The organism is Anaerospora hongkongensis (assembly GCF_004339805.1).
Lineage (GTDB): Bacteria > Bacillota > Negativicutes > Sporomusales > DSM-15969 > Anaerospora > Anaerospora hongkongensis.
Window position 1 is genome coordinate 57672 of record NZ_SLUI01000002.1, and the last position, 57112, is coordinate 114783.

Here is a 57112-nt window from a genome sequence, read left to right on the forward strand (position 1 = left end):
CCTCCTGCAGCGGCTTCAACCACATTCGTAGGAATAATGTCCAGAAAAAACTGTACCCAGTTAACTGAAGTCTGGAGATTTTTTGGAATCTCACCAGTTGCCTTCAGCGTGACACCTGCAGCAGGGTGAAAAATATCATTGAGTGCTATTCCTAAAATGACGGCAAATGAAGTGGCTACAAAAAACCAGAACAAGGATTTGGCTACCATTCTCCCAAATTTGCGGATGTCACCGCCAACCTTTACCACTGCCAATAGAATTGCCGTAAATACTAACGGTACGACAATCATACGAATAGCCCGAATAAAAGCATCTCCCAGCGGTTTCAGTTGAGCACCGAACTTGGGTGTTAACAAACCAATGGCAATACCAATCACCATACCAACAATAATTTGCTGCCACAAGGGTACTTTTTTGAACATAAGCCAGCCTCCTTTAATTTGGCATTACCGCTGATAAAGACAAAAATGGTGCCTTGCAGAAAGCTGCAAGACACCATCGTCTTTGGCGAAGAATGATCTATTTAAATTATGGCAAAGCTGGTGAATAATGTCAATACATTTTATTCCAGATGAGATTAACCACTATCGTTATTGCCATTGCAATAGCAATTGCCATTTTTACCACCATACCGGCTACTTGCCCAGCCAAAACACTTTTTGCCACCCGGTGGGACTGATCGCGATTGCCGGTAATCAGGTATTCTGCGAGATAACTTGCACCAAAAGCTCCGGCAAAGGCTCCAAACAAAGAGCCGATAATCGGCAGCACTGCCGTACCTGCCACCGCTCCGGCAATGCCACCGATAAAAGCAGCCACCGTAGCCAGTGTAGAGGCCTTTTGTTTGCGTGCTCCTAAAGCACCGGCAATGAATTCCACGATCTCGCCGGCAAGCAGTAAGCCGAGCAGCAGCAGCACCAGATTTACCGTAAAGCCGGTAAAATCGTAATAGAAACCGTAACCCAAAGCAGCAAAGAAGATCAGCCAATTGCCGGGCAGACCAATTACGGTAAGGAAAAAGCCCCCCAGCAAAATGATGAGCATCACGATATTTAACATCCAGCCGCCTACATCCATTGTGACACCTGCCTGTTACCGTCTTAACGCGCGATGAGCAATGTCACGGCGATAGTGCATTTCACTAAATTGAATTTCCGGGATAGCACCATACACTTTATCCACGGCAGCCGCAATGCTCCCGCTCACCGCTGTCACGCCCAGGACCCGGCCTCCGGCGGTAACAACGCTGCCTTTATCGGTGGCAGTACCGGCATGGAATACCAGTGCTCCCTGTTGTTCTGCATGTTCAAGACCGCTAATGACATGTCCTTTCTGGTACCAGCCGGGATAACCGCCTGCAGCCAAAACGACACACACAGCCGCTTCCTCAGCCCACTCAATGGCAGTATCTGCAAGCGTGCCATTGACGCATGCCAGCAGAACGGTCAGCAAATCCGTCTTGAGCAGCGGCAAGACCACCTGGGTCTCCGGATCGCCGAAACGGGCATTAAATTCTACTACCTTGGGACCTTCAGCCGTGATCATTAAGCCTGCATAAAGGCAACCCTTATAAAGGCAGCCTTCTTTACGCATAGCCTCAACGGCAGGCTGTAAAACTTCGCGGACAATCTGCTGTTTTAAAGCTTCCGTCACAACCGGAGCGGGAGCATACGTTCCCATTCCGCCCGTATTAGGCCCTTCATCATTGTCAAAAATACGCTTATGATCCTGCGCGGCTACCATCGGTACTACCGTATAACCGTCAGTAAAGGCCAGCAGCGAAGCCTCTTCGCCTTCCATAAACTCCTCGATTACCAGAACAGTACCGGCATCGCCGAAGATGCGCTCCGTCATCATTGTATCTACGGCAGCAACCGCCTCATCGACAGAAAGGGCCACCACTACCCCTTTTCCGGCTGCCAGGCCGTCAGCCTTCACAACAATCGGTGCTCCCTGTTCCCGGATATACGCCTTGGCTTCTTCCGCAGAGGTAAATGTCGCGTAACGGGCGCTGGGGATGCCGTATTTTTGCATTAAATCCTTGGCAAAGGTCTTTGAGCCTTCAATTTGGGCCGCCGCCTGCGAAGGGCCAAAGACGGCCAGTCCCAGCCTGGCAAAAGTATCACAAATTCCATTCACCAGGGGTATCTCAGGGCCAACTACGGTCAAACCGATATTCTGCTCCCTGGCAAACCGGGCCAGCGCCGCATTGTCGGTTATATCCATGTCAACACAATGGGCCAGCGCCGCAATGCCGGGATTACCGGGGATGCAATATATTTCCTCTACTTCAGGACTTTGAGACAGCTTCCACACTAAAGCATGCTCGCGGCCGCCGCCGCCAATAACCAGTATGCGCATGGCAATCCTCCTAATGTTTAAAGTGCCGTATGCCGGTAAATACCATGGCAATACCGTATTGATCGGCTTTGGCAATGGATTCTTCATCCCGCACGGAACCGCCGGGCTGAATAATCGCGGTAATACCGGCCTTAGCCGCCTCTTCTACCGTGTCGCCAAAAGGAAAGAATGCATCGGAAGACAAGACTGCGCCCTGCGCAGCCGCTCCGGCCTGTTCGAGGGCAATCGCCGCTGCACCGACCCGGTTCATCTGACCGGCACCAACCCCCAGGGTCTTATTGTCTTTTGCCACCACTATGGCATTGGATTTCACGTGTTTTACCACTTTCCAGGCAAAAATCAGCTGCTGCCACTCTTGCTCGTCAGGCTGCCGTTTAGTGACGACCCGGTATTCTCCGGTCTGCTCAACAACCCGGTCCAGCTGCTGGATTAAAAGGCCGCCCGATACTTTTTTAAGATCAACCGCTTCCCCTTTGGCAAGCGGCGGAGCTTCCAGGAGACGTAGATTCTTTTTGCCTGTCAGGATCTGAAGCGCTTCCGGAGTAAACGCCGGTGCAATAATCGCTTCTAAGAACAAAGTGCTCATCTTTTCGGCGGCGGCCTTGTCAACCGGACGGTTAACCGCCACTATCCCACCGAAAGCAGACACGGTATCTGCCGTATAGGCTTTATCATAAGCTTCGGCAATGGTGCTGCCAATGCCGGTGCCGCAAGGATTGGTATGCTTAATAATCGCTGCTGCCGGCTCGTCAAAATCATTGACAATCGTCCAGGCGGCTTCCATGTCAACAATATTATTAAAAGATAATTCCTTACCGTGCAGTTGACGGGCATGGGCGATCCCTTGACCGTTACAGCCGCTTTCTTTATAAAATGCCGCCTGCTGGTGCGGGTTTTCCCCATACCGCAGATTTTCCACTTTTTCATATACCAGGTGCAGCTTGGCGGGAAACAGGGTCTCACCGGCCTCAAGTGCCAGGTAGCGGCTGATGCAGGCATCGTATTCGGCAGTATGGCCATAGGCTTCCTGAGCCAGCGCCATGCGCAGCCCGGCCGGGACACTGCCCTCTGTTCGCAATGCATCAATAATCGTTCCATAGCGGGCAGGATTAACGACTACGGTAACATAGTTAAAATTCTTAGCTGCTGCCCGGATCATCGCCGGTCCGCCAATATCGATATTTTCAATTGCATCGGACAGAGTTGCCTCAGGCTTGGCAATCGTCTCACGAAACGGATAGAGGTTTACCACTACCATATCGATAGCCGTAATCCGGTGCTTTTCCATTGCTGCCACATGTTCGGCGTTATCACGGATTGCCAGAATGCCGCCATGGATAAAAGGATTCAGCGTCTTTACCCGTCCATCCATAATTTCCGGAAAACCGGTAACATCACTGACATAAATGACAGGAATACCAGCCTCGCGCAAGGCTTTCATGGTACCGCCTGTTGATATAATTTCCACACCCATAGCGTGCAGTTCCCGGGCAAAATCGATCAGGCCCGTTTTATCGGAAACGCTCAGCAGCGCCCGTTTGATTGTCATGATTCTTCCTCCTTGGCAGCATCAATTCGCACAATTCTTCCTTCACAATGCAGCCGTCCCCGGCAAAATAAGTCGACAGCGCGGGGATATAAGCTATGCTCGACCTGCAAAATGCGTTCCGCCAGCTGGTCTGCCGTATCCTCACTGTAGACCGGCACAGCCTGCTGCAAAATCACCGGCCCCGTATCCATCCCTTCATCAACGAAGTGTACGGTACAGCCCGATACCTTGGCACCATAGCGAATGGCCTGGCCCTGTGCATCAAGCCCCGGAAAGGACGGGAGCAGCGAGGGATGAATATTCATGATCTTCCGGGGAAAACGGCTGATAAAGTGAACGCTTAACAGCCGCATAAATCCGGCGAGCACAACCAGCTGAACACCACACCGTTCCAGTTCGACAGCTAATGCTTCTTCAAACCGGTGCTTATCACTAAACGCAGACCGCTTGATGCAGCAAGCCGGAATCCGGTTCGCTTGGGCCCGTTTGAGCACCTCAGCAGCGGGATTATCACTGATGATGATTACAACCTCACCGTTTATTGCTCCTGCCGCGATTGCATCGAGAATGGCCTGGGCATTGCTGCCCCGCCCGGAAGCGAGGACACCAATTTTCACCTTATTCACCAAAGGCTCCTCCCTTGAGCAGCACTTGTCCGTCCCCTTCCGTGACTTGGCCAATCAGATAAGCCGGTTCATGATTCTCCGCCAGATACGCCAGCACCTGGTCAGCCTCACCAGCACCTACTACCAGAATCATGCCGATGCCCATATTAAACGTGCGGTACATCTCCGGCCAGTCCACACCGCCCCATTGCTGCAGCAATGGAAAAACAGGCAGCTCAGGCCAGCTGGCAGTATCTATTTCTACATTGCAGCCCTCTGGCATTACCCGGGGAATATTGTCATAAAAACCGCCGCCGGTAATATGAACCATACCTTTAATGGTAAATTTGTCGATTAACGGCAGACAAACCTTCGGATACAACCGGGTTGGCTTTAGGAGTTCATCGCCTAGCAGACAGCCGAGCGAGGGAATATAGTCTTCTACAGACATTTGCTTAATATCAAAGCAAATTTTCCGGACAAGTGAAAATCCATTGGAATGCAGACCGGTTGATGGCAGACCGATTAATCGATCACCGGGACGAATGGTTTGGCCGGTAATCAGCTTGCTCTTTTCTGCAACCCCTACGGCGAAACCGGCAATATCATAGTCTCCGGCAGCATAGAAGCCTGCCATTTCAGCGGTTTCACCGCCCAGCAGGGCACACCCGGATTCCTTGCAGGCCCGCGCCACTCCCGAAACAATAGTTGCAACTTGCTCGGGCTCCAGCTTACCTACAGCAATATAATCAAGGAAAAATAACGGCTCTGCCCCCTGGACTAAAATGTCGTTGACACTCATGGCCACCACATCCTGTCCAATGGTATCGTGTTTATTGGCCATCAGCGCAATGCGCAGCTTTGTCCCTACCCCGTCGGTACCGGAAACGAGTACCGGCTCGCGGTATTTAGCAATGTTGAGAGCAAACAGGCCGCCAAAGCCGCCAATGTCGCCCATGACTTCCTTACGGTACGTAGCGCGGACGTCGGCTTTCATCAGTTCCACCGCCCGGTTGCCTGCATCAATATCGACACCGGCATCACGGTAGGTTACACCTTTATTGTTGTTCAAAGACATATTTTTCCCCTCCCTCCCGGTTCTCACAGGGAATATCTGCCGGATAACGGCTGTTAAAGCAAGCATAGCACATATCGTCGTATTTCACTTCTCGCAAGGACTGATACAGCCCCTCCAGTGATATATAGTGAAGCGAATCGGCACCAATAAACTGACGGATCTCTTCAACTGCCTTGGAGGAGGCAATCAGTTCCTTGCGGATCGAGGTATCGATTCCATAATAACAGGGATAGGAGATGGGCGGAGAGCTGACACACATATGAATCTCTTTGGCGCCAGCTTCCTTCAGCATGCGCACGATTTTACCGCTGGTCGTTCCCCGGACAATGGAATCATCGACCAACACGATGGACTTATTGTTGACAATCGATTTGACGGCATTCAGTTTAATTTTCACGCCAAGGTCCCTCTTCTTTTGTTCCGGCTGAATAAACGTGCGGCCAATATACCGGTTTTTAATTAAGCCTTCGGCATAGGGGATTCCGGCTTCATAGCTAAAGCCAATCGCCGCCGCAGTGCCTGAGTCAGGTACGGAGATGACCATATCTGCTTTAAAACCGCTTTCCCGGGCAAGCTGGCGTCCCATCGCCAGACGGGCCTGATACACACTTTGTCCGTCAATGACACTGTCCGGCCGGGCAAAATAAATATATTCAAAAATGCAAAGTGCCTTTTTATCCAATGGTGCGAAGCGATAGGATTTCAAACCTGTTTCATCAATTACGACCATTTCTCCCGGTTCGACATCACGGACAAATTCAGCTCCAATAGAATCCAAGGCACAGGATTCGGAAGAAATGATCCAGCTGCCATTCAGCTTGCCCAGACACAGCGGCCGGAAGCCGTGTGGATCACGGACACCAATCAGCTTGTCCCTGGTCATAATCACCAGACAGTATGCTCCCTGAATTTGCAGAACGCTTTCGGTAATTTTTTCTTCAATTGTTGCACGGGTGGAGCGGGCAATTAAGTTTACGACAACTTCACTGTCAATCGAGGTTTGAAATACGCTGCCGCTTTGTTCCAGCCGTTCCCGTATTTCCAGGGCATTAGTCAGATTACCGTTGTGAGCCAGACTGATCGGACCGCCGGCAAAACGGACTAATAACGGCTGCGTGTTGGCCAGCAAGCTGGAACCGGTGGTTGAGTACCGGACATGGCCAATACCAATACGGCAGGATTTCTCCGGCAGTTCATGAAACACTTCGCCTACCAGGCCCATTCCCCGGTGTACATCCATCGTCTCGCCATCGGTCAACGCCATGCCGGCGCTTTCCTGACCCCGGTGCTGGAGCGCGAATAATCCCCAGTAAATTGTCAACGGCATGTTCTCCATTGCGCCATAGACACCAAAAACTCCGCATTCTTCCCGCAGCTTGTCGCTTTCATTATCATAAACCATTGAACCACTCTCCTGATCTCAAGCTTGTTGCACTTATAATTCTTCGCCTGTTAAACGGCGCAATATTTCTTTATAGGCTTCTTCCACATCGCCAAGATCCCGGCGGAAACGGTCTTTATCCAGTTTCTGTTTTGTTTCACTGTCCCAGAACCGGCAGGTGTCGGGAGAGATTTCATCACCAAGCAGTACCTGGCCTTTATGCACGCCGAATTCTAATTTAAAGTCAATCAGTTCAATTTTCTTGGTAAGCAGATAGGCTGACAATATTTCATTGATTTTCAGGGCCATCTCTTCCATAGCATGTACCTGTTCGTCAGTGGCTAGTCCGAGCGCTCTAATATGATAATGATTAATCATCGGATCTCCCAGATCATCATCCTTGTAATAGAGTTCGACTACCGTTTGCGGCATTTTTCTGCCTTCTTCCCAGCCAATCCGTTTGGCCAGCGAACCTGCACTGATATTACGCACCACAACTTCCACAGGCAGAATCTCCAAGCTCTTGACCAGCATTTCCCGGTCACTTACCAGGCGGATAAAATGATGGGCAATACCATGCTGGCTCAGCAGGTTGAAGAAGAAAGCGGATATTTTGTTATTCATCGTGCCTTTGTTGCCAATGGTGCCTTTTTTCAAACCATTCAGCGCAGTGGCATCATCTTTGTAATATACCAGCAGTTCATCAGCATTGTCCGTGGTGTACATCATTTTGGCTTTTCCTTCATAAATTGGCTGTTTCATCATTTCCATCCCCCTAATTCTTTTCTTATACTTGAGCAGCAAGCTTCTCTTGCAGGACAGCGTTTTTTCTCTCCACTTCCGCTGCCATTTTAGACCGGTAATCAACCAGCTGCTGCGCTAACTCCCGGTTAGCTACAGCGAGAATCTGCACTGCAAACAGTGCCGCATTCTTCGCTCCGTTGATCGCCATGGTAGCCACAGGAATACCGGCAGGCATTTGGACAATGCTGAGCAAGGCATCAAGACCACCTACCGAGGTACTGTTCACCGGGATACCGATGACCGGCAAAGTAGTAAAACTGGCTACTACCCCAGGCAAATGTGCGGCAGCACCGGCAGCGGCAATCATCACCTGCACCCCCCGCTCAGCTGCACCGGCAGTAAAAGCATGTACTTTATCAGGTGTCCGGTGTGCGGAAGCTACCAGCACTTCAACTGCGATGCTAAACTCCTTCAGCGTATCCAGTGCAGGCTGCATTACAGGCAGGTCAGAATCACTGCCCATGATAACGGCAACTTTCATCAGTAAATCCTTCCTTTCTATCCCGGTTAAACCGGAGAGTTTAAAACCCAGATACAGAAGATTTTCATCTTTGTATCTGGGTTATTTTTCGCGTATTGAGTCGGTCGCTATTCAGATAAGAAAACGAAGCGCAGTACCACCAGCACAGCCAGCAAATAAACGATCCAGTGTACTTCCCGGCCCCGTCCGCTAATCAGCTTGAGCAGCGGATAGACAACCAGTCCGGCAGATACGCCATTGGCGATGCTGTAGGTAAAAGGCATCATAACGATTGTCAAAAAGGCAGGCAGACTTTCCGTAAAATCACCAAAATCAATATGGCGCACGGATTCCATCATCAGGGCTCCGACGATAATCAGGGCAGGAGCCGTGGCAGCATCCGGAATCAGAGCGGCAATCGGAATGAAGAACAGAGATAATAAGAACAACAAGCCGCAGACAACTGCAGTCAGACCGGTACGACCACCGGCACCGACACCGGCAGCACTTTCAACAAAAGCAGTGATCGTACTGGTACCCAGCAGAGCACCGAGGCTGACACCAGTGGCATCAACGAGCATAGCTTTGCCTATGCCAGGGAATTTACCTTTTTTATCCATTAATCCGGCTTTTGTGGCAGTTCCTACGAGAGTGCCCATGGTATCAAACAGTTCAACAAAAGTAAACGTAAAGATAATCGTTAACAGACCCATGTGCAGCGCACCCCAGATATCCAGCGCAAAGAAAGCATTTTTGCTGAAATCCGGTATAGCAACCGGGCTGAAGCCGGCAGGAATTTTTACAATACCCATAAAAATGGCCAGAGCGGTAGTTACAATAATACCGATAAGCATCGAACCTTTGACATTGCGGGCCATTAACACACCGATAAACAGCAGCCCGAAAATGGACACAAGTACGTCCGGATGAGCCAATTTGCCCATTTCAATGATCGTTTCAAAGCTAAGCGGCGTACCATTGCCCTTAGCGGCAACAATCTTCTCCAGAGTAGGCGGAATAAGGGACAAACGGATACTCATAATACCGGAAAGTTTTAAACCGATAATAGTAATGAACAGACCAATCCCGACCGTAATCGCATGTTTCAAAGAAGAAGGCATTCCTTCTACCAGCAATTGGCGCACATTAGTAACTGTGAGAAGAATAAAAATAAGACCAGAGATAAAAACGGCACCCAGGGCAATCTGCCAGGAGACTCCCATACCAATAACTACAGTAAAGGCATAAAAGGCATTTAAACCCATACCCGGAGCTAACGCAATCGGATAATTGACGAATACTCCCATTAATATGGTAACAATACCGGCACCCAGCGCAGTCGCCAGCAGCACAGCATCTTTATCCATGCCGGCTGAGCTTAAAATACTGGGGTTAACAAACAGAATATAGGCCATTGTCATGAATGTGGTAATACCTGCCATGACCTCTGTCTTAACGTCAGTCTTACGGGCGTTAAGGGAAAACAACTTTTCTAACATTTTTTCCTCTCCCTTTTTGAAGTGTACCTCTTACAGTATTGCCTGCACCATCCGGTTTCATTAGAAAAAACTTAGCTTGCACCAAGTTCAGAAAGTTACCTTTCTGATCAGATGAAAAAAGCCCAGGCAGGAAAAGTTGTCTCCATTTTTTGAGCAAAACTTTTCCGCCTGGGCTTTTACCCTTCGGTGTAACGCTGCTGTAGAGCGTCTGTACCGCAAGGTCACAGTCCAGCCCAATAGTAAATCAAGCTGCGGAACCCCCTGGTACACGTTCACCCGTAGTCGGACAATTTATGGTCGTCCGGTAGAAACTCATTGAGCCATATCCTCAAAATTATACGAGCTATATAGAATTTACGTAATTTATTGTACCAGCTTCCGACAAAGAGTGTCAATAAAAAAGTGAACTATTTTATGCGATTGTTATAAATCGTTCGGAAATATACAGAATTGCTTATTCCCATTCAATTGTCGACGGTGGTTTGGAGGTTACATCGTAAACAATGCGGTTAACCCCTTTTACCTCATTTACAATACGGCGGGAGATAGAATCTATCACTTCATAAGGCAGACGGACCCAATCAGCTGTCATGCCATCTTCCGAAGACACCACCCGCAGGCCGACGGTATAGGCATAAGTCCGCTCATCGCCCATAACCCCAACACTCTTCATGGCCGGTAACACGGCAAACGACTGCCATACTTTGTTGTACAAGCCGGCAAGCTTGATTTCCTGGTGGACAATAGCGTCTGCTTCCCGCAGGATTTCCAGACGTTCTTCCGTTACTTCACCGATAATACGAATAGCCAGTCCAGGTCCGGGAAACGGCTGACGGCCTACAATATCTTCGGGCAGATTGAGTTCGCGGCCTAAAGCCCGCACTTCATCCTTGAACAGATCCCGCAGCGGTTCAATCAGCTGGAACTTCATATCTTCCGGCAAGCCGCCTACGTTATGATGGCTCTTGATCACGGCAGCAGTGGCCGTACCGCTTTCAATTACGTCCGGATACAGCGTACCCTGTACCAGGAATTCAATATCGCCTAGTTTGGCTGACTCAGCTTCAAAGACGCGGATAAATTCTTCACCAATAATTTTCCGCTTTTCTTCCGGTTCAGTAATGCCTTCCATCCGGGCCAGAAAACGATCGACTACTTCGGCATAAACCAAATTCATATTAAAGCCTTCACGGAAGGTTTTTACCACCTGTTCAGCTTCCCCTTTGCGCAGGAAACCATGGTTAACAAAAACGCAGGTAAGCTGATCACCAATTGCTTTATGTACCAGTACTGCTGCAACCGATGAATCCACACCACCGCTCAGGGCACAGAGAACTTTTTTATTACCCACTTGTTCGCGGATCTGCTTAACGGCAATATCCACATAGGAACCCATATCCCAGTCGCCTTTGCAGCCACAAGTAGTGAACAGGAAGTTGCGAATCATTTTCATTCCTTCCGGTGTATGAACGACTTCCGGATGGAACTGAACGCCATAAATTTTGCGCTGTTCATCGGCAATAGCAGCCACAGGCGTACTGTTGGTGTGAGCAGTTACAGCAAAGCCTTCCGGAGCTGCCGACACATAGTCACCATGACTCATCCATACCTGGGTTTCGCCGCTCAACTGAGCAAACAAGCCCTCACTTTTATCGATGTATAAGCGGGTATTGCCGTATTCGCGGGAAGTAGCATGGGAAACTTGTCCCTTCAGCATGTAAGTAGTAAGCTGCATGCCGTAGCAAATACCGAATATCGGTATATTAAGATTGAATACTTCCTGGTCGCAGCGTGGCGCTCCTTCGCTATACACACTAGACGGACCACCGGAGAAAACAATCCCCTTGGGCTTCCGTTCTACAATACTGGCAACAGGCGTATTAAAAGGCACAATTTCGCAGTAAACGCCGCATTCGCGAATCCGCCGGGCTATTAATTGGCTGTATTGGCCCCCGAAATCCATAACAAGCACTAGTTCTTTATTTTCCATTTTATCCTCCCTGTCCTGTCGATATTCCCAAACTATATCACATCTCGCCTGGAGTGTAAATATCCCTTTGCATCTCTTTTGCTATCGCTTTGCAATCACAGTTTCCCACTGCGGCCAAGTTGCGGACAGCAGCGATAACAACAGCGTTAAGCAGTGAAGTATCAACTGCCCGTGAACCGCCTGCCACCAGATAAACCCCTGCATAGCAGGCACCAAGCTGCCTGGCCAGATATACTTCCGGACACAGACGGTGCCCGGTGATGTCGGCATGGCCCTTAAGCAGTGAAAGCTCTGCCGGACTCTCACCGGGGGAGGCGCTGTTAACCGCATAAATCCCCCGGCTAAAAATCCGGCCTTCCCCCGTCTCCCGGCCTGATTCAACCAATTCATCACGCAGTTCGGGGCAAAGAGCCTGCTCCATTATCAGCCGCGCGTTTCCCTCTAAGAAAACGTGGCTGCGCGGCGGCAGATTGATATAGTCTTCTGGAATAATGATATCCCCCGCTTCGAGCAGCGGATTGATTCCTCTGACGCAGCCCGGAGCAATAATCCGCTTAACGCCGACTTCCCTGAGCACCCAGAAGGCTTGACGGATTTCCTCGCTCTGATCACTTACCAGCGCCCCCCCTTGCAGCCGGCAGGTAATAACCTGACGATCGTCAAGGGCAAACAACCGGAAAACCGGACTTTGCCCGTACGGGGTTTCAAATACCATTTCATCAGCCAGAATTTCCATTCCTGCTTCACCGGTATCCATAGGAAAATCACTGGTTAACGTATCCGTATCGCCGATGATGGCAAAATCGGTTTTAAGCAAATTCATGCAATCAGTCCTCACTTACCGTAGTGTATCGCGGATCAGACGTTCCGCATTTTTCCAGGCAATTTGTTCGATTTGATCATCAGAAAAACCGGCTTTCTCCATTGCTTCCAACAGCTTGCCGATCTGTCCGATGTTTTCTACCTCTACTGCCGGCTTAATGCCGTCGAAGTCACTGCCCAGAGCCATGACCTCAATGCCGCCGGTTTGATAGATATGGTTGAGATGTCTGATCATATCTTCGATCAGGCTGACAGGTGATGTACCTAAAAATGCCTGAGCAAAATTGAGTCCCATAACGCCGCCTTTCGCTGCCAGCAGCCGGATCATTTCATCGGTAAGGTTACGGCTGTGCCCGGTAACTGACCGGGCATTGGAATGAGACGCAATAAATGGCTTGCTCGAAAGTGCAGCCACATCAAAAAATCCCTGATCCGACAAATGCGAAACATCTACCAGCATCCCTAAACGGTTCATCTCCGCCACGATCTCGCGCCCCCGTTCCGTCAGACCCTGCTTTTGATATTCGGGGCTAGTATGAGGAAAACCGATTTCATTGGGGTAGTTCCAGGTAAGTGTCACCAGGCGTACGCCCAGGCGGTAAAAATTTCTCAGGTTAGCTAAGCTGCCTTTAAGGGCTGCCCCTTCTTCAATCGTAAGAAAGGCGGAAATATAACCAGTATTCCAATTCCGGTTCATCTCCTCATAGTTGGTAGCCAACCGGATACGATCCTGATTTTGCGCAAGCTGGCAGTGAAACAGATCAGCCATAGCCAGACACTGCTCCATAGGATTCTGGGCCTGCTTTGCATCAATATAGAGAGCAAAAAACTGAGCCTTAGCCGGAGCCGCTTGTAATTTCTCAATATCCACACATAGACTGCTCGTTTTCAGGCTGCCTTTAGCCGGGTTTTCATATAACTCTAAAATGGTATCACAATGCAAGTCAATAACCGGTATGTTCATTTTCCAGCCTCCCCCATATTCCTTGTTTTTATTATACCTTTGCGTTCTGCACCAGTAAATTCCTTATTAGTATTGCGCTGAGCAGCATGTTTTTTTATAATAAATATATTGACAAATAATGGTTATAGGAGGTACCAGCATGCACATACTAAAGGACAAGCTTGTATTTATCAGCGGAGCCAGCAGCGGCATAGGCCAGGCCTGCGCTGAAGTGTTTGCCAAAGCAGGTGCAAAACTCATTTTGTGCGCCCGAAATAAGGAAAAACTCACCGATATTGCCACTGACCTGAAAGCCAGGTATGGTACCGTCAGCTTTCCCATTCAGCTTGATGTGCAGGATAAAACAGCTGTTCATCAGGCCTGCGACACATTGCCGCAAGAATGGCAAAAAATTGATATTTTGATTAATAACGCCGGTTTAGCCCGGGGAATGGAAAAAGTACAGCAAGGCGACCTGGCAGATTGGGATGCCATGATTGATACCAATATTAAAGGCTTGCTGTACTTAACACGCAAAATTGTGCCGCTCATGCTTGCCAATGAAAATAACGGCCAGGTTATTAATATTGGTTCCATCGCCGGTATTCATGCTTATCCGGGTGGTGCAGTATATTGTGCCACTAAAGCAGCAGTAAAATTTATCAGTGACGGCCTCCGCATGGACGTTGTCGATACGCCTATCCGTGTAACCAACATTCAGCCGGGCATGGTGGAAACCAATTTTAGTATTGTCCGTTTCCACGGCGATGAAGAAAAAGCGGCCGCTGTATACGAAGGTATCACGCCGCTGACGGCAGCCGATATTGCCGATATAGTATTGTACTCAGCAAGTGTGCCGCCGCATGTACAGATTTGTGAAGTGACTGTTACGCCCACGCATCAGGCTACTGGCCGGGTAATCCACCAAGTAAAAAAATAAAAAAGGGGACTGTCCCCTTTTTGTTAGAACTAGATGACTCAATTAAAAAACCGTGCCTGCTGGCACGGTTTTTTTGTACTTCTTAAGGATTTACAGTCGATTTATACGTTTGCTTGCCGTCTTTCAATTCCAGGATTACAGCTGATTTCACAGCATCGTGGTTTTCATTCAGGCTGATCTTGCCTGTTACAGCCGGGTATTCTTTGGTTGCAGCCAGGGCATCGCGGATTTTGCCTGGTTCAGCGCTGTTGGCACGTTTGATTGCGTCGATAAGGACATACATTGCATCATAGCCCAGAACTGCCATCGCATCCGGTACTTGGCCATATTCTTTTTTATAAGCGTCAACAAAAGCTTTTGAAGCTGAGCTGGTGTCTTCTACGGAGTAGTGGTTCGTCATGAAGGTGTTATTCAGAGCAGCAGCGGTACCGATTTCAACCAGTTTGGGTGAATCCCAGCCGTCGCCGCCAACAAACGGAGCAGTTATGCCAAGTTCGCGAGCCTGTTTAACAATTTTACCAACTTCTTCATAATAGCCAGGTACATAGATTACATCAGGGTTAGTGCCCTTGATTTTAACAAGAATTGTTTTGAAGTCCTGGTCTTTTTGCAGGTAAGCTTCTTCCGCTACGATGGTACCATTGCCTTTGGTATAGGCTTCTTTAAAGAATTTAGACAACCCTTTGCTGTAGTCACTGGAATTGTCAACCATAATAGCAGCTTTTTGCAATTTCAGGGTGTTAAGAATAAAGTTGGCTCCTACAGTACCTTGGAAGGGATCAATGAAACAGACACGGAAAACATAGTTTTTCGCTTTACCGGTCTTTTCATCCAATGTTACTTTCGGATTGGTAGTAGCAGCGGCAACAAAAGGAATTTTGTTGTCTTCAGCAACTGTTGAGGCTGCAATAGCATTGGAGCTGACAGTGAAGCCGGTAACGGCAACTACTTTGTCCTGAGATATAACTTTCGTCATTGCATTTGAGGATTCGGAGGGTTCGCTTTTATTATCAGCTACAACCATTTGAATCTGCTTGCCCAATACGCCGCCTTTGGCATTGATTTCTTTCGCAGCTAATTTTGCACCATTAGCAGCTGCTGTACCAAAGGAGGCCGTACCGCCGGTCAATTCATAAATAACTCCAATTTTAATATCGCTGGAACTGGAAGCGGGACTGCCGCCGCCACACCCGGCCAATAAGCCCGACATCATAACAGTTATTAATCCTACGCTGAAAACTTTCAAACTCTTTTTGAACATTTTCTTTTCTCCCCCTTTAGTATCCCTTATCTGCAACCACCCAATTTTTCGCTGTACGCAACCGCCCCCTCTCACTGTTAATAAAATTACATGTTAATAAAACAAAAGATGCTTTACTAAGGCGTAGTGTAATACGCCTTAATAAAGCATCGTTGCTCAAAAACTTTTGTCTTCTATGATTATACATTGTAATTCTTTTTCATCATTTTGACAAGTGTTTTTTTACATCTTCTTTAACATCCATTTTAATGCGATAGGGACCACCAGCAGGATGAACAACAACCGGAACATTTGATAGGAAATAACAACCGATAAGTCGGCATGAACCATCATGGCCGTCAACCCCATCTCGGCTACCCCACCAGGTGCTGTTCCTAAAAAGGCTGTTACCAGACTGTAGCCATACAACGCCTTTAAGATAAAGCCAATGGCAAACGAACATAGCAGAATGCCGACTACGCCGCTTACTGTATAGGGCAGCAGCGTTTTCCAATTGCTCATACTTTCTGCCTTGATATTAGCGCCCATATAAATACCGGTTGATACCTGTGCCACTGTAATCACCCACGTTGGCATAGGCAGCGGCTCCAGGCCAGAGCATACCAATGCCGCCGTAACCAGAGTGGGGCCAAGCATCCAGGGTGTCGGCAGTCCTATCCGCTGAGCAGCTAAAGACCCGATTAATACGGCTGTCACAAAGAATATCGCTGTACCAGGTTCCATTGTACTCTGGGCAGCTGTTCGCTGGATAGCTGTATCCACCACCTCCGCCAAGCCATGACGAGCCAGGAAGGGGACAGTAAACACAACTGCCAATAAGCGCAATGTCTGCATAAAGGTAACTACGGTAGCATCAGCATTCAATTCCTTGCTTAAAACTGCCATTTGGCTTAACCCACCAGGCACAGAGCCTAACAGGCCGCTTGCCAGATCGACGCCTGTCCGCTTATGCGTAATATACCCCATAAATAAACTAAAGGCAATGGTTGCAGCAGTCGCAGCAAGCATCACGGGTAATTGATCGACAATTTGCCTGGCAGTAGTCATAGTAAAGGGGCTGCCCATTGTAATCCCTAATACGACTAAAGCACCTTTACGCAGCACCGCTGGCCAATAGACTACCTTGTTAAATCCCAGTTGAAGAACTAATATTACTGCAAGCGGTCCTAGTGTCCACGGCAGCGGCAAATTCAATACATAAAATACCGTCCCTCCTACCAAAGCCTGGAGAAAGGTCAAGAGTATCTTATAGCTATTCTTCGTTGTTGAAGTAAACTTTGTAGAAATGCATGCCTTTTTCGTCGTCAAACCCCCTCTCAATATGACGAGTTGCATCTTCCAAACCGGATTTAACCTGAATATCTACACCCGTGTCCAGTTTTATATTGCTCTTCATTTTGCGTTTCATCGATTTTACTGCCCCATTGGAAATATCAAATGTTTCCTGCACCACTTTTTCCTGAGTAAGATCATAGTTTTTCTTATGCTGTTTAAACTCATGCATTAATTCAGGATCACCGATAACCTGTTCCGCAAAATCATTGAGATCAAAACTGCTTTTTCCTTCAAAATAGGCTACTGAATTGTTAATAAATGAGACCTGGTCCTTTTTGTCGGCCTGATACATTTGCCCGTAAACATTCTCGGAAAAATCACGGCATAAATTTAAATACGTTTCCGTATGAAAATGATTATCCTCTACAGGAACGACCCGCAAGAATTCTTCTGTCCAGTATTGCGCTTCACTATCACCTTTATTGCCTTTATCAATAATCGCCATCCGGTAGCCGCCAAGTGACTGACTGTTAAAAATAAGACAGCCTTTATCCATTTTTCGAACGTTAATACCATCCTCACAGGCAATGGTAATATCCAGACGATGCTCACTAATCCTGAGGTAAGTGTCTTTATTCTCTGTTTTAAAAATACCGATAGCATCAACTGCCTGTCCGTCTAAAATACAGTCAGCCAAATAAACCATATAAAATTCCCCTTGCTTAACTTTGGGATTAGAGGAATTCTCATATAAATATTTGAGTACATTAACCGATTGGTCATAAAAATTCTGTTTGTTAATAAAAGCCCTGCTAACGCACATATACACTTCATTCAGATGTATATCGGTCTCATGGTGAAAAGAGTACAACTGTTCACTCTTAAAAGAAGACAAAAAATATTTGAGCAGTATTTCTTCTAAGTTACCATCTGTCAGCGGGTAAAGAGCAGGAGTAATTGTCATGCCTTCCCCTTTTAACTTATTTCCGACTTTATGTATGGCCAATTTATCAATACGAGCATGATTCAATTCAAACACGATATCTCTCCTTTAGCTAAAACGACATAAAACTATTATAGCAAAATATAAGAACCGACTGTAAAAATTTATATATTTTTACAATAAAAATAAGAGAGACAGTCACAATCACGTGACTGTCTCTCTTAACAGGTTCATTATCCTGTTATTCTTGTGTTTTTGTTGCTGCTGCCAGCTGCTTCTTTTCCAGTGGAGCAAAATCCAAAGTGGCAAACAAATCTTCCAGTGTTTCGGCGCGGCGAATTAACCGTACTGAGCCATCAGGCCGCAGCAGCAGCTCAGCAGAGCGAAGCTTGCCATTGTAGTTAAAGCCCATGGCGTGGCCGTGAGCACCGGCATCATGGATGACAATTAAATCACCAATATCGATCTGCGGCAGGGCACGGTCGATAGCGAATTTATCATTATTTTCACATAGCGATCCGGTCACATCATATACATGATCCAGGGGCAAATCTTCTTTACCGAGAACAGTGATATGATGATAAGAACCGTATAAGGCAGGCCGCATCAGATTAGCCATGCAGGCATCCAGTCCCACATAGTTCTTGTGAATATTTTTCTTATGCAGCACGGTAGATACCAGGTAACCGTAAGGACCAGTAACCATACGGCCGCATTCGAGCGCCAGCTGCAGCGGATGGAGTCCGTTTGCAGTAATTTTGGCCTCATAGGCTTTTTGCACCTGTTGACCTACATATTTTAGATCAACAGCCTCTTGATCAGGACGATACGGTATGCCAATACCGCCGCCAAGATCAATAAATTCCACACGAATTCCCAGCTCACGATGAATATCTACGGCCAGATCAAACATCATATTAGCAGTTCCCACAAAGGAATCGGGATTGAGTTCGTTGGAAATAACCATGGTATGCAGGCCAAAGCGTTTAACGCCTTTTGCCTTGCAGATACGGAATGCTTCAAAGACCTGCTCGCGAGTCAAGCCATATTTCGCTTCTTCAGGAAAACCAATAATCGTATTACCGTTTTTGAGAAGCGGACCAGGGTTATAGCGGAAGGAAATCATTTCCGGCAAACCGGCATGTTTCTCCAGGTAAGCAATATGGGTAATATCATCTAAATTGATAATTGCTCCCAGTTCTTTGGCCTTCACATACTCATCATAGGGAGTATCATTGGATGAAAAAATAATATCGGCACCAGTAATGCCTACTTTTTCAGCCAGGATTAACTCTGCCATGGAGCTGCAGTCGGCGCCAATGCCTTCTTCTTTCAGAATCTGCATTAAATATGGATTGGGAGCAGCCTTAACGGCAAAGTATTCTTTAAAGCCGGGAGCCCAGGAAAAAGCTGACAACAAGTTGCGGGCATTATCGCGGATTGCTTTTTCATCATAAAGATGAAACGGGGTCGGATAAGTGCGAATAATTTCTTCGAGTTTCTGCTTGGAAACGGGAATTTTTTTATCAGCCAATTTTATTCCTCCTCAAATATCGCTGGCAAACCGCTTTAAAAATAAAAAGCAGTTTGCGTAAAAACTATCTTCGCAAACCGCCAGTTTTACAATGTAATGAACTTAGCTGTGCAAGATAGCGCTCCATCCGAATCCCATTCGGATGACAGTCCTGTGCTTAATTCAGCATAGAACCAGCAAACAACAGCAGGCCTGCTGCCATTCACTTCGGCGGCCCTTCCTTTCAGTATCTGTCCTCGCCGGCCAGCTCAAGATACTTACTATTAATAACCGCACCTCTACCTAAGAATATTTATTTTATACTAGTATAGCGCCTGATAACAACCAGTGTCAACCTTTAGTACATTAACCTCATTAAATTTTGGTCTATTTTGAGAAACTTTCTTAATTAGTGGCGTTGTATCCCTTTTTCACTGTACTTGTTCAGCAACTCACTAACCGTAACAATCTGATAACCTTCGGCCTTTATTTTCTCCAGCAGAATAGGCAGCGCCTCAGCAGTCTGAACCGGTGTATCGGAAGCATGCATGAGGATAATTGCCCCTGGTTTGAGGCGTTTCATAATCCGGTCAACAATCACATCCCTGCCGGGATTCTTCCAGTCCAGCGAATCTACATTCCAGATAATGGTTTTATACCCTATTTCCTGAGTAGCCTGTAACGATTTCTGGCTGTAATGTCCATTTGGCGGGCGCATCAGCGTAGCATCCACACCGGTCACTTCTTTGATCTGGGCATGGGCTTTCTGTAAGTCCTCTTTTACCCATTCCGGTGTTCTATCGCCATAGTTTTCATGTTTGAAACCATGGCTGGCGATTTCATGCCCATCAGCAACCATGCGCTGAGCCACCTCGGGAAATTTTTTTGCCCAGGGACCCATAATAAAAAAAGTGACTTTCGTATCATTTTTCTTTAAGGTATCCAAGATGGATGGCGTAAATTTATTCCCCCACGAATGATCAAACGTCAACGCCACTACCTTTTGGTCCGTCCTGGTAGCCGCAATTGCGATCGGGCCGCTGGTATTGATTTGATCGGAAACCTGAACATAAACGGCACTAATAGCAAAAAGGCCGATAATACTGAAAAAAATGTGCCGATGGCTAAGCAGCCGGCGCAAATCAAGAATCATAATCCGCTCCACCTCCCAACATACACTACCAATCTATGCTTGAAGATGGTCTATTATGCGTTTTCCTTATTGCCAGCGGATATAAGGAAACCTTTTTACGACATATAGGATCAGCCGGTCGGATATAGAATAGGCCAGCCGCAAGGTGAGCACAACCGTACCGGCCGTAATCCACCAAAGATAATCGCTGTGCCTTAAGGCAGCGGGAATAAACAAAACGGCGGCAGCAATTACGGCAATGCTGGCAGCAGTAAGCGGGATAGCCGTCTGTATGGCACCAAAAGTCCATTTACCATAGATACGGGTTATCTCCTGATCCCGGCTGGCGGAAAATACAGCTTGAATAGCGGCGGCCTTTTCCTGCACCCAGCTTTCCGTTTTTCCTGTAACGGCATAAGAACCGCCGGCAGGAGGATAATTACGAAATACAATAGCAATATTGCCTGCCTCGGCCACTTCAACGGTAAGGACTATATAATCAATATATGGCAGTTGCTGCAACAAGGCAACCATCTGCTGCCTGTCCTGAATAATCCTGGCCGGACGGTCGCTAACCTTGCCAAGTCTGTCACAGCCTGTACCGATTTCGGCACTCCACGTATAAGTATCTGGCGGACCGAAGCTGTCCCACAACTGCCCCACCATTGCTTCATTCCAGCTGCAGGCCGGCAGCAGGGCTTTCGCAGTATAGTCTTGCATATCATCTACCTCCCCTTTTCATTATAGGACAAATACGGGTAAAGGCAATAAAAAAACAAAAGAGGCTTCCCACGAGTCACTCATCTCGTGAGAAGCCTCCACTAACAAATCCTGGTCACTCAGCCAAGCTTTTATTAGCTTAATTTTTGCGATGCGGTCAGACTGTGGTCATAAAGGGTTATCGCACAATAAGCCCTCATATTCCACTGGCTGTTGGGGCGTGATTACATCATGCCGCCCATGCCCATGCCGCCCATTCCACCCATACCGCCCATGCCTGCTGCCGCTGCGCCGCCGTCTTTTTCCGGTTTGTCAGCAACAAGAGTTTCGGTAGTAAGAACCATAGCGGCAATGCTGGCTGCGTTTTGCAGGGCAGAGCGCGTTACTTTGGCAGGATCTACAATACCGGCTGCAACCATGTCCACATACTCTTCAGAAAGAGCATTGAAACCGATGCCTTTGCCAGTCTTTTTCACGTTTTCTACAACAACGGAGCCTTCCAGACCAGCATTGTTGGCGATTTGACGTACTGGTTCTTCAATCGCGCGTTTCACGATTTGAATACCGGTTTTAACGTCGCCAGTAGCCTGTAAGCCTTCCAGTGCAGGAAGAATATCGATGAAGGTAGTACCGCCGCCGGCAACAATACCTTCTTCTACTGCAGCGCGAGTTGCGTTCAGAGCATCTTCGATGCGCAGTTTTTTCTCTTTCAGCTCAACTTCAGTAGCTGCGCCTACTTGAATAACTGCTACGCCGCCAGCCAGTTTAGCCAAACGCTCTTGCAGTTTTTCTTTATCGAAATCGGAAGTAGTTTCTTCCACTTGTGCTTTGATTTGACCAACGCGTTTTTTGATTTCTTCCGCGTCGCCATAACCTTCAACGATCGTGGTTTCTTCCTTGGATACGCGTACCTGACGGGCGCGGCCCAGATCTTCCAGCGTTACGCTGTCAAGCTTACGGCCCAATTCTTCGGTAATAACGGCACCACCAGTAAGAATGGCGATGTCTTCGAGCATTGCTTTACGACGGTCACCAAAGCCAGGAGCCTTAACAGCTACTGCGCGGAAAGTACCGCGGAGTTTATTAACAACTAAAGTTGCCAACGCTTCGCCTTCTACGTCTTCAGCAATAATCAACAGTTCTTTGCCGGACTGTACTACTTTTTCCAAAGCAGGCAGCATATCGGCAATGGCACCAATTTTGCGGTCAGTGATCAGAATGTACGGCTCGTTCATAACGGCTTCCATTTTGTCCGCATCAGTAATCATGTAAGGGGAAATGTAGCCGCGGTCAAATTGCATACCTTCAACCACTTGCAGTTCAGTTCCCATACCTTTTGATTCTTCAACGGTAATTACGCCGTCTTTACCTACTTTTTCCATCGCTTCAGCAATCAGGGTGCCGATTTCTTCGTCACCGGCAGAGATAGAAGCAACCTGTGCAATTGCATCTTTGCCTTCAACTACGATAGCGCGGTCTTTGATTTCCGTTACAAGAGTTTTTACGGCAGTTTCGATTCCTTTTCTCAGAATCATCGGATTTGCACCGGCTGCAACGTTGCGCATGCCTTCGCGAATCATAGCCTGAGCAAGAAGGGTAGCGGTTGTGGTGCCGTCGCCTGCTACATCATTGGTTTTCGTAGCAACTTCTTTCACCAGCTGAGCTCCCATATTTTCAAACGGATCTTCCAGCTCGATATCACGGGCGATGGTTACGCCGTCATTGGTAATGGTAGGAGCACCGAATTTTTTATCCAGCACAACATTGCGACCTTTAGGTCCAAGAGTAACTTTTACAGCATTAGCCAGGGCGTTTACGCCTCTTTCCAGTGCGCGGCGTGCTTCTTCGTCAAAAAGAATTTGCTTAGCCATTTATGTATCCCTCCATAATTTAAAATATAACAAGTTAGAAGTTATTCAACGATTGCCAGGATATCTCTTTCACTTAGGATCAGATAATCTTGGCCGTCGAGTTTCACTTCAGTACCAGCATACTTGGAGTATATGACTTTGTCGCCTTCTTTCACTTCCAAAGCCACACGTTGTCCGTTCTCCAGTACTTTGCCAGTGCCAACAGCCACGATTTTGCCCTCTTGGGGTTTTTCCTTAGCAGTGTCGGGAAGCAGGATACCGCTTTTGGTTTTTTCTTCTTTTTCCAGTACCTTAATGACTACTCTGTCGCCTAATGGCTTAATCATTGAAATGACCTCCTTTATATAACTTCTATTTTGACTTTTTGTTAGCACTCGATGATGGCGAGTGCTAATTTCACTACTAATATTATCGAATTTGACTGTAAAAATCAAGAGGCTTAGGTAGAAAATGCATCTTTTTTTACAAAAAAAAACCGCCTCAGGTAAGTTTTTCACCTTCTGGCGATTTTATACAGCTTATTTCCGTTTGGTCGATGCTTCAACAATTGCTTCTGCCACTTCGCGAATCGATTTTCGCTTGCTCATGCTGTACTGCTGAATACGACGGTACGCTTCGTTTTCACTCAAATTATACGCATCCATGAGTATGCCTTTGGCCCGGTCAAGAATCTTGCGGGTTTCCAGCGAGTTTTTCACATCTTCCAGTTCCCGTTCCAATTCAGCAAATTCCTGAAAGCGGGAGATGGCAATTTCCATAGCAGGGAAGAGATTGACCTCTTTAACCGGCTTAACCAAATAAGCCAAAACACCTGAATCCTTAGCTTTCTCAACAATATCCTTCTGACTAAAAGCCGTTAAGAGCAGAACAGGCGCCAGTTTCTCATTGGAGATGATTTTCGCGGCGGTAATCCCGTCCATTTCCGGCATTTTAATATCCATGATGACCAGGTCGGGACGAGACTTACGAGCTAAATCAACGGCCTTAAGACCGTCGGATGCTTCACCTACCACTGTATGGCCTGCCTCTTCGAGAAGTTCACGCAAGTCCATGCGAATGATGGATTCATTATCGGCAACTACGATTCGCAAATTTTCCATAGATTACTCTCCCTCCCTTGGTCTAGGAATGGTAATACAGGCATGAGTCCCGCCCTTGGAGTACAGTTCAAACCGACCGCCTAAATCGGTCTCGATAAGGGTACGGACAATCTGAAGTCCCAGACTGCTGGATGAACGCTGCCCGAAGTGTTCAGGCAAGCCAACGCCATTGTCATAGATATCAATTTGATAGGTATCAGGCAATATTGCGATATCGAGACCGATCAGGCCTTCTTTGAGTCCAACAAACCCATGCTCAATCGAATTCTGAATTAGCTCATTAATCACAAGTGCCAGGCTGGTAGCCTGCTCAGAAGGCATGATCACCGTCTGACCATTGAAGATAGTTTGAATGTTAAAATTCGGCTCCAGCATATTTTGAATCACCAGGTCCAAAATATTTTTCGCAACCTCAGCAACATCAATCACTTCCGCATCCTGCTGGGACAAAAATTCATGGACCACCGATATGCTGAGAATCCTGTTGACACTTTCCCGAAGAGCGGCCTTCACTTCATCAGACTGAGTGCGCCGCGCCTGCAGGCGAAGCAGGCTGGCAATTGTTTGTAAGTTGTTTTTGACGCGGTGATGAATTTCCTGAATGACCGCCGACTTAATCAGCAGCTCTTTCTCTTTTTGCTTCAGTTCGGTCACATCGGCAGTTATGACAACTGTGCGAAGCGTTTTTCCGGCTACTACAATCGGAATAGCCCGTTGAACAAGTACCATCTGTCCTTGTTCCACTTCTTCCTCCGCAGCAGTTTGCGCATTGGCTGCCCTTTGGGCCAGACGCAGATTGATACGCCGGTCATAAACACGGCGGCCAACCATTCGTCCGACTCCCATAATATTATATATGCTGTTAGCGGCTGCATTAGCAAAAATAATTTCGCCTTGCTCATCAACAAGGATAATTCCGTCACGGGCTGATAACTGACGGTAAACAGCACTTCCCCGGCTGCGGGGCATTCCAAGCAGCATATTGGCAGTTTCCATCAGAACATTCTGTCCTAATACCGTTTCAACACCGCCTGTTTCAAAGCTGACAACGGCAATAATTTTGCCGTCCTCATCATGCAAGGCGGAGGTTTGCATTTCCGCCACCAGTCCGATAGCCCATTCCCGCTGGCCGGCAATATGCTCTCCTGAATTTAAAGTGCGCCATACAAGCGGCTCTTCTGCAGCCTGCACAGTAGACCCCAGCAAATTAGTCCGATCCTTAACTAAGGTGGTATTCGGTTTTGCCTGAGCAACAATTACCAAAAACTGTTCATGAATCGCACGCGCGTAAACAGTAGCTTGAGCATGAGATAGATCGCTGGCAAGCTGCAATAGAGCACAACTTTGTTCCAGCCTGTCAATTTGAGCGGCTGACAAAGTAGTCGTCTTCCGGCACACATCGGCCACAATTCCCATAGCAACCTCCCCGCTGATTTGAATTTTAACCTATTCCACCAGCAGTATTAAAATTCCTTGTTACTAGCTGCTAATTTTCGCAAGCTTTTAGGATAAGTTTGTAACTATGTAACCTTAGTTATTGGGACATTTGTATTTATCCCCGTCTTATCCACAATATCCACAATCTTATCCACATTTTAAAAGCCTTATTCACGCTGCCGCAATCCTACTTATCCACACTGTCCACAATTGTCATATTTTTATTTATCCACAATTATTGTCCCAGTTTTAATGACGGCAAGGCATTTAAGCGTAAATCGGTAAATTTATTTGCCTGTGCTTTATAATAAGCCCGGCAGGCAATCATCGCGGCATTATCGGTACAAAGCACAGGGGATGGAAAATACAGCGACAGGCCCCGTGCACTGCACTCTGCGCCCAGCGCGCTTTGCAGCCTGCTGTTGGCAGCCACCCCTCCGGCCAGTACCACCTGCTTAACCGAGCAAGCATCCACGGCCTGCAGTGTCTTAGCCACCAGCACATCGACAACAGCTGTTTGAAAGCTTGCGGCCACATCAGCCTGATTAATCGTCTCGCCCCGCTGGGCAGCACTATTTAAATAATTAAGGACAGCAGACTTAAGGCCGCTGAAGCTAAATTCAAAACTCCCCGGAGCTACCAGCGCCCGGGGAAATTCAATCGCCTTACTGTCACCTGTTAAAGCCAGGCGGTCAATCTGCGGGCCTCCAGGATAGGGAAGTCCCATGACGCGAGCAATTTTGTCAAAGGCTTCGCCGGCAGCATCGTCACGCGTTTGACCAAGCAATTCAAAATCGTTGTAATCTTTCAGCCATACCAGGGAAGTGTGTCCGCCAGAAACAACTAAAGCGACAAACGGCGGCTTCAGCTCAGGATGACTGAGGAAATTAGCAAAGATATGTCCCTCCAGGTGATTCACCCCTACTAATGGTTTATCCAAACCAAAAGCCATCGCTTTGGCTGTGGCTAACCCGACAAGCAAAGCGCCAACTAAGCCGGGGCCGTATGTTACGCCAATAACATCTACCTGTGCGAGCGTTATCCGGGCAGCCTGAAGCGCTTCCTCCACGACCGGCAAAACGCTTTCAATATGCTTGCGGGAAGCAATTTCCGGCACGACACCGCCATATTTTTGATGCAGCGGAATTTGGGAAGAAATAATATTTGACAGGATTGTCCGCCCGTCAGCAATTACCGCTGCCGATGTTTCATCACAACTGGTTTCTAAGGCAAGGGTTACATGCACAAACAGAACCTCCAATTTTATTGCTATTATTTACATGTATGGATACGCCTGAAAAAAGGCAAATTAAAAACGGGCTAGGAAAACAAGTGCCCAGAAAGGGGGGTTTTAACAATGGCACGTTCGAGAAAACCGGTAAATCCGGCAGCAGAAAACGCGCTGGATCAAATGAAGTTTGAAGTTGCTTCTGAACTGGGTATTGCCGACCACGTCCGTTCTAACGGCTGGAACACAATGACTTCCGCTGATTGCGGTCGTGTTGGCGGTCACATGGTTCGTAAGATGATTGAGCAATACGAATCCACTTTAAAGTAAGTTGTTTTAACGGGCGGCGCTAGCCGCCCTTATTTATTTTGAGCAGTAACACAACAGGCTCCCGCTGAATATGCTGTAACACAATCACCCTGGGCCGTAAGAAAAACGGCTCATTTTTTTATTGTTTTATAGTTCACACCACATGATAAGCGCATCTTCCCGGTTATCGGTATAATAATTGCGTCGTTTGCCGCGAGACACAAACCCCAGCTTAGTATATAAGGCCTGCGCTTTCACATTGGATACGCGCACTTCCAGAGTCATACTGACGGCACCGCGCTCCCGGGCCAATTCCATGAGGGCACGAACCAGTTGTTCCCCCAGACCGGCTCCCCGGTAAGCTGCCGCAAGTGCAATATTGGTGACATGTGCCTCATCAATGATCAGCCACATTCCGGCATAACCGGCGATTACCCCTCCCACATCGACCACCAGATAATAGGCTAATTCATTGTCGGAAGTTTCCGCCTCAAAGGCCGCTCTTGACCAGGGTGTGGTAAACGCCTCATTCTCTACTTTTAGAACGGCGTCCACATCCATAAAATTCATCCGCCTGATTTTCATAAGCACTTACCATGACGCTGTTCCCATAATACTTCCGCTTCACTGCGGCGAATATAGAGCGGCTCCAGCGTCATAACATCATGCCGGATTCCCTGTCTAAGCAACTGATGGCCAAGCAAGGCCACACTACCCGCCCGGGGCAGGATAATATGGGGCGGTGCCAGCTCAATTGGATCTGCTGCTGCTACAATTGCTTCCTGGAATAACACAGCTCCTTCCCCCAGCATAATCACAGGCAGCGGCTGGCTCGCCAGCTCATTGATAGCCTCCTGGTGAGCGATGACCCGGGGCGGTATAACTTCCTGCAACATGCCCTTTTCCCAGCGGTATACCGCTTGATATACATTCCCCTTCTGCGCGTCAAGCAGGGGGCAAATCAGGGAATTCGGTGCAGGACAGGCATAGGCCAGGGCCGCTAACGTGGACACACCAATTACCGGTACATTCCAGACATAAGCCAGCGCCTTGGCAGTAGCCAAACCGATTCTAAGTCCGGTAAACGAACCAGGTCCAATACTGACGGCTATAGCAGTAATATCCTCTTTCGCCACCTGCCCCAGCTCAAGCAGTTGCTCAATATGGGGCATTAACCTTTCTGAATGCGTTTTCTTGGTTTGTACAATGATTTCAGCCACCAGTTTATCGGCTGTTGCCAGCGCGACACCGGAAGCCAGCGTTGCAGTTTCTATCGCTAGGAGCACGCTTGTTTCAACTCCTCATATAACAAATGATGGCGCGCTCCCTGAGCAGACACCTTGATTATCCGGCTGTCGTCACCGGTCTTTACCAGCTCAATCCGTAAATAGCTGTCCGGCATATAGCCGGGAAATTTATCCGGCCACTCGATGATGGCAATGCCGTCACCTCCGGTATATTCGTCAAAGCCAATATCCATCAGCTGTTCAGGCTCCTCGAGACGGTACAAATCAAAATGATAAACCGGTACCGTTCCTTCATATACATTCATAACGGTAAAAGTAGGACTGGTAATTTCCCCGTCCAGGCCTAATCCCTGGGCAATTCCCTGCACGAAAAGAGTTTTCCCTGCCCCCAGGTCTCCGATAAGGCAAAGCACATTTCCCGTCCGCAGCAATTGTCCCAGCTGCCTGCCAAAAGACAACGTCTGCTCCGGTGCTGTTGAAACGATCTCCATAATATCCTCCAGTTTTAATTGCGGCAAAAATGATTGTAGCCTCTTGGCTCCAGCTTGTAAGACCTGCCTGCCTCATCAAGCAAAGTTACTCCATCACCGGATGGCAGTACTTCACCAATTTTCGTTATCACCGCTCCCGGGTCAATAGAGTTAATAAGGGCAAATTGACCGGGCTCCATCGTAAACAGTAATTGAAAATCCTCGCCGCCGTACAGTGCATAGTCCAACGGTTCTTGCCCCAGCACAGCCGCAGCTTCCCTGATTTCCGGCGATAACGGGATGCACTCTTTTACAACCCGGATACTTACATTGCTGGCCTGAGCAATTTCATGCAGTTCACTGGCAAGACCGTCACTGACATCATCCATGCTGGTCGCTCCGTGCGCTGCCAGCAACTGGCCTGTTCTCACCAGCGGCCGCGGCGTTAAATGTGAAGTTACCAGCGGCCACGAAAAATCATGCTCCTCCCATTCGCCCCGCGAAAGCAAGGCCAAACCTGCCGAAGAGTTGCCAAGGACGTTCGTAACAGCAACAATATCACCCGGTTTTGCGCCCGAGCGTTTAACAAGATGAGCCGGTTCCACCTCGCCCATAACAGCCACATTGATAACAAGCCCGCCAGGAGAGGAAACCGTATCCCCGCCGACAATATTAACGCCGTATTCACGGCAGATTTCCTTCATACCATTATACAGATTAAGTACAAAATCCACTGCCGTGTGCCGGGGCAGGGCGATAGACACAACCGCATGGCGAGGTGCCCCTCCCATAGCGGCAATATCACTTAAGTTCACCGCAACCGCTTTATACCCCAGCTGCATAGGCGTAGTGGTAGTCAAATCGAAATGAACATTCTCCACCAGCATGTCCGTCGTTATCAGCTGCAGCTGACGAGGGGTCGGCAAAAGTACGGCAGCATCATCGCCAATGCCGGTAACAACCGTACCCGGATCGTTGATTGTATCTTGTTTAATCAGGTCAATAAGACCAAACTCGCCCACATCTTTGAGTTCCATGGGACACCACCATATCTATTTTTGTCTGATATTGCGTTTTATTTAAGATGACATTCGAAATAGAGGCAACTATTTCCTGCATTGGTAGTATACCACTATGGCAAAAAAAATTGTATCTCGCGGAGGATTTTGTCATCTTCCGGCTAATTGTAATGTATATCCTGTCAGGAGGTCATTTTGTCTATGGAACAGGTACGGCTGAAAATACCCAATGTTGACCGGGTGGGACTAGTACTTGATATCTCACAGGTACTGGCAGAGCGCCATATTAATATTATCTCTATGGAAGTGGAAATCAACACCATTTTCCTGGAAATTGCTCTCCAGCCGTTCGAAAAACCTGCTATACTAGAGCGGCTGTGCAAAATTCAGCAAGTACTTGACGTTACAGAGATTCCTTTGATGCCGCATCAGGAAAAGTCTGAACAGTTAAAAGCGGTATTAAGCTCCGTCAGTGATGGCATCATTGCAATTGATCAGCAAACCCGCGTTACCCAGTATAATCCTGCGGCCGAACGGATTATCCGCGTTCCCTGTCAGCAGCTGCTCGGCAGTCCGCTCACTGCTTTGCTGCCCGATGACCTCCCTCTGCTTGACGCGTTGCGTCATGGTACGGTGTATAACAACCGCGAAATATTCCTGGAAAAAACCAAGAGTCACTATCTAGCCAGCGGCCGCCCTGTATTTGACCAGGCAGGCCGAATTATTGGCGCTGTAGCTGTTCTAAAAGACATTGGCGATGTACGGAAGCTCATTTATACGATCACAGGCCAGCTTACCTTTACTTTTGCCGAGATCCTCTATACTTCCGATACCATGCGGCAAGTAGTGGCCATGGCTAAAACAATTGCTGCCGGCAGCTCGACTATCCTCATTCGCGGCGAAACAGGTACAGGCAAGGAATTGTTTGCCAGAGCACTGCACTCAGCCTCACCGCGCTCCGAGAAGGTTTTTGTCCCGCTCAATTGTGCTGCCATTCCTGATGCCTTGCTGGAAAGTGAGCTGTTCGGCTATGAGGATGGTGCGTTTACCGGTGCGGCCAAAGGCGGCAAACAGGGTTTATTTGAATATGCCAACGGTGGAACTTTGTTCCTTGATGAAATTGCCGAACTTTCCGGTCACTTACAGGCTAAACTGCTTCGTATCCTGCAGGACGGTAAAGTACGCCGGATCGGCAGCAACCGGGAGATTCCTGTTAATGTTCGCATATTGGCTGCCACGAACCGGAACCTGGAGGAATTAATTGACAAGGGGCGCTTTCGGGAGGATTTATATTACCGGCTGAATGTAATCCCGCTGTTCCTGCCGCCACTAAGGGAGCGAACAGTCGATATCAGCCTGCTCGCCCATTTTTTCTTACAGCGGTTTGCCGCCACTATGCAGAAAAAGGTCAATACGATTAGCGAAACTGCTCTGACAAAATTAAGCAGTTACCCGTGGCCTGGCAATATCCGTGAGTTAGAAAATGTGATTGAACGTGCCGTCAATGTTATGAACGGCTCGATCGTGCTTGCCGAGCATATTATCTTTGATCAGGATTACACGCCACGCCAGCCCGCTCTGCATCCTATTAACCAGACGCTGGAAGCAATTGTGGAAGCGGTAGAGCGCGATGTATTGCTCCGTTCGCTCCAGCAGCATAAAACATCACGTCAATTGGGCAAAATGTTAGGACTGTCTCATACAGCTGTATTAAAAAAGCTGAAAAAATATAATCTGCATCTGTAGAAATCCAAATAAGAAGGTGTTCTTCCATGCGTGCCACCAGGGCAGAAATTGATTTAGCGGCTATTCGCCATAACATTCATCAAATCCGGTCGGTACTCAAACCGGCTACCTCAATCACTGCAGTTGTAAAAGCAAATGCCTATGGTCACGGCGCTATTCCTGTCAGCCATGCCGCCCTATCAGCAGGAGCCGATTGCCTTGCCGTCGCAATTCCGGAAGAAGGCGTCGAATTACGGGAGGCTGGTTTTACAGTTCCCATCCTCATTCTGGGCCTGGCCTTGCCTGAGCAGTCGGATATCATTGCCGAACAGGAATTAACAGCAACCGTATGTACAGAAGAACAGCTGCTTGCCCTAGTTCAGGCAGCCGACCGCTGTGCCAAACAAGTGCGGGTTATGATAAAAGTGGATACAGGCATGAACCGGGTTGGACTCCGTCCGGAGAACCTGCTTACCTTTATTGAGTTAATTCAATCGTATCCGCAATTCATTCTGCGCGGTGTCTTCACCCATCTGGCTACTGCCGACGCTGCCGACAAGGGATATGCCTATCAGCAGTTGCAAACTTTTGTACAGGCTATTGAGCAAACAGCCGAGGCCAACATTTCCCTGCCTTTTATTTCGGCAAGCAATAGTGCTGCCGTTATCGACTTGCCTGACAGTCACTTCACTACCGTACGGCCAGGAATCATTTTATATGGCCTGCCGCCCTCGCATGAAATGCATCACCAGCTGGCTCTCATCCCGGCCATGAGTTTGCATACCAAAGTAGTACATGTGAAAGAAGTACTGCCAGACTCGCCCATCAGCTACGGCTGCACCTATCGCTGTTCCGAAAAAACCTGGCTGGCAACCCTGCCTATCGGTTATGCTGACGGTTATCACCGGATTCTCTCCAATAAGGCTTCCGTTTTAATTGGCGGCAAACGTCGTCCAGTCGTCGGCCGTGTCTGTATGGATCAGATTATGGTCGACATCGGTCCGGTCTGTGACGTCGCAGTTGGCGATGATGTAGTGCTCTTCGGCAAACAGGGCAGCGAGGAAATTACCGTTACCGAATTAGCCGATCTGGCCGATACGATTAACTATGAACTTTTATGCGCCATCAGCCCACGTGTGCCAAGAGTTTATGTGAATCAATAAACTGCTTTCGATAAATAGAAAAAGCGTTTAACCGGTAGTTGTCCGGTTAAACGCTTTTTTTGCTGCCTACATATTCTTTTTGATAATGCCTTCCGAACGGCTGAGCGGCTGGCCGATACTCATGTGGCCGCTTAAGGTTTCCACCGTTTTTCCTTCGACTAAGATCTGTACTTTATGAATATCAGGAAATTCGGTTAAAGTATTGACAATCGAAGCGACAATAAGCATTTCCGTAGCAGAGCCGCCGCCGTTATTTTTAATGATTTTATCTGTAAAGTCAACATAGGCAACGTGATCCCGTACAGCCAGACTCTTTAATTTGGTACCGGTAGGTAGAACCCGCACCAGCTGCTTGCTGCTTGGTTCAGCCAGCAGTAATTCCATAGCCGTTTTAGCCGGGTGATCATTTTTCTCCACCGCATGCACCTCAGGTACCAGATTCATCGCATCCTGAGTAGCAAAATATACGGTAAGACGCATTGACCCTTGACCGGCTGGCGGCTTGTCTGCAGACTGCTGCTCGGCTGCATTAGCGTTCTCGGGCTGTTTGACCATATCAGGAGTCTTCTCGTTTGCACAAGCAGTAACGAGCAATGCCAGCACCATCAAAAGAAGCAACAATAATTTACGTGTGTGAGCCATCATTGCCCACCCCCTAGTCTAGCGGCCTGGGTAAAGAACTTGTCCAAGCCGAGATAGATGCTCTGCGCCATTTTCTGCTGGAAATCGGCAGTATTCATTAACTTTTCCTCATCTGGGTTGGAAATAAAGCCAAGCTCTGTTAAAACTGCGGGCATAACGGAGCGTTTGATAACATAAAAGTTAGCTGCATTAATGCCTCTGTTTTGCAAACCGCTGGCAGGGGCAATTGCCCCTTGTATACTATTGGCCAGTAGAGCATCGTAAGGCGTCTTTTGATAATAATACGTCGCTATACCGCCTGCTATAGGATTTGTAAAAGAATTAATATGTATACTGACAAAAATATCAGCCTTATTATTATTGGCTACCGTAGTACGGGCACTTAGCTCGTCCACCGCTGAGGCATTGGGACCAAATACATCACGATCATCATTACGGGTTAAGAACACCTTGGCACCTGCTTTTTCCAGCAGCGGCTTCAACCGCTGGGCGACAGCAAGCGTGATTGTCTTTTCCATTGTTTTGTTGGCACCTACAGCGCCAGGATCGCTTCCGCCATGACCAGGATCGAGAACAATTACTTTATCTTTCAAACCGGCCGTAAAAGTAAATTTAATAGGCGGAACCTTCTGCCCAATATCGATAACAACCCGGAAAGGCTTATTATTAGCCGGATCATTGCGCAGCGTAAATACTTTATAATCCGTATCCTCCAGCATAAGCGGCAGCTGCAAAACAAGATTAGTATCCGCTCCGGCAGCAGCTACTCTGAGAGATTCAGCAATTCGACCGTCAAAGTCATAAGCACTGGCAATATCACCGGGACCTGCCCCTTTGACAACAACTGATAACTGCGGTACAGGACTGCCGGTAATTGAGGATGCCACAGTAACCGGGCCGGTCACATCCAGAACAAGCCGTAATTTGCTCTGTCCGGTAACGGCATCAATATGGTTAGCCCAGCGAAGGGCAGTAATCTGTGGTTTCGCATTCTTATCCAGTTTAGCCGAAACAGCTGCATTGTTTTTTAGATTAGGGGCCTTTACTGCCGGTTTGGCATCAGGAACTCCAACAGCCGCTTCACCACTGGCAGCAATACCAAGTTGCAGGGGAAAAATAAATATTGCCAGGGAAATAATTGTCGTAACTAACCGGTGCACTTACATACACCTCCCTATTTGCGTCTAATCTTACCCTCTTTCGCCTTTTATTGCAAAAATTCCTGCAGATATTTGTCAAAAAGCGAAGAAAATGACTGATCAGTCATTTTTCCTATCTTTCGAGAAAATACATGAGCAATCAGTCATTTTTATTTTGCTTTAAAACCCGCTGCAGCAAAGCTGCGGCTTCTTTTCTGGCAAGCGCAGTTGCCTCGGCATCGATGGCAATTTGTATCGCTAATATATCGCCCTCTGCTGCCGAATCAGGCAATCCGTCTTTGGGCCACACGACCTGATCTTCCGTATCATCAAATAGTAAAACGGCCTTATCCCCTTCAAACCGGTCGATGACTGCTTTTATTATCATCATTCTTTCTCCTTGCCGATGGTATACGTTTTGCCGTCACTGGTCACGGTTACCGTGCCATTTAGGTCAGTACGGTATATCTTGTACTTCTGTTTCTCCAGCTTCTTTAAGGTCACCGGATGGGGATGATGATAGTCATTACCTTCACCCAGCGATATAATAGCCGCTTCTGCCCCTACAGCCTTTAAAAACTCCGGCGAAGAAGAGGTATTGCTGCCATGATGTCCCACTTTGAGAATAGAGCTTTTTAATTCACTGCCACTGTTCTTGACCAACTGCAGTTCTGAGTTCTTCTCAGCATCTCCTGTGAACATCATGGAAAAAGAACCGTACATCAGCTTTGCTACTATTGAATTATTATTAAGATCCAGTTGTCCATTATCTTCCGTAAAAAACGGTTTTTGCGGAGCGAATACCTTTAATTTAGCTCCTCCGCCTATATCGATCACATCACCTGCTGCCAGCAGAGCAAAGGGAACTTTCTTTTTTTCCACGGTCTGCATATACTTTCGGTAAGTAGCGGTTGTCGTTGTCTGACCACTGTCGTAGACCTGCTTCACAGGAAAACGCTCTAAAACAGTTGTTGCACCCCCGATATGATCACTATGCGGATGAGTAAGAATCAGCCTGTCAACAGCAGTAATTCCTTCCTTGCTTAGGAGCGCTGCCAATTTTTCCTTCGCCGGTGTATCACCCGTGTCAATCAGGGTGACCTGTCCTCCCGCGCGGACCAAGATAGCATCTCCCTGTCCAATATCAAGCACTTTTATCACAAGCTGGCCTGCTGTATCGGCAGCTGCCGGTCGGCCGCTGTTGCTGCAGCCTGTCGAAAATAAGGCAACCAGTAATACAAGCAAAACTGCTGCCGGACGAAATTGCCGGCGAAACCATGTAAACATGAATCATTCTCCCTATATGTATACTTTTTTGCTACAAACTAAAAATAGGCAGTTACCCGCCTATTCACTCGCTCGCTAAATTTGAATAAGTCCCAAGCTGACACGAATGCCCTCATCGACTCTTCCCATTACTTCTTCATTCAGATGTGTTATCTTTTCTTTTAAACGCCGCTTATCGATTGTCCGTAATTGCTCAAGCAGAATAACAGAATCTTTCTCCAGGCTAAACTGCTTGGAGCTAATCTCGATATGGGTAGGCAGCTTTGCTTTGGAAATCTGCGAGGTAATGGCCGCCACAATAATCGTAGGACTATACTTATTGCCTACATCATTCTGGATAACTAAAACAGGCCGATGCCCTCCCTGTTCCGATCCTACCACCGGACTTAGATTGGCGTAATAAATATCTCCGCGCTTTACAATCATCGATTATTCACGCTCCGACAGCAAGCTGGCAGGCATCAAGTCGTATGCTTCAGCATCGGCTACCAAGCCTTCTTCAGCTAAAGCTAAGTTAATGATGGCCATCTCCTGATATCCTCTTTTCATCAAATCGCGCACCGCTTTGCGTTTGCGGTCTTCTATATACAAACGCATCGCTTCCCGAACAAACTGGCTGCGGCTGAGTTTTTCCATGGCGATGATGCCATCCACTTCCTGCAGCAAACTATTCGGGATGCTAATCATGATACGCTTCAAATCGGCCACACCCTCACCCCCGCCATTTGCAACATCCACTGTTATGATTAATTATATAAAACAGTATATAAAAATGTCAACTTTTTTATATATAAATAAATACTCTTCAAGCATAATATCCTGCTATACAACTATACCATTTTCAGTATGGCTATTTCAATGGCAAAATATGCTTTAAAATTAGCTTTGCAAGCCGGCAATAGCAGCGGGCAAGGCTTGCAGCAAATCTCCGGCAATCAATCCTACTGCTCCGGCCTGAGCAGCAATATCACCGGCCAAGCCATGGAGGTATACCCCGGCAACAGCGGCATCATGACTGGATAAGCCCTGGGCAATAAGAGCAGCAATAACGCCTGTCAGTACATCACCGGTTCCTCCGGTAGCCATACTGGCATTGCCGCTGGTATTGACAAATACTTCGCCATCAGGAAAGGCAACGATAGTCGGCGCACCTTTCAAAACGATGATGCTGCCCCATTGATTGGCCGTCCGCCTGGCGATACCGATGCGATCCTGATTGACCTGCATGGCAGACAGACCGGTAAGCTGTGCCATTTCACCCGGATGCGGCGTCAATATAGCCATCGCATCCGCCTGATGAATAACATCCATATGTCCTGCAAGTGCAACGATACCATCAGCATCAATAACCAGCGGCTTCTCGGCATTGCGGACAATTTCCCTGATAGCCGCCTGTGTTTCGTTCTGACGCCCCATGCCGGGCCCCAGAGCAATGACATCCCAGTAATTCGACAGTTCTTCCACAAAAGGAATGGACTTTAGTCCGATTGCCCCGCTAGCCAGTTCAGGCAGCGTTCTTGTCATGACCTCTGTCATTTTGGCTTCCATAATACTGCGCAGGCTATTGGCGACAGCCAGTGACACCAGACCGGAGCCAGCCCTGAGAGCCCCGCTGGCGCATAAAACAGCGGCACCGGTATAACCGTGAGATCCTGCAATTACCCCAACATGGCCATTTAATCCTTTATGCGAATCGGCTCGCCGCTTCGGAAGAAGCTGTTTGACATATCCGGCAGTTATGGTCATTTGCTGAACCGGCGCAGTTGCCAGCAGCGGCAAGGGAAGTCCAATACCATCAAGTATTACCTCGCCAGCCTGAGAGGCTCCGGGATATAACAGCAGCCCCGGTTTGGGAAGACCGAAAGTCACCGTCAAATGCGCCTTAACCGCACTTCCCTGCACTTGGCCGTTATCAGCATTAACACCGGAAGGAACATCCACAGCTACCACTCTTTTACCCGACCGGTTAATAATATCAACAATCAGGGCCAGAGGCTCACTCATCTCTCCATGGAAGCCTGTTCCTACCAGGGCGTCGATCAGACAATCGGAAAACGTCACCGCAATGCGGACTTTATCCCAATCCCGGTCGCCTGTTATTTCCATCACATCAACACCCATACGGCTTAAAACATCGGCATGTATTTGAGCATCACCTGTTATTCTGGCTTTTTCTCCAATCAAAAATACTTTAACTTTTGCTCCGCCATTAGCAAAATACCTGGCAGCAACAAATCCATCCCCGCCATTATTGCCAAGGCCGGCAAAAACACAGATTTTCTTATCTTTTATACCGCCGAGCAAACGCTCCACTTCTCTAGCTACTGCCGCACCGGCGTTTTCCATCAACACAACACCCGGTAGATGGTACTGTTCAATGGCCAATTTATCTATTTCCCGCATTTGGGCTGCTGTTGCCAGCTTCATCTTGTTTTCCTCCCCATAAGACAACCTGCGCAGCAGCATAATCGCGCGCATGAGTCACTGATAAATGTATTTCCTGCACACCTATTTGTGCAGCCAGCTCCTGATAATATCCCGATAGTTGAACAAGCGGACGGCCAAGGCTGTTGTTTTTAATCTCTACATCCTGCCAGGTACCGCCTCTCAGCCCGGTTCCCAGGGCTTTGAGCACCGCTTCCTTAGCGGCAAAACGGGCTGCATAAGAAGCGGCCCCCTGCACACCACGGCTTTCACAGTACGCTTGCTCAGCCGGAGTGAAGACACGCTCAATAAACGCTCTTCGCTTGATCGCAGCCTGAATGCGGCTTATTTCAACAATATCAATACCCACGCCTATTATCATATGCCAATCACCCTGTACTTTCCCCTGTATCTTATCAGCACCAGTCTGGTTTTGCAAACAAATATAGTATTATTTTACAAACAATTACCAGGCGAGTCAAAAAAAAATTAAAAACAAGAGCTTTCTCGACAAACTAAAAAACCTTGACATGAACGTCAAGGTTTTTTGCTTACTGACTTTTTATAGGATGATTACGCATAATTAAAATTTCTACCCTGCGGTTTTTCGCACGGCCTTCTTCCGTATCATTTCCGGCAATCGGCTGATATTCTCCAAATCCGGTAACGCTAAAGCGTGCAGCCTTTTGAGTAGGTTCCTGCATTAGCAGAAACTTCATAAAGTTAAGGGCCCGCTTCGTACTTAAGTCCCAGTTAGAAGGAAACTCATACGTATTAATCGGCACATTATCCGTATGACCGGATACAAAAAGGCGCTGGGTCATCGGGGCGAGCATCTTAGCCAGTTCTCCGGCAAAACGGCGAGATTCGGGCAGCAGGTCGGCATGACCTGATTCAAATAAAGCCGTATCCTTAATGCGTACCATCAGCCCATCTTCTGAAAGACTGGTTTCCAAATCACCGGCGAGTCCATTTTTCTGAATATAATCATCGAGCTGCTTCTTCACTTCGATTAATTGCAGCGTTTCTTCTATATACGTCCGGTCAGGCCGTATCGCCAGGCTGTCGAAGCCTTTTGAATCGGAGTCAGGCCCCTTAGGACGGGGTTGCCCCTGCGTGATCTGAGGCGGACTCTGGGTATTATCAAAAATGGATTTATCGCCACCCTGAAAAGCACTGTTGAAAGAAGTAGCCATCTGTTCAAATTTCTTCTGGTCTACTTGAGAAGAAGCAAAGAGCACAATAAACAATGCCAATAACAGCGTCAGAATGTCCGCATAGGGAATCAGCCACGTTTCATCCGTATGTTCTTCATGATGTTCTTTGCGATGTTTTCTTGACATGTTTAAGCCTCCGGCTTGCTAGGTTTCAAGGAAGCCCGTTCTTTTTGTCCCACAAATACCAGCAGTTTGGCTTCCACAGCAATAGGCGAGTCGCCAGCCTGAAGGGATAAAACGCCTTCGATCATCATGCGCTTTCTTTCCGCTTCGTGCTTAGACATAGTCTTAAGCTTATTAGCAAAGGGATGCCAGAGTACATAGCCACTAAAAATACCAAGCAAAGTGGCAACAAAAGCCGCTGCGATAGAATGTCCCAGTTTTTCAATATCATCCAAATTGCCTAAGGCGGCAATCAGACCAATAACAGCACCCAATACCCCTAATGTCGGGGCATATGTACCGGCTTGGCTAAAAATCAAAGCACCTGAACGATGTCTCTCTTCCATAGCTTGTACATCTGCTTCCAAAACGTCACCGACAAATTCGGCATCCAAGCCGTCAACAATCATACTAATACCATTGCGCAAGAAAGGATCACTTAGTTCTTCCATGCGGCCTTCCAGTGCCAGGATACCTTCCCGGCGGGCAGTTTGGGATAACTCAACAAACAGCCTGAGCAGCTCCCCTTTGGAAATCAGCTCCTGTTTTTTGAAGAGCATCTGCAGAAGTACCGGGAACTTTTTCAGATCATTCATTGCAAAACCATTCAGTAAACAGGCCGCCGTACCAACGAAAATAATAACAATTGCTGCGGGGTTATTAAGAGCAGTTAAGCTAGATCCCTTGAGCACCATTCCGACTGTAATTGTCAAAAACCCAAGGACCATACCTATAATCGTTGCTAACTCCAAGATTCAGACCTCCCACCAAACTCCAGCCTTAATAGCAAACTCTAAACAACCAACTACCAAAATTCGATTTATTCTTCACGTTCATCTTATCATTCGACAACACTTTTTGTCTACCCTGCAATGAGACCTTAGGTCTACTTACCGTGAAAATGCGACTTTTGATCTATCTGTTTGGTCATTTTACTAGGCCCCAGGAGAGGCGTTATGCCCCGCTATTATTGAATATCAAATACCTTGTTCAAGCGGGTAAGCTCAAACAGCTCCTTAACCGTACCTTTAAGTCCTGTAATTGCCACACTGCCGCCATGCTGCAGCGAACGCTTGTGAATCGCTACTAACACCCCTAAGCCCGAACTGTCAATATAGTCTACATTCGCAAGGTTTACAACAAACCGGCTGTACCCCTTCTCAATATTCATCAGTAATTTTTGACGCAATACAGCTGCCTCTTCCACATATAAGCTGCCATAAAGGCTGACAAGTACCTGACCATCCTGAATATTAATTTCCTGTCTCATTTCGACATCTCTCCTTGCTATTGATTCGTTCTAATTTAGCCAGCAAATATCACTTCGTTGCTCTATCCGGGAAATTTATGTAAATATCACGCAGACTTAATTAATATTTTTGCGCAATATGATCTCGTTGCCATCTTTGTTAAACTCGATACTATCGGCACAATACTGCATAATGGCAAGGCCCCGGCCATGCTCATCCAGTTCCTCCTCCGCCTGCCGGTTTCGGTAATCAAAACCGCGGCCCTGGTCCCGGATACAGATGGAGACTTGGTTGTTTTCCAGTGACAGAATGATCTCTACCCGCTTTTTACTGTCGCCGCCATTGCCATGAAACAAGGCATTATTTACGGCCTCATTTAACGCCACAAACAGCAGATCCCCTCTGTCCGGACAAAGCTTTAATGTAATGCTGCGAATTTGTTCCCGCACGCCGGAGAACTCAGCTAAAGATGAAACGGCATAACAATGCATGTTACCCCTCCTGATCAATACAGGTTCGTTGGTTATGACATACAACAAAATTCGTTCAAATCCTCCAATATCCTTCAGGCTTATTAATAAGTTATTGTTAAATAAAAGAACCGCCAGGCATCTGGCGGTTCTTCGATCTTTTCAAACGAAATATTCTGTTTTAGCTTCAGGGAAAAACTCAGCTGCCATGGCGGTCATAGCGGTCTTCATTTCCAGCATTACATCCTTATTATAAACGTACTTGCCGTAGCCGAACTGACCGTACTTGAACTTGCGATGCTCTTCGTCCATCGGCAGGGCAGTAGCAGGAAAAATTTCCATTATTTGATTCTTCGCCCGGTTCGTATAGCGGTGAGTGATAAATTCAAACGCCAAATCCTGCCGGACATGCCCGGGAAGCTGTTTATCAAGGGCGGCAAACAACTGGCGGTAATCCGCCTGCCATTCAGGATAATAAAAGATTGGAGCAATAATAAAACCCACCGGATAGCCCGCACGGGCAACTTTGCCTGCAGCCTCTACCCGTTCTTCCATGCCGGGTGTGGCATGTTCAAAACGGGTAATAATGTTGGCGGCATTCAGACTGAAACGAAAGCGGGTATGTCCATTGTGTTTTGCATCCAGCAGCGAATCCACATGAGAATGTTTGGTCACAAAACGAAAGCGGCCAAATTCCTGCTTACCGAAAAACTCAATTGCCTGTTTCAGCACCCCCGTAATGTATTCGGCAGGAATAGGATCCGAAGTAGCCGCCCCTTCAAAAAAAGTTATTTCCGGCTTCCGTTCCTCGATATATTTTTGTGCCTGATCCAGCACTTCCTCGATATTCACATATACGCGCATATACGGCTTGCGTCCCAGGGTAGTGGAAAGATAGCAATATTCACACATGCTGGGACAACTGGTATTTAAGGGCAGCTGGTAATGAGCCGACGGTTTGCAGCTCGCAAAATCAGTTGTCTTGCGCACACCTACCACCAGCGTCCGTTTGGCTTCCCGGAAGGCCTCCCCGGTTGTTTTCCCCGGTATGCCGGTAACTCTGTTATGAGAGCTGGTCATTGCAATTTCCACCCCCATGGCGGTAAGGCGGTCGTAAATCTCCTTGCCCAGCGGATAATGTAAGGCTTGAGGCTCAAAAAAAGCCCGTTTGGGTACAAAGGGGAGCATGACTGTCATTCCTTTCGTCCTGCTTTATCCTTTATTCTTCCCAACGGGCTGATTTTTACAGCACTTTATTTAAATCTTCCAGCAGTTCTGCTACATCAATGCCATGTATGCCGGCCGCTTTTTCCACACTTTCCCCACTAGCTGACGGACACCCGAGGCAGCCCATTCCGTGGGAGCGGAAAATGGCAATGCTGGCAGGGTATTGACGGACAATATCCCCGATAATGCTGTCTTTTGTGATTTTGTTCATCTGATATTCACTCCTTATTATTTAGCTCCGGCGACCGGATTTAACTTGTTAATTATGTTTTTATTGTACCGTTTGCCGGGCAGAAATACTGTGACTTTTATCACGTCCTAGTATTTTTTATTACAGTATTACCAGGAATTAACGAGTGTATTACCCGTCCGCTGACGACATGATAAGAGTACATTACTATAAAAAGCGAGGTGCAGCGGTTTTGCGTTTCATTCTGACTTTCCTGCTTCTTGCCTTGATTTTTATCCAGCCTGTCCAGGCTGCTCCCCAAATTATGGTCAATATACCGGAATATCGCCTCACGCTCGTAGAAGACGACAGGGTCATAAAAACCTACATAGTAGCAGTAGGTACCCACTACGAACAAACTCCCACCGGTACATACCTCCTATTAGCAAAAGAAATGTTTCCCATCTGGGTTCCCGGTTCTAAGTTTGAAGACAAAACACCCATTCCGTTTGGCCCCGAAAACCCGTTAGGAACAAGATGGATGGAATTTGCTCCGGCTTATGGCATTCACGGAACAAATAAAGGCTGGGATATTAACTATCCCGTGTCAGGCGGCTGCATCCGGATGTATAATCAGGATATTGAGGAGCTGTACGAGCATGTCGAAGTTGGTACTCCGGTTATCATTCAATACGAAACGATGGTATTGGAAGAAAAGCCGGATGGACTTTATCTGAAAGTATGGCCGGACATTTATCATCGCCAGTTGAATACTGCCGAGCATTTCGCCAGTTTATATGCAAAATATGAACAAAAGTACCCCCAGGCTCCTGCTCCGCAATTTCTGAAAGATGGTAGTAAACCGGAAAAAGCTATGACGGAAAAAATTGCTTCACCGATAGCAGCAGCGGTGCAGCCAGTGCCGACGCTGCTGCCCCCTAAACCAGAATTTCATCGTCAATAATCCTCAGTAAAAAAGCTCCTGGCCTGACAAACTGTTCAGGCCAGGAGCTTTTCTATTCTACCAGCAGCATCGTTTCCAGCCACGTTCCTGCAGCCAGCGGCGGGCTGTCTTCAGGCACGATTAGCAGCGCATTCGCCCCTATTGCCGATTTCAGCATACCATGTCCCTGCAGTTTAAGAGGTTCCACCAACAAGCCCTCCGTCCCCTGCCAGCAGCGGGACCAAACGAAGCGTCTCGCGCCGCCGCATTTGACAAACGGTATCGTGAGCTGCGCTTTGACAACTGGCCGCCACCAATTTGTCCGCCCGGCCATCTTCAACAGCGCCGGTCTAACCACTTGTTCAAACGCAACACTGGCTGCCGCCGGATTGCCGGACAAACCGATATACAGCTTTCCGTCTTTTACTCCGGCCAGCACAGGCATCCCAGGCTTCATGCTAATCCGCTCAAATAGGACTGTAATGCCCAGCTTTGCAAATATGTCACCAATCAAATCATAATCACCTATCGATGCACCACCGGTTGTAATACATACATCAAAATCCTGCGCACCGGTTATCATACCGCTGATTTCATCAATATCGTCTCTGGCGGTACCCAGCAGCAGAGGCTGCGCGCCTGCTTCCCTCACCATAGCACTCAGCATGTAACTGTTGGAGTTGCGAATCTTGCCGGGAGAAAGTTTCTCGTAAACTTCTACTAATTCACTGCCGGTAGCGAGCAGCGCCACCCGCGGCCGCCGGTAAACTAAAGGCCGGTCTATGCCAAGCACCGCCAGCATCCCCATAACTCCCATATTGATAACGCTTCCGGGAATGATTACTTTTTCCCCTGCGGCAATCTCCTCTCCCTGACGGCAAATATTGCCGTCCAGTCCCTGACCGTTCAAAACCTGAACTTGCTTATCTATCACAATCGTATCCTCAATCCGCACCACTCCGGTAGCACCAGCCGGTATAGGAGCACCGGTCATAATCCGGCAGGCGGTACCTGGCTGAACCGCTTTCTGTGAGACTTCTCCCGCCGCAACGGAATCGATCTCTGTTAATACTACCGGCCGCTCCGGCACAGCCCGTGCCGCCTCATCCGCCACCAGAGCATATCCATCCAGCGGCGAGCGGTCAAATGGCGGGAAATCACTTGCGGCAGCTACTTCCTGGGCAATGACCCGCCGCCAGCTCATTTCCAGGCTGACCGCTTCCACTTGCAGCACAGGCGCCTGATCAAGCAGCGCCTGCTGAGCGGTTTCTAATTTTACTGCCACATTGCAGCACTCCTTTTTGCTTACTCATTATCCATAATGTTATACTTCTTTAACCGCTTGTAAAAGCCGGAACGGTGCAGCCCTAACAGTTGAGCGGCTTTACTCTTATTACCTTCCATGGCCTCGAGGGCCTTACAGATCGCCTGTCTTTCCGCATTTTCCAAAACACTGTAAATATCGGCGGCTGTTTCTTCCGCTACTTTATATGATTTCTTAATTGTAGGCGGCAGATGCTCAAGCATAATAAACTCTTCGTCATCCATTAAATTGACTGACCGCTCCAGTACATTCTCCAATTCCCGCACATTACCGGGCCAGCTGTACTCTGTAAACAATTTCATGACAGCCGGCGATATTCCTTTAATTGACGTATTAATTGTATTACTGATTTTTTGCAGCAGCACATTGCATAACAGGGGTATATCTTCATAGCGTTCTCTAAGCGGCGGCAGACTGAGGGAAATGATATTTAGACGGTAGTACAAGTCAGGCCGGAATTTCCCCTGCTTTACCAACTGCTCCAATTCTTTGTTGGTGGCTGTAATGACGCGTACATCTACCGTGCTGGTGTTAGTACCGCCCAGTCTTTCCACCTCTTTTTCCTGCAGCACGCGCAGCAGCTTGACCTGCATCGACATGGTCATGTCGCCAATCTCATCAAGAAAAATAGTTCCGCCATTCGCCAGTTCAAATTTCCCCGGCTTGCCTCCCCGGCGGGCACCGGTAAAAGCGCCATCCTCATAGCCGAACAGTTCTGACTCTAATAACGGCTCCGGAATAGCGGCACAGTTCACCTTAATAAACGGTCCGTTGCGCCGCGGGCTGCCCTGATGGATCGCATGAGCAAACAGCTCTTTTCCTGTGCCGCTCTCGCCCAGCAGCAGCACCGTCGAATGGCCCTTGGCTGCTTTTGCCGCAATTGTTTTCAGCCACTCCATCTTTTCACTGCGGCTGATAATACTTTCAATTGTATATTTGCCACCGTAAGTTTTATGCAGCTCTTCCTTATAATACTCCAGTTCCGATTGCAATTTATTCAGCTTATTGGCCATCGTCCGTAAGTCTTTTACATCCTTAAACAGTACTTTGCCTACTGCCCCCGTAATCTCGCCGTCCTTAATGATTGGAATCCGGGTAACAACTACATTATTATCACCGATCCGCTGCACATCCCCAATTTCCGCCTTGCGATTCTGGACAACAAGGTGCATCCGGGTATTAGGGATAATATCGGTAGCCGGGTGCCCGATAGCGGTAGTGGCATCAATCCCCAGAAAATCACCATATGCCTGGTTCAGCATCGTAATGATTCCATTTTTGTCTACGACGACGATGCCTTCAAACAGACTTTCAACAACGGATTCCAAGATGCTTTTTAAATCTTTGACACTTTCCAGTTCGGCAGCTACCGACTGCAGCTCCGTGATATCCTGAAAGACATTAACCGCTCCCAGGATCTTATTCCCCTTGCGGATAGGAGAAAGGTTTGTCAGTACTTTACAGGAACCCACTACATGCTGTTGATTGGTTATGCCGCTGCCCATTTTCAGCACTTGCCGCAATCCAGAACCGGGAATTACGTCGTCAATACACCTGCCTACCGAATGAGCGGCCTTTATCCCGGTAATGTGCTCGGCAGCATGATTAAACAAGGTAATAATCCCCTCTGCATTAATGGCAATAACGCCATTGCAGGTCGAATTGATAACCGCCAGAATTTCTTCAGCTAAAAACGTCGCGTCCTCGGAAAGAAACCGCATAAAATCAGCCTGACTGACTATCCCGACAGGAAAATTATTGTCATCTACCACGGGAATAAGCTCACGCTGGTAAAAGCCGTCCTTTTGCTGCACTTTTTTTACATCATCAAATACATGCAGAAAAAATACGTCTTTTTCCATTACATCTTTTACTTGTCTTTGAAAAAAATCTGGCTCGGTAATTGCATTGACAATATGAGTCTTGGTAAGCATTCCAACCAAGCTGCCCATCTGATTGATGACAGGAAATCCGTCTACATTCAACCTTTTAAACGCATCCGCAGCTTCAGCTAGGGTCATTTCGGCCGATACCGGTGCCGCCTTGCGGTTGATGATATTATTTATGTACATATTGCACCTCAACACTGTAATAACTTGTGTACAAACTACTTCAACAATAGCTTCCATAAATCCTTTTCCTGATTTTTTCTTTCGCGAAAAACCGCTAAAAACAGACAGCACATTTGTACGCATTTGCACACAGCCAATCCTCAAATGCGTACACTTTTGTCACAAATCAACCTATTTTGCTTTTATCACGAGGAAACAAAACTGCCTGCGCAGCAAGGATTTGTCTGTATTTTTCATTAAAATTCAGACTTGGCACGGAAATTGCGAATAAACAAAGTGTCAGATTAATGAAAGGGGATGAAGTCACACTTTAAAACAACTGCACTGCACATTAACTATTAACATCAGGAGGTTACATGATTATGGAAGTTATCGGCATTATTCTTAGTTTGTTTTTGCTTATGTTTTTTGCCTACCGGGGCTATTCGGTTATCCTCTTCGCGCCAATCTTTGCGCTCTTGGCAGCCTCACTCTCCGGCTTGTCCGTTATGCCTGCTTATACGGAATTGTTTATGGCCAAAGGTGTAACGTATATAAAATCCTTTTTCCCTGTATTCTTATTAGGAGCCGTATTTGGCAAAGTCATGGAAGAAACCGGTCTTGCCAAAGGCATTGCCCAATACATTATTAAAAGCCTTGGCCAAGAGCGCGCCATCCTCGCTGTCGTACTGGCCGGAGCAGTATTAACCTATGGCGGAGTAAGCCTCTTCGTCGTTGTTTTTGCTGTTTATCCCTTCGCTTCCGCTCTTTTCCGGGAAGCCAACATTCCGAAACGTCTGCTCCCTGGCACAATCGCTTTAGGTGCATTCACTGCCACGATGGACTGTCTGCCCGGAACTCCGCAGATTCAAAACTTAATTCCTACTAACTTTTTCGGTACTAATATTTATGCAGCACCAACTCTTGGAATAATCAGCGGCTTTGCTATCTTCTCACTTGGCATTATGTGGCTCGAACGGCGCCGCAAAGCAGCAAAAGAGGCTGGCGAAGGCTACGGTAACCATACCCTGAACGAGCCAGAAATTCGTCACGATGTCGATCTTCCATCCTGGCAGATTGCCATCTTACCTCTGCTGACTGTGTTAGTTGTCAACTTTGCCATGATTCGCTTCTTTAATTGGGACCCCAATCTCCTTGCTCCTTTTGTAGCTATGAAATTACCACTCATCGCAGCTTCAATTAAAAACGTAATTAGTATCTGGGCTTTAATTATCGCCCTGCTGTGCGGCATTATCCTGGCAGTAGCTCTTGGCTTTAAGCGCTTACCGGCAGGTGGTCTTGCAAAGACACTAAATGCAGGTGCCCTCGGTTCCCTGCTGGCCATTATGAACACTGCTTCAGAAGTCGGCTATGGCAACGTAATCGCTTCCCTTCCTGGTTTTAAAGCAATTTCCGCCGCCCTTATGGGTATTAAAGTGGGCGGATCACCACTTGTCTCTGAAGCAATTACCGTTAATGTTCTTGCTGGTATTACCGGCTCGGCCTCTGGCGGCATGTCGATCGCGTTAGATCTGATGGCCAAAGACTGGCTGGCCTGGGCTAATGCCATCGGTATGTCTCCCGATATTCTCCATCGCGTTGCCTCTATGGCATCAGGCGGTATGGATACCCTGCCGCATAACGGCGCCGTAATTACACTGCTGGCAGTTTGTGGTCTCACTCACCGCGATTCGTACGGAGATATTTTTGTAATGACTATTATTAAAACAGCAATGGTATTTGTAGCAATTACAATTCACAGCCTCACCGGCTTGCTGTAAGTTATATAGTAAAAGGAAGGACCCAGCGCTGGGTCCTTCCTTTTATATTTGGATGCTGATGCCTGCCTTGTGGCATAATAAGCCCGACTGACTAAACGAAATTGCCGGGGAGGCAGCCTATGTTACTTGCTGTGACGGGTACTGCAGTTGAAGTAGAGCTGCAGAAAATGCTGACTACTGCCCACGTTGCTAAATGGATGCAGGATATTGTTCATATGAATTGGTGGATTCTCTGCGGTCTGTCTGTTCTCTCCGCCGTCCTGTGGTGGAAATTGCTTAATAAGGCTAGACTACCGGAGGTTTTGCTCTATACAGTACTAACGCTGATTATCATGATGGGACTGGATGAATGCGGCGATGAACTGACTCTCTGGGTTTATCCAGTCTATTTATTTCCGGTCTTTCCGGTAATTTCAGCCAGCAATTTACTATTTGTAACTTTATCTCTCTCCCTTACCTACCAGTACTTTCCCACCTGGAAAAGCTTTGGTATTGCCCTTATTGGCGTGGCAGGCTTTCTGGCTTTTATTCTGGAGCCTGTTTTTGCCGAAATCGATTTATACCGATTATTGAACTGGAGTTACGGCTATAACTTCCTTCTCTATATCGTGGTAGCGCTCCTTGTCAGAGGAATCGTTCTTTTCTTATTCTCGGTTGCCGAGAGGCATTCCAAATAAGGAGGTCAGTAACTTTGTCCGACTCAGGTGTTTCAACTACTATCGAATTGCAGAAACTGCTGACGCAGCTGCGAATCAGCGAGTGGCTGGAAAGTGACCTTTTTCATTTTCGCTGGTTTTTTTTAATCGGCGTCTTTGTTTTCGCTACGCTTGTCTGGTGCAAATTAGTTGATAAATCGCGCCTGCCGGAAATTACCCTCCACGCCGCTATCACGGCCGCAATAACCCTCATTTTAGATGAAATAGGTGAAGAACTGACCCTTTGGGAGTATCCTGCAGATATTATAGCCATCTTCCCGCCTTTATCAGCCGTAGACCTGGCGAGCCTGCCAATGATTTATTCAATTATTTACCAAAACTGCACTACCTGGAAAAGCTTTTGGAAAGCCACTGTGATTATGGCGGTCATATTCTGCTTTATCCTCGAACCGCTATTGGTGTGGAGCGGTTTTTATCAACTGCTTAAATGGCGGTATTATTATGGGTTTCCGATCTACATTTTCATGGCAGTCAGCATTAAGTGGCTAGTGATGAAAATATATGCTGCTGCAGAAAAAAGCAAACAGTCTACGGGGCTGGAAGAAAAAGAATAGCGTAAATTGCAACTGATCACTGCTTTGCTACCTGTCTGCAAAAAAGAAGAGGAATAAACGCGATTAGCTGGAAATATTCCTTTACCAGCGTCCCCCGCAAAATATACTTTAGCAATATCACAGAGGTACCCATGAAAGAGAAGGCACCGCATATCCTCAAAGAAATTCCCTCCAGCAGAAAGTCTACTTTTGACATCGGCTATCTCGGAGTTAGAACACATCACATGCAGGCTCTGCTGGAGCTTGACGTCACCCTGGCCAGAGAGTTGATTAAGAAATATCGCAGCAGCCACAAAGCTCCCCTGTCTTTTACCGGCTGGATCATAAAATGTATCAGTCAGGCTGTTGCCGAGCACAAGTCTGTGCACGGCATTCGCAAAGGCAATGATCAACTGCTCATTTTTGATGAGGTTGATATTTCAGTTATCGTAGAAAAAGAAGTTAATCATGAAAAAATTCCTTTGCCAATGGTCATTCGTAATGTAAATGAAAAAACGCTGCAAGAAATTCAGCACGAAATTTCAGCTGCAAAAGATCAGGCTATTAGGACCCAAGAGGACTATGTACTTGGCAATCATCAGTATAAATGGGCTATGCGGTTTTACCTTGCGCTGCCACAATTCTTAAGGCTGCTGATTTGGCAGCATATCTTAAAGGATCCCTTTCTCATGAAAAAAATCGCCGGGACAATTGTCGTGACCTCTCTTACCTCCATCGGCAATGCTAAAGGCTGGGTTATTCCGGTTAGTATTCATCCGGCATGTTTCGCGCTCGGGTCAATTGTTAAAAAGCCGGGAGTTTATAAAGGTGAGGTTTCAATCAGAGAATATCTATATATGACAGTGCTGCTTAATCATGACGTTATCGATGGTGCTCCGGCTGCGCGGTTTATCTCCCGGTTATCCAGCTTAATTGAAAGCGGTTTCGACTTATAAGAATTCTAAAACGCCTGCAGAAATATACCATTTCTGCAGGCGTTTTCTTAATAAATTGCTTTAAAATTTGGTAGTGAAGCCCACCGAAAGCCCATAGGCATCATAAGATGGATTATCAGTTTTGAGACCGTTGGAAACGTGCATTACCATATACCCTATATTCAATGAAGAATTAGTATCGATTTTATAAATGAACCGTGGTCCGACCCGCCACATGAAGTTATACTGCTTCCCTCCGGCCGGAAAGGTTTTGTCATATAAGATAAGCCCGCCGCTGATATCAAAAGCAGACGTCAGTTTTCCCGGGCCGCCTTTTGCAAAGCGAACCATATAACTGGGACCGACGCCAACTGCCGAGCTTGCTCGCTGCTGATTCTCGTAAAAAATATCCCCATATGGCCGGGTAATGGTTAGGCCTCGGTACAAAGAACGGCCTTTAGTTTCCGAAAACTTCTTCATAACATGCAGTGATACCGTATCCAGCTCCCGGTCCTGGTGAAACGGAATCAGATAGTCCCAATCCACTTCTGCCTGAGAACTGGCTGCATAACAGAACGATATTCCTGGCAAAAGCATCAGTAAAACGGCAATGACCACTGTTAAACAACTACATCTACGCATAATAAGACGCTCCTCGCTTACGAAATTAACAACCTTTCCGTTGTCAAACATCCAGTTATTCCCTTTTTCAGAAACATTGCTAGTATTCGCTATCCGAGTGCTTTTCCCTGTTTAATTAAGAAAAAAATATCTGTCTTCCAACCTCTATCAGCTCTATTTGACAGGTAGAGCATCTGCCGTTATACTATTAGTTACCTAGTTAACTAACGGGAGGGTTAAATATGGATACTGCTGAAAGCCTGCTCCATCAGCTGTTTCAGACTGTACGCATTATTTCCAAAGGGTTAAATTACTGCCTAGAGCCTTATGGCTTATATAGCTCGGAATGGTCAATTATTACGACTTTAAAACAGACTGGCCCCATAACACAAGGTACTTTAGCAAGCTATTTAAATATTGAGCCGCCTGCTGTGTCCCGAAGCTTGGTCAAGCTTGAAACAAAAGGCTTCATTACGCGAACTCCCGGCATGGACAAGCGGGAAAAAAACGTCTGTCTGAGCGACGCAGCTTTACAACAATACCCTAAGTGGCTGGAAATCTCCGGACTCCACCGGCAGGCCATTTTAGCCGATTTATCGGAAGATGAGAAAAATGAACTAAGCCGCCTGCTGAAAACCATTCACCAGCGCGCACAACAACATGAAGCTGGTTCGCCGCTCGCGAACACTCTTAACATAAATACATTATAAAAAGAATGGACTGATGTCGTTGCATACTTCAAAGCAAAGATTGTGGACTAAAAACTATGTCCTGCTACTATTAGGCAATTTGCTCCTATATCAAGGGATTCTAATGCTGATTCCCTCTTTTCCTGTATATATAAAACAAATTGGCGGAAACGATTTGCAAGCCAGTCTCCCTTTTGCCGTTTTTTCAATCTCCGCCCTTATAGTCCGTGCCATTAGCGGAAATGCCGCAGATACCCTGGGCAGAAGACCGCTTTTGCTGGCAGGCCTGTCGATTCTAATTCTTTTTAACTCCTCTTATTTCTTCGTCTCCACTATCGGAGTCATTCTTGTCTTGCGTTTTTGCCAGGGAATCGGCTGGGGCATGGCCTCAACGACCTTTGCAACAATTATGTCCGATATCGTTCCTGCCAATCGCCGCGGAGAAGGTACAGGTTATTTTGCCTTATCCATTATTTTGGCAACATCACTTGCCACGATTGCAGGCATAGAGATTATGAAGCATTATGACTTTACAACTTTGCTTCTCACCTCTACCTCTTTAGCAGTAATCGGGATGCTGTTGACGCTGGGAATGTCAATTGCACCCATAAGGCCGGTTGCCAAAGCTTCCCACAAAAATAAATCACTCACCTGGAGTGACCTGTTTGAAAGAAATGCACTTTTGCCATCTTTGCTTTGCTTTCTACATTCCATTACCCTGGGCGGCATCATGAGTTTCCTGATGCTGTATGGCACAGAAATTGGTGTCGAAAACACCTGGATCTACTTTGCCGGACATGTTGCCATGATTTTAATCAGCAGGCCCTTTGCCGGTAAGCTGTTTGATCAAAAGGGACATACTGTTGTGATTATCCCGGGAGTCATTTTGATGATAATCGGCCTGACAATACTATCCTATGCAACCTCAGAGTCGACTTTACTGATTGCGTCTTTATTCTATGGACTGGGCTACGGAGCGGCTCATCCCTCCTTACAAGCCTGGGCAATTAACCGCTCACCAGCAAACCGCAAAGGTGCCGCCAACGGGACATTTTTATCTTCGCTGGATTTAGGCTATGCGGTTGGCGCTGTAGTACTTGGGCTTATTGCCACACATACAAATTACGCCATAATGTATCGGGTATCGGTACTCTTTTTGGTTGCCTTCGCCGGAATTTACGGATACCACGTGATAAAAAACCGACAGGTGCACAAGAACCAGCGTAACTACAACGAGAATATTGCCTGAAGGCTACAGAAAGTCAATCAATTCATTTGAAAATGGATAAAAAAAGAATGCATCAGTAAGTGATGCATTCTTTTTTCATCCTATAAAGGTAATTGGCCTGTTAGAACAGCCGTAATGATAAAAATGAAAAACATGGGGATCGACCATTTAAAGAACTCTTTTTGATAATCGCCAAAACTCATTTCCGTTCTATCCATTAATAAGAACAGCCATGGAACGGTGGGACTTGCATAACGGAGAGCCTGCCCCATGAAAGACGCCATGCCAATTTCGCTAGGAGATATGCCGAACTGATAGGCAAGTGGAGCAACGACGGGAAGGATACCAAAATAATACGCATCCACAGGCAATGCATAACAAGCCAGCGCTCCTAGAAAAGCAAAGATAAAAGCAGTATGGCTGCCCAAGGACTCCGGTATCAAACTAGCCATATGCTTGGCAATTGCTGCAGACATACCACTGCCGTTTAAAATGCCCAAAAAGCAGCCAGCCGCGATAATAATTGACGTCACAGCAATGGCTTCGCCACCGTTTGCCGTAATACGCTCACGCTGTTCCTTGGCATTATAATTAATTGCCAGGGCTATAGCCGTACCGATCAAAAACACGAAAGCGCCGCTAACCCATCCTAAAATCAGGGTTACTAACATAATACCCGTAAGCAGTAAATTCAAAAGGAACTTATCAGGCCGTTTCAGTTCTTTATCATTATTTTCGATAACAGCCACCATTTCTGCTATTTGTTCTTGCGATACTACCGCATTCACACCGGGTATAAAGCCAAGTCTTTTTCGCTCGTTTTTCCCCATCAAATAGGCCATAAAAAATACATAAAGGAAGGATGCCCCTAAAATGGGCAGCATAGCGACAAATAAATCGTTAACCTCTATATTCAGTACAGCGGCCGCCCGTGCCAGCGGCCCGCCCCATGGCAAACAGTTGCCTAAGCCGGTAGGAAGAATAATTAACATAGCCAAATTAGACAGCTTCATTCCCATTTGTTTATACAGCGGTACAAATGCGGCAGTGATAATTAAAATTGTGGTTGTGCCGTCTCCATCGAGCGTAACAACACTTGCCGTAAATGCAGTTACCATAATAATTTTAAAAGGATCGCCTTTTGCTTTTCTGATTAAATAAGTGCAAAGCGGATCAAATAGACCAACATTCATCATCAGGCTAAAATAAAGAATTGCAAACAAAATCATGATTGTCGTATTCATTGTGCCTAGTTTTACCTTACCTTTGGCATCAACCGTATAAAACAGGCCCTCTCTTACCCAGGTAAGGATTTTTTCGACCGGTATACCATTTAGCAAGCAGGCAAGAACCCCCGCCGTTAGTGATACCACGATTAAACCGGTAAAGGGAGATAGCTTTCTCTTAATAACTAAAAGTAAAAATACAAGAATCAGTAAATAACCTAAAATCGTTAACATTTATCCCCTCTCCTAACACTTCAAGTATTGTACACCGTTATTTTTTCTCTCTAAATTAACGGCTTAAATGGCACTAAAGTGCCATTTAAGCAATACCGAATCGCAGCCTTACTTATTAGTAATCATTTCAGTCACCCAGGCTGGAGCTAACTCAGGCAAAGGCTTTTGTTCATTCTTGCATTTGACATATTCCGCTATTGTTTCCCGGCGTTTCGCCTCATAAGCATCCTTTTTCTCTGCCGCAGCCAGCACTTCTTCAATACGATCGCGGGGAACAACAGTGACACCATCATAATCGCCGACAATTAAATCGCCAGGAGTCACCTTCACACCTGCACAAGTTACTACTGTATTTATTTCACCAGGTCCCCTTTTGGCCGGACTTCTCTGCATAAGCCCTTTTGCGTATATAGGAATAGACAATTGGGACAGACCTACTTTATCGCGGACATATCCATCAATAATAATCCCACTTAAACCGACAGCCTCCGCTGCACTGCCCATTAGATCCCCCATATAGCAGCGTTCAGTATATCCTTTACCGGCCACAACCAGTACATAACCAGGTTTCCCTTGGTAAATCGCCACATGAATAGGGAAATTATCACCATCTTCCGTATCCACCGTGCAGGCTGTTCCAATCAAAACCTTATCGCTGTCTAATGGCAGTAAGCTGGCATCCATACAGCCGTTGCGCTCTATGCCCAGCGCTTCCATACCATCACAAAGCTGAGCGGGGCTTAATTTTTTCACCCGATCAATAACCTCTTGGGAAATTAAATCAGGGAGACTTTTATAATTAGCTTTACTCATCAATAGCACCTCATTCTTTATTTTCAATAAGAGCTTTCATTGCTTCCTGGTAATTCATCTTATCGCCATTTGTTCCGAGTATCTCTACCCAGTTGTGTTTAGCCAGCAGATCTAGCTTGGCTAGCGTCGCTTTTGACATGGCCGCATCAACTCCCAGGTTTTCCAGGGTGGCAACCACATCCTGCATTTCTTCACTGCGCCGGGCAGCATGGATCATAGTGCGGGCAGTAAAAGTATCCGCCAGCTGCTCTACCGTCTTACCGTTAAGGGAACTGGCAAGGGAATCTACCAACGTGTTCAGCACACCATATTTCACAGCGGCTTCAAACGATTCAAACATCAATTGGGGAAGCCCTTTCATGATTACACTTTTAAACATCTTAATAGCTGAAGCTCCCCCAGCTTTTGCATCAAGCACGGTCAGTTTCATGCCATATGGGAAAAACGCCGCTGCGAACTTTGCAGCCCCATTACCGGCCAAGAACATAGGGACCTTATGCTTATTGCCAGGTACTGTGCCCATAACGGCAGCATCACAAAACATGACGCCCTCATTATGGGGGATCTGAGCAATCTCCGCTTTTACCGTTGGTGCAGCCGAATTCATATCAATATATACCTGCTCTGCTTTAAGCTGGGGAATAACAGACTTAGCAACTGCAAGGGCACTGTTAGCACTGGTTAGACAAGCAATAAACTCACCTGCCTGATAGGCGCTTTCCAAACTTTCAAATAGTTTTACACCAACTTCTGCAGCACGCTGTTGAATCAGCCCTCCCAATTGGGGATCGGCCGCATTCCTGTCATATGCACCGAGATCCGTTAAACCTTCGGCTTTTAGCCCACTGGCAATATGATAGGCCGCTTCACCAAATCCGATAAATACTAATTGCATTACTCTGTTCCTCCTTTTTCGACTCTCTGCTTGCAATTTAACTTATAGCAAAAAGTATGCCAAAACAAAAAGATGATTCTATTGAGAATCATCTTATAGAGTCTAGCGAGCTTTCTAACCCACTAAAATTACTATTCATTTTCTAAAATATTTTTAAAATTATGTTGAATGACTTTAGCTAATTATTGCACATATACATTGCGCTATATTGCAAAACGTTTCAAATATTATCAAACTGAAAATATTTGAAACGTTTTAAAGGTTATATGTCCAAAAGAGCAGTTATTTTTT

At 47.1% G+C, this 57112-nt stretch carries 60 protein-coding genes and 2 riboswitches (2 of these 62 only partly in view); of the genes, 11 read left to right on the plus strand and 49 right to left on the minus strand.

Features of this window, described 5'->3' with window-relative positions:
- The 13 genes from EV210_RS02710 to EV210_RS02770 all read right to left on the minus strand — a co-directional run.
- Nucleotides 1-422: the beginning of a dicarboxylate/amino acid:cation symporter gene (locus EV210_RS02710; RefSeq protein ID WP_132075270.1), read on the minus strand. It extends 844 nt beyond the left edge of the window; 422 of the gene's 1266 nt are visible here — the first part of the coding sequence; the start codon lies at nt 420-422; its stop codon lies beyond the left edge, outside the window.
- Nucleotides 423-552: 130 nt separating this feature from the next.
- Nucleotides 553-1077 (minus strand): DUF456 family protein, encoded by a 525-nt coding sequence (locus EV210_RS02715; protein ID WP_132075272.1) that lies wholly within the window; start codon nt 1075-1077, stop codon nt 553-555.
- Nucleotides 1078-1092: 15 nt separating this feature from the next.
- Complete coding sequence (gene purD, locus EV210_RS02720; protein WP_132075275.1) at nt 1093-2361, minus strand: phosphoribosylamine--glycine ligase; 1269 nt, start codon at nt 2359-2361, stop codon at nt 1093-1095.
- 10 nt (nt 2362-2371) lie between these two features.
- The gene (purH, locus tag EV210_RS02725; RefSeq protein WP_132075277.1) at nt 2372-3910 is read right to left on the minus strand and encodes a bifunctional phosphoribosylaminoimidazolecarboxamide formyltransferase/IMP cyclohydrolase; all 1539 of its coding nucleotides are present in this window, start codon (nt 3908-3910) and stop codon (nt 2372-2374) included.
- Entirely contained in the window at nt 3907-4536 is a 630-nt protein-coding gene (purN, locus tag EV210_RS02730) for a phosphoribosylglycinamide formyltransferase (protein ID WP_132075279.1), read from the minus strand. The genes purH and purN overlap by 4 nt, the downstream gene beginning before the upstream one ends.
- Nucleotides 4529-5593: a phosphoribosylformylglycinamidine cyclo-ligase gene (gene purM / locus EV210_RS02735; protein WP_132075281.1), complete on the minus strand. Its 1065-nt coding sequence runs from the start codon at nt 5591-5593 to the stop codon at nt 4529-4531. Before purM ends, purN begins: the two co-directional genes overlap by 8 nt.
- Nucleotides 5574-6995 carry an amidophosphoribosyltransferase gene (gene purF, locus EV210_RS02740; protein WP_132075283.1) on the minus strand — a complete coding sequence of 474 codons (1422 nt, stop codon included), beginning with the start codon at nt 6993-6995 and terminating at the stop codon, nt 5574-5576. The genes purM and purF overlap by 20 nt, the downstream gene beginning before the upstream one ends.
- A 33-nt stretch (nt 6996-7028) precedes the next feature.
- A complete protein-coding gene (gene purC, locus EV210_RS02745) occupies nt 7029-7739 on the minus strand; it encodes a phosphoribosylaminoimidazolesuccinocarboxamide synthase (protein ID WP_132075285.1) in 711 nt (236 codons plus the stop codon).
- 22 nt (nt 7740-7761) lie between these two features.
- Nucleotides 7762-8259 carry a 5-(carboxyamino)imidazole ribonucleotide mutase gene (gene purE, locus EV210_RS02750; RefSeq protein WP_132075287.1) on the minus strand — a complete coding sequence of 166 codons (498 nt, stop codon included), beginning with the start codon at nt 8257-8259 and terminating at the stop codon, nt 7762-7764.
- Nucleotides 8260-8366: 107 nt separating this feature from the next.
- Entirely contained in the window at nt 8367-9737 is a 1371-nt protein-coding gene (locus EV210_RS02755) for an NCS2 family permease (RefSeq protein WP_132075289.1), read from the minus strand.
- Nucleotides 9738-9996: 259 nt separating this feature from the next.
- Nucleotides 9997-10099, minus strand: a riboswitch (purine riboswitch).
- A gap of 92 nt (nt 10100-10191) precedes the next feature.
- Nucleotides 10192-11727: a glutamine-hydrolyzing GMP synthase gene (gene guaA, locus EV210_RS02760; RefSeq protein WP_132075291.1), complete on the minus strand. Its 1536-nt coding sequence runs from the start codon at nt 11725-11727 to the stop codon at nt 10192-10194.
- A 37-nt stretch (nt 11728-11764) separates the two neighbouring features.
- A complete protein-coding gene (locus tag EV210_RS02765; protein ID WP_132075293.1) occupies nt 11765-12550 on the minus strand; it encodes a phosphorylase family protein in 786 nt (261 codons plus the stop codon).
- Nucleotides 12551-12565: 15 nt separating this feature from the next.
- Nucleotides 12566-13513, minus strand: a complete 948-nt coding sequence (locus EV210_RS02770; RefSeq protein WP_243650408.1) for a dipeptidase — start codon at nt 13511-13513, stop codon at nt 12566-12568.
- Nucleotides 13514-13652: 139 nt separating this feature from the next.
- Between EV210_RS02770 and EV210_RS02775 the strand changes: the two genes are divergently transcribed.
- Nucleotides 13653-14432 (plus strand): SDR family NAD(P)-dependent oxidoreductase, encoded by a 780-nt coding sequence (locus tag EV210_RS02775; RefSeq protein ID WP_132075295.1) that lies wholly within the window; start codon nt 13653-13655, stop codon nt 14430-14432.
- Nucleotides 14433-14514: 82 nt separating this feature from the next.
- Here the strand turns inward: EV210_RS02775 and EV210_RS02780 are convergent, their stop codons facing one another.
- From EV210_RS02780 to tsaD, 11 genes are all read right to left on the minus strand, one after another.
- Nucleotides 14515-15693, minus strand: a complete 1179-nt coding sequence (locus EV210_RS02780; RefSeq protein WP_132075297.1) for an ABC transporter substrate-binding protein — start codon at nt 15691-15693, stop codon at nt 14515-14517.
- A gap of 222 nt (nt 15694-15915) precedes the next feature.
- Nucleotides 15916-17001 (minus strand): AbrB family transcriptional regulator, encoded by a 1086-nt coding sequence (locus EV210_RS02785; RefSeq protein WP_165898763.1) that lies wholly within the window; start codon nt 16999-17001, stop codon nt 15916-15918.
- Nucleotides 16946-18007 (minus strand): nucleoid-associated protein, encoded by a 1062-nt coding sequence (locus EV210_RS02790; RefSeq protein ID WP_132075301.1) that lies wholly within the window; start codon nt 18005-18007, stop codon nt 16946-16948. The genes EV210_RS02785 and EV210_RS02790 overlap by 56 nt, the downstream gene beginning before the upstream one ends.
- Nucleotides 18008-18152: 145 nt before the next feature.
- Complete coding sequence (locus EV210_RS02795; protein ID WP_132075303.1) at nt 18153-19445, minus strand: diaminopimelate decarboxylase family protein; 1293 nt, start codon at nt 19443-19445, stop codon at nt 18153-18155.
- 108 nt (nt 19446-19553) lie between these two features.
- A riboswitch (Lysine riboswitch) is annotated at nt 19554-19734 on the minus strand.
- 99 nt (nt 19735-19833) lie between these two features.
- Nucleotides 19834-20577: a polysaccharide deacetylase family sporulation protein PdaB gene (gene pdaB / locus EV210_RS02800; protein ID WP_132075305.1), complete on the minus strand. Its 744-nt coding sequence runs from the start codon at nt 20575-20577 to the stop codon at nt 19834-19836.
- Between the two features lie 66 nt (nt 20578-20643).
- Nucleotides 20644-21276: a hypothetical protein gene (locus EV210_RS02805; protein WP_132075307.1), complete on the minus strand. Its 633-nt coding sequence runs from the start codon at nt 21274-21276 to the stop codon at nt 20644-20646.
- Nucleotides 21277-21500: 224 nt separating this feature from the next.
- The gene (gene groL / locus EV210_RS02810) at nt 21501-23147 is read right to left on the minus strand and encodes a chaperonin GroEL (RefSeq protein ID WP_132075309.1); all 1647 of its coding nucleotides are present in this window, start codon (nt 23145-23147) and stop codon (nt 21501-21503) included.
- Nucleotides 23148-23188: 41 nt separating this feature from the next.
- Nucleotides 23189-23473, minus strand: coding sequence for a co-chaperone GroES (gene groES, locus EV210_RS02815; protein ID WP_132075311.1), 285 nt, complete (start codon nt 23471-23473; stop codon nt 23189-23191).
- Nucleotides 23474-23665: 192 nt separating this feature from the next.
- Nucleotides 23666-24247 (minus strand): ANTAR domain-containing response regulator, encoded by a 582-nt coding sequence (locus EV210_RS02820; RefSeq protein WP_132075313.1) that lies wholly within the window; start codon nt 24245-24247, stop codon nt 23666-23668.
- A gap of 3 nt (nt 24248-24250) precedes the next feature.
- Nucleotides 24251-25663, minus strand: a complete 1413-nt coding sequence (locus EV210_RS02825) for a sensor histidine kinase (RefSeq protein WP_132075315.1) — start codon at nt 25661-25663, stop codon at nt 24251-24253.
- A 256-nt stretch (nt 25664-25919) separates the two neighbouring features.
- Nucleotides 25920-26930, minus strand: coding sequence for a tRNA (adenosine(37)-N6)-threonylcarbamoyltransferase complex transferase subunit TsaD (gene tsaD / locus EV210_RS02830; protein WP_243650410.1), 1011 nt, complete (start codon nt 26928-26930; stop codon nt 25920-25922).
- Nucleotides 26931-27041: 111 nt separating this feature from the next.
- Here tsaD and EV210_RS02835 point away from each other — a divergent pair, with 111 nt between their 5' ends.
- Nucleotides 27042-27242: an alpha/beta-type small acid-soluble spore protein gene (locus EV210_RS02835; protein ID WP_132075319.1), complete on the plus strand. Its 201-nt coding sequence runs from the start codon at nt 27042-27044 to the stop codon at nt 27240-27242.
- A gap of 126 nt (nt 27243-27368) precedes the next feature.
- On the opposite strand, the gene rimI is transcribed toward EV210_RS02835, so the two are convergent.
- The 4 genes from rimI to thiL are packed head-to-tail and all read right to left on the minus strand — an operon-like array spanning nt 27369 to nt 29975.
- Nucleotides 27369-27782 carry a ribosomal protein S18-alanine N-acetyltransferase gene (rimI, locus tag EV210_RS02840; RefSeq protein ID WP_243650411.1) on the minus strand — a complete coding sequence of 138 codons (414 nt, stop codon included), beginning with the start codon at nt 27780-27782 and terminating at the stop codon, nt 27369-27371.
- 20 nt (nt 27783-27802) lie between these two features.
- Nucleotides 27803-28507 (minus strand): tRNA (adenosine(37)-N6)-threonylcarbamoyltransferase complex dimerization subunit type 1 TsaB, encoded by a 705-nt coding sequence (tsaB, locus tag EV210_RS02845; RefSeq protein WP_132075323.1) that lies wholly within the window; start codon nt 28505-28507, stop codon nt 27803-27805.
- Nucleotides 28498-28959, minus strand: coding sequence for a tRNA (adenosine(37)-N6)-threonylcarbamoyltransferase complex ATPase subunit type 1 TsaE (tsaE, locus tag EV210_RS02850; RefSeq protein ID WP_312198122.1), 462 nt, complete (start codon nt 28957-28959; stop codon nt 28498-28500). The genes tsaB and tsaE overlap by 10 nt, the downstream gene beginning before the upstream one ends.
- Nucleotides 28960-28973: 14 nt before the next feature.
- Nucleotides 28974-29975, minus strand: coding sequence for a thiamine-phosphate kinase (gene thiL / locus EV210_RS02855; RefSeq protein ID WP_132075325.1), 1002 nt, complete (start codon nt 29973-29975; stop codon nt 28974-28976).
- A 183-nt stretch (nt 29976-30158) separates the two neighbouring features.
- On the opposite strand from thiL, the gene EV210_RS02860 reads away from it, so the two are divergent.
- Nucleotides 30159-31703 (plus strand): sigma 54-interacting transcriptional regulator, encoded by a 1545-nt coding sequence (locus tag EV210_RS02860; protein WP_132076304.1) that lies wholly within the window; start codon nt 30159-30161, stop codon nt 31701-31703.
- A 26-nt stretch (nt 31704-31729) separates the two neighbouring features.
- Nucleotides 31730-32845, plus strand: coding sequence for an alanine racemase (gene alr, locus EV210_RS02865; protein WP_132075327.1), 1116 nt, complete (start codon nt 31730-31732; stop codon nt 32843-32845).
- Between the two features lie 66 nt (nt 32846-32911).
- On the opposite strand, the gene EV210_RS02870 is transcribed toward alr, so the two are convergent.
- The 14 genes from EV210_RS02870 to EV210_RS02935 form a co-directional block, all read right to left on the minus strand.
- Nucleotides 32912-33490, minus strand: a complete 579-nt coding sequence (locus EV210_RS02870; RefSeq protein WP_243650412.1) for a GerMN domain-containing protein — start codon at nt 33488-33490, stop codon at nt 32912-32914.
- Nucleotides 33487-34647, minus strand: a complete 1161-nt coding sequence (locus tag EV210_RS02875; RefSeq protein ID WP_132075329.1) for an N-acetylmuramoyl-L-alanine amidase family protein — start codon at nt 34645-34647, stop codon at nt 33487-33489. The genes EV210_RS02870 and EV210_RS02875 overlap by 4 nt, the downstream gene beginning before the upstream one ends.
- Nucleotides 34648-34786: 139 nt before the next feature.
- A complete protein-coding gene (locus EV210_RS02880) occupies nt 34787-35017 on the minus strand; it encodes a DUF3006 domain-containing protein (protein WP_312198129.1) in 231 nt (76 codons plus the stop codon).
- On the minus strand, nt 35014-35913 hold the full coding sequence (locus tag EV210_RS02885; RefSeq protein WP_132075331.1) for a ComEC/Rec2 family competence protein: 900 nt from the start codon (nt 35911-35913) through the stop codon (nt 35014-35016). Before EV210_RS02885 ends, EV210_RS02880 begins: the two co-directional genes overlap by 4 nt.
- Before the next feature lie 75 nt (nt 35914-35988).
- Nucleotides 35989-36339 (minus strand): type II toxin-antitoxin system PemK/MazF family toxin, encoded by a 351-nt coding sequence (locus tag EV210_RS02890; RefSeq protein ID WP_132075333.1) that lies wholly within the window; start codon nt 36337-36339, stop codon nt 35989-35991.
- A gap of 3 nt (nt 36340-36342) precedes the next feature.
- Entirely contained in the window at nt 36343-36621 is a 279-nt protein-coding gene (locus EV210_RS02895; RefSeq protein ID WP_132075336.1) for a CopG family ribbon-helix-helix protein, read from the minus strand.
- A gap of 171 nt (nt 36622-36792) precedes the next feature.
- Nucleotides 36793-38340: an NAD(P)H-hydrate dehydratase gene (locus EV210_RS02900; protein WP_132075339.1), complete on the minus strand. Its 1548-nt coding sequence runs from the start codon at nt 38338-38340 to the stop codon at nt 36793-36795.
- Nucleotides 38300-38719: a holo-ACP synthase gene (locus tag EV210_RS02905; protein WP_132075343.1), complete on the minus strand. Its 420-nt coding sequence runs from the start codon at nt 38717-38719 to the stop codon at nt 38300-38302. The genes EV210_RS02900 and EV210_RS02905 overlap by 41 nt, the downstream gene beginning before the upstream one ends.
- Nucleotides 38720-38888: 169 nt before the next feature.
- The gene (locus EV210_RS02910; RefSeq protein WP_132075346.1) at nt 38889-39680 is read right to left on the minus strand and encodes a flagellar motor protein MotB; all 792 of its coding nucleotides are present in this window, start codon (nt 39678-39680) and stop codon (nt 38889-38891) included.
- Between the two features lie 2 nt (nt 39681-39682).
- Nucleotides 39683-40468: a flagellar motor stator protein MotA gene (gene motA, locus EV210_RS02915; protein WP_132075349.1), complete on the minus strand. Its 786-nt coding sequence runs from the start codon at nt 40466-40468 to the stop codon at nt 39683-39685.
- Between the two features lie 215 nt (nt 40469-40683).
- Entirely contained in the window at nt 40684-40986 is a 303-nt protein-coding gene (locus EV210_RS02920; RefSeq protein ID WP_132075351.1) for an STAS domain-containing protein, read from the minus strand.
- Between the two features lie 96 nt (nt 40987-41082).
- Nucleotides 41083-41457 carry an ATP-binding protein gene (locus tag EV210_RS02925; protein WP_132075353.1) on the minus strand — a complete coding sequence of 125 codons (375 nt, stop codon included), beginning with the start codon at nt 41455-41457 and terminating at the stop codon, nt 41083-41085.
- Between the two features lie 141 nt (nt 41458-41598).
- Nucleotides 41599-42633: a spore photoproduct lyase gene (splB, locus tag EV210_RS02930; protein ID WP_243650414.1), complete on the minus strand. Its 1035-nt coding sequence runs from the start codon at nt 42631-42633 to the stop codon at nt 41599-41601.
- 46 nt (nt 42634-42679) lie between these two features.
- Nucleotides 42680-42874 carry a DUF1858 domain-containing protein gene (locus tag EV210_RS02935; RefSeq protein WP_132075355.1) on the minus strand — a complete coding sequence of 65 codons (195 nt, stop codon included), beginning with the start codon at nt 42872-42874 and terminating at the stop codon, nt 42680-42682.
- Between the two features lie 211 nt (nt 42875-43085).
- Between EV210_RS02935 and EV210_RS02940 the strand changes: the two genes are divergently transcribed.
- Nucleotides 43086-43796 (plus strand): L,D-transpeptidase, encoded by a 711-nt coding sequence (locus tag EV210_RS02940; protein WP_165898764.1) that lies wholly within the window; start codon nt 43086-43088, stop codon nt 43794-43796.
- 52 nt (nt 43797-43848) lie between these two features.
- On the opposite strand, the gene EV210_RS02945 is transcribed toward EV210_RS02940, so the two are convergent.
- Together EV210_RS02945 and EV210_RS02950 are read right to left on the minus strand one after the other, a co-directional pair.
- Nucleotides 43849-45060 carry a molybdopterin molybdotransferase MoeA gene (locus EV210_RS02945; protein WP_132075359.1) on the minus strand — a complete coding sequence of 404 codons (1212 nt, stop codon included), beginning with the start codon at nt 45058-45060 and terminating at the stop codon, nt 43849-43851.
- Between the two features lie 20 nt (nt 45061-45080).
- The gene (locus EV210_RS02950; RefSeq protein WP_243650436.1) at nt 45081-47294 is read right to left on the minus strand and encodes a sigma-54-dependent Fis family transcriptional regulator; all 2214 of its coding nucleotides are present in this window, start codon (nt 47292-47294) and stop codon (nt 45081-45083) included.
- A 239-nt stretch (nt 47295-47533) separates the two neighbouring features.
- On the opposite strand from EV210_RS02950, the gene EV210_RS02955 reads away from it, so the two are divergent.
- The 4 genes from EV210_RS02955 (at nt 47534) to EV210_RS02970 (ending at nt 51136) form a co-directional block, all read left to right on the plus strand.
- Complete coding sequence (locus EV210_RS02955) at nt 47534-48931, plus strand: GntP family permease (RefSeq protein ID WP_132076320.1); 1398 nt, start codon at nt 47534-47536, stop codon at nt 48929-48931.
- A gap of 119 nt (nt 48932-49050) precedes the next feature.
- Entirely contained in the window at nt 49051-49608 is a 558-nt protein-coding gene (locus EV210_RS02960) for a hypothetical protein (protein WP_132075362.1), read from the plus strand.
- Nucleotides 49609-49622: 14 nt separating this feature from the next.
- Complete coding sequence (locus tag EV210_RS02965) at nt 49623-50201, plus strand: CBO0543 family protein (RefSeq protein WP_132075365.1); 579 nt, start codon at nt 49623-49625, stop codon at nt 50199-50201.
- Nucleotides 50202-50332: 131 nt separating this feature from the next.
- Nucleotides 50333-51136 carry a 2-oxo acid dehydrogenase subunit E2 gene (locus EV210_RS02970; protein WP_132075368.1) on the plus strand — a complete coding sequence of 268 codons (804 nt, stop codon included), beginning with the start codon at nt 50333-50335 and terminating at the stop codon, nt 51134-51136.
- 60 nt (nt 51137-51196) lie between these two features.
- Here the strand turns inward: EV210_RS02970 and EV210_RS02975 are convergent, their stop codons facing one another.
- Entirely contained in the window at nt 51197-51757 is a 561-nt protein-coding gene (locus tag EV210_RS02975) for an acyloxyacyl hydrolase (protein WP_132075371.1), read from the minus strand.
- A 221-nt stretch (nt 51758-51978) separates the two neighbouring features.
- Between EV210_RS02975 and EV210_RS02980 the strand changes: the two genes are divergently transcribed.
- Both EV210_RS02980 and EV210_RS02985 read left to right on the plus strand, forming a co-directional pair.
- The gene (locus EV210_RS02980; protein WP_132075374.1) at nt 51979-52446 is read left to right on the plus strand and encodes a MarR family winged helix-turn-helix transcriptional regulator; all 468 of its coding nucleotides are present in this window, start codon (nt 51979-51981) and stop codon (nt 52444-52446) included.
- 13 nt (nt 52447-52459) lie between these two features.
- Nucleotides 52460-53674 carry an MFS transporter gene (locus tag EV210_RS02985; RefSeq protein ID WP_132075377.1) on the plus strand — a complete coding sequence of 405 codons (1215 nt, stop codon included), beginning with the start codon at nt 52460-52462 and terminating at the stop codon, nt 53672-53674.
- Nucleotides 53675-53754: 80 nt separating this feature from the next.
- On the opposite strand, the gene EV210_RS02990 is transcribed toward EV210_RS02985, so the two are convergent.
- The 4 genes from EV210_RS02990 to EV210_RS03005 all read right to left on the minus strand — a co-directional run.
- Nucleotides 53755-55113, minus strand: a complete 1359-nt coding sequence (locus tag EV210_RS02990; protein ID WP_132075380.1) for a CitMHS family transporter — start codon at nt 55111-55113, stop codon at nt 53755-53757.
- A gap of 108 nt (nt 55114-55221) precedes the next feature.
- A complete protein-coding gene (locus tag EV210_RS02995; RefSeq protein ID WP_132075383.1) occupies nt 55222-55926 on the minus strand; it encodes an RraA family protein in 705 nt (234 codons plus the stop codon).
- Between the two features lie 10 nt (nt 55927-55936).
- On the minus strand, nt 55937-56821 hold the full coding sequence (locus EV210_RS03000) for an NAD(P)-dependent oxidoreductase (protein ID WP_132075386.1): 885 nt from the start codon (nt 56819-56821) through the stop codon (nt 55937-55939).
- Nucleotides 56822-57103: 282 nt separating this feature from the next.
- Nucleotides 57104-57112: the end of a sigma 54-interacting transcriptional regulator gene (locus EV210_RS03005; RefSeq protein WP_132075389.1), read on the minus strand. It continues 1932 nt past the right edge of the window; only the last 9 of its 1941 coding nucleotides appear in the window; its start codon lies off the right edge, out of view — the gene reads right to left on this strand; it ends in the stop codon at nt 57104-57106.

What these genes read in the sequence shown, in the direction of transcription:
- EV210_RS02715 (WP_132075272.1), bottom strand. Translation starts at nt 1,077, where the DNA reads ATGGATGTAGGCGGCTGGATGTTAAATATCGTGATGCTCATCATTTTG.
- purD (WP_132075275.1), bottom strand. Translation starts at nt 2,361, where the DNA reads ATGCGCATACTGGTTATTGGCGGCGGCGGCCGCGAGCATGCTTTAGTG.
- purH (WP_132075277.1), bottom strand. Translation starts at nt 3,910, where the DNA reads ATGACAATCAAACGGGCGCTGCTGAGCGTTTCCGATAAAACGGGCCTG.
- purM (WP_132075281.1), bottom strand. Translation starts at nt 5,593, where the DNA reads ATGTCTTTGAACAACAATAAAGGTGTAACCTACCGTGATGCCGGTGTC.
- purF (WP_132075283.1), bottom strand. Translation starts at nt 6,995, where the DNA reads ATGGTTTATGATAATGAAAGCGACAAGCTGCGGGAAGAATGCGGAGTT.
- purC (WP_132075285.1), bottom strand. Translation starts at nt 7,739, where the DNA reads ATGATGAAACAGCCAATTTATGAAGGAAAAGCCAAAATGATGTACACC.
- purE (WP_132075287.1), bottom strand. Translation starts at nt 8,259, where the DNA reads ATGAAAGTTGCCGTTATCATGGGCAGTGATTCTGACCTGCCTGTAATG.
- EV210_RS02755 (WP_132075289.1), bottom strand. Translation starts at nt 9,737, where the DNA reads ATGTTAGAAAAGTTGTTTTCCCTTAACGCCCGTAAGACTGACGTTAAG.
- guaA (WP_132075291.1), bottom strand. Translation starts at nt 11,727, where the DNA reads ATGGAAAATAAAGAACTAGTGCTTGTTATGGATTTCGGGGGCCAATAC.
- EV210_RS02765 (WP_132075293.1), bottom strand. Translation starts at nt 12,550, where the DNA reads ATGAATTTGCTTAAAACCGATTTTGCCATCATCGGCGATACGGATACG.
- EV210_RS02770 (WP_243650408.1), bottom strand. Translation starts at nt 13,513, where the DNA reads ATGAACATACCGGTTATTGACTTGCATTGTGATACCATTTTAGAGTTA.
- EV210_RS02775 (WP_132075295.1), top strand. Translation starts at nt 13,653, where the DNA reads ATGCACATACTAAAGGACAAGCTTGTATTTATCAGCGGAGCCAGCAGC.
- EV210_RS02780 (WP_132075297.1), bottom strand. Translation starts at nt 15,693, where the DNA reads ATGTTCAAAAAGAGTTTGAAAGTTTTCAGCGTAGGATTAATAACTGTT.
- pdaB (WP_132075305.1), bottom strand. Translation starts at nt 20,577, where the DNA reads ATGATTCTTGATTTGCGCCGGCTGCTTAGCCATCGGCACATTTTTTTC.
- EV210_RS02805 (WP_132075307.1), bottom strand. Translation starts at nt 21,276, where the DNA reads ATGCAAGACTATACTGCGAAAGCCCTGCTGCCGGCCTGCAGCTGGAAT.
- groL (WP_132075309.1), bottom strand. Translation starts at nt 23,147, where the DNA reads ATGGCTAAGCAAATTCTTTTTGACGAAGAAGCACGCCGCGCACTGGAA.
- groES (WP_132075311.1), bottom strand. Translation starts at nt 23,473, where the DNA reads ATGATTAAGCCATTAGGCGACAGAGTAGTCATTAAGGTACTGGAAAAA.
- EV210_RS02820 (WP_132075313.1), bottom strand. Translation starts at nt 24,247, where the DNA reads ATGGAAAATTTGCGAATCGTAGTTGCCGATAATGAATCCATCATTCGC.
- EV210_RS02825 (WP_132075315.1), bottom strand. Translation starts at nt 25,663, where the DNA reads ATGGGAATTGTGGCCGATGTGTGCCGGAAGACGACTACTTTGTCAGCC.
- EV210_RS02835 (WP_132075319.1), top strand. Translation starts at nt 27,042, where the DNA reads ATGGCACGTTCGAGAAAACCGGTAAATCCGGCAGCAGAAAACGCGCTG.
- rimI (WP_243650411.1), bottom strand. Translation starts at nt 27,782, where the DNA reads ATGGATGTGGACGCCGTTCTAAAAGTAGAGAATGAGGCGTTTACCACA.
- tsaE (WP_312198122.1), bottom strand. Translation starts at nt 28,959, where the DNA reads ATGGAGATCGTTTCAACAGCACCGGAGCAGACGTTGTCTTTTGGCAGG.
- thiL (WP_132075325.1), bottom strand. Translation starts at nt 29,975, where the DNA reads ATGGAACTCAAAGATGTGGGCGAGTTTGGTCTTATTGACCTGATTAAA.
- EV210_RS02860 (WP_132076304.1), top strand. Translation starts at nt 30,159, where the DNA reads ATGGAACAGGTACGGCTGAAAATACCCAATGTTGACCGGGTGGGACTA.
- alr (WP_132075327.1), top strand. Translation starts at nt 31,730, where the DNA reads ATGCGTGCCACCAGGGCAGAAATTGATTTAGCGGCTATTCGCCATAAC.
- EV210_RS02870 (WP_243650412.1), bottom strand. Translation starts at nt 33,490, where the DNA reads ATGATGGCTCACACACGTAAATTATTGTTGCTTCTTTTGATGGTGCTG.
- EV210_RS02880 (WP_312198129.1), bottom strand. Translation starts at nt 35,017, where the DNA reads ATGATGATAATAAAAGCAGTCATCGACCGGTTTGAAGGGGATAAGGCC.
- EV210_RS02885 (WP_132075331.1), bottom strand. Translation starts at nt 35,913, where the DNA reads ATGTTTACATGGTTTCGCCGGCAATTTCGTCCGGCAGCAGTTTTGCTT.
- EV210_RS02890 (WP_132075333.1), bottom strand. Translation starts at nt 36,339, where the DNA reads ATGATTGTAAAGCGCGGAGATATTTATTACGCCAATCTAAGTCCGGTG.
- EV210_RS02900 (WP_132075339.1), bottom strand. Translation starts at nt 38,340, where the DNA reads ATGAAGCTGGCAACAGCAGCCCAAATGCGGGAAATAGATAAATTGGCC.
- EV210_RS02905 (WP_132075343.1), bottom strand. Translation starts at nt 38,719, where the DNA reads ATGATAATAGGCGTGGGTATTGATATTGTTGAAATAAGCCGCATTCAG.
- EV210_RS02910 (WP_132075346.1), bottom strand. Translation starts at nt 39,680, where the DNA reads ATGTCAAGAAAACATCGCAAAGAACATCATGAAGAACATACGGATGAA.
- EV210_RS02920 (WP_132075351.1), bottom strand. Translation starts at nt 40,986, where the DNA reads ATGAGACAGGAAATTAATATTCAGGATGGTCAGGTACTTGTCAGCCTT.
- EV210_RS02925 (WP_132075353.1), bottom strand. Translation starts at nt 41,457, where the DNA reads ATGCATTGTTATGCCGTTTCATCTTTAGCTGAGTTCTCCGGCGTGCGG.
- splB (WP_243650414.1), bottom strand. Translation starts at nt 42,633, where the DNA reads ATGACAGTCATGCTCCCCTTTGTACCCAAACGGGCTTTTTTTGAGCCT.
- EV210_RS02935 (WP_132075355.1), bottom strand. Translation starts at nt 42,874, where the DNA reads ATGAACAAAATCACAAAAGACAGCATTATCGGGGATATTGTCCGTCAA.
- EV210_RS02950 (WP_243650436.1), bottom strand. Translation starts at nt 47,294, where the DNA reads ATGCGTACAAATGTGCTGTCTGTTTTTAGCGGTTTTTCGCGAAAGAAA.
- EV210_RS02955 (WP_132076320.1), top strand. Translation starts at nt 47,534, where the DNA reads ATGGAAGTTATCGGCATTATTCTTAGTTTGTTTTTGCTTATGTTTTTT.
- EV210_RS02960 (WP_132075362.1), top strand. Translation starts at nt 49,051, where the DNA reads ATGTTACTTGCTGTGACGGGTACTGCAGTTGAAGTAGAGCTGCAGAAA.
- EV210_RS02970 (WP_132075368.1), top strand. Translation starts at nt 50,333, where the DNA reads ATGAAAGAGAAGGCACCGCATATCCTCAAAGAAATTCCCTCCAGCAGA.
- EV210_RS02975 (WP_132075371.1), bottom strand. Translation starts at nt 51,757, where the DNA reads ATGCGTAGATGTAGTTGTTTAACAGTGGTCATTGCCGTTTTACTGATG.
- EV210_RS02980 (WP_132075374.1), top strand. Translation starts at nt 51,979, where the DNA reads ATGGATACTGCTGAAAGCCTGCTCCATCAGCTGTTTCAGACTGTACGC.
- EV210_RS02985 (WP_132075377.1), top strand. Translation starts at nt 52,460, where the DNA reads ATGTCGTTGCATACTTCAAAGCAAAGATTGTGGACTAAAAACTATGTC.
- EV210_RS02990 (WP_132075380.1), bottom strand. Translation starts at nt 55,113, where the DNA reads ATGTTAACGATTTTAGGTTATTTACTGATTCTTGTATTTTTACTTTTA.
- EV210_RS02995 (WP_132075383.1), bottom strand. Translation starts at nt 55,926, where the DNA reads ATGAGTAAAGCTAATTATAAAAGTCTCCCTGATTTAATTTCCCAAGAG.
- EV210_RS03000 (WP_132075386.1), bottom strand. Translation starts at nt 56,821, where the DNA reads ATGCAATTAGTATTTATCGGATTTGGTGAAGCGGCCTATCATATTGCC.